This is a genomic window from Nonomuraea sp. NPDC059023, from assembly GCF_042740095.1.
In the GTDB taxonomy this organism is placed as follows: domain Bacteria; phylum Actinomycetota; class Actinomycetes; order Streptosporangiales; family Streptosporangiaceae; genus Nonomuraea.
In genome coordinates, this window is the sequence record NZ_JBHYIO010000016.1 from 1 (window position 1) to 56,672 (window position 56,672).

53 protein-coding genes (1 of these 53 running past the window's edge) are annotated in these 56,672 nt (G+C 68.8%); 32 read left to right on the forward strand and 21 right to left on the reverse strand.

What is annotated here, in order from left to right:
* Together ACFWYW_RS26075 and ACFWYW_RS26080 are read left to right on the forward strand one after the other, a co-directional pair.
* Positions 1-509 (forward strand): hypothetical protein (locus tag ACFWYW_RS26075; protein WP_379641094.1); only part of this gene is annotated, 509 nt, incomplete at its 5' end.
* 1,269 nt (positions 510-1,778) lie between these two features.
* A complete protein-coding gene (locus tag ACFWYW_RS26080) occupies positions 1,779-3,449 on the forward strand; it encodes a TROVE domain-containing protein (protein WP_379614707.1) in 1,671 nt (556 codons plus the stop codon).
* 174 nt (positions 3,450-3,623) lie between these two features.
* Here ACFWYW_RS26080 and ACFWYW_RS26085 read toward each other — a convergent pair whose 3' ends face one another.
* On the reverse strand, positions 3,624-4,559 hold the full coding sequence (locus tag ACFWYW_RS26085) for a zinc-binding dehydrogenase (protein WP_379614705.1): 936 nt from the start codon (positions 4,557-4,559) through the stop codon (positions 3,624-3,626).
* 92 nt (positions 4,560-4,651) lie between these two features.
* Here ACFWYW_RS26085 and ACFWYW_RS26090 point away from each other — a divergent pair, with 92 nt between their 5' ends.
* Complete coding sequence (locus tag ACFWYW_RS26090; RefSeq protein WP_379614703.1) at positions 4,652-5,416, forward strand: TetR/AcrR family transcriptional regulator C-terminal domain-containing protein; 765 nt, start codon at positions 4,652-4,654, stop codon at positions 5,414-5,416.
* Between the two features lie 827 nt (positions 5,417-6,243).
* Here the strand turns inward: ACFWYW_RS26090 and ACFWYW_RS26095 are convergent.
* From ACFWYW_RS26095 to ACFWYW_RS26115, 5 genes are all read right to left on the reverse strand, one after another.
* Positions 6,244-6,753: a hypothetical protein gene (locus ACFWYW_RS26095; RefSeq protein ID WP_379614701.1), complete on the reverse strand. Its 510-nt coding sequence runs from the start codon at positions 6,751-6,753 to the stop codon at positions 6,244-6,246.
* A 79-nt stretch (positions 6,754-6,832) separates the two neighbouring features.
* A complete protein-coding gene (locus ACFWYW_RS26100) occupies positions 6,833-7,024 on the reverse strand; it encodes a hypothetical protein (RefSeq protein ID WP_379614699.1) in 192 nt (63 codons plus the stop codon).
* Positions 7,025-8,903: 1,879 nt separating this feature from the next.
* The gene (locus ACFWYW_RS26105) at positions 8,904-10,499 is read right to left on the reverse strand and encodes a GMC oxidoreductase (RefSeq protein WP_379614697.1); all 1,596 of its coding nucleotides are present in this window, start codon (positions 10,497-10,499) and stop codon (positions 8,904-8,906) included.
* 199 nt (positions 10,500-10,698) lie between these two features.
* Positions 10,699-11,196 (reverse strand): carboxymuconolactone decarboxylase family protein, encoded by a 498-nt coding sequence (locus tag ACFWYW_RS26110; RefSeq protein WP_379614695.1) that lies wholly within the window; start codon positions 11,194-11,196, stop codon positions 10,699-10,701.
* Positions 11,197-11,244: 48 nt separating this feature from the next.
* Positions 11,245-12,306 (reverse strand): dihydrodipicolinate reductase, encoded by a 1,062-nt coding sequence (locus ACFWYW_RS26115; RefSeq protein WP_379614693.1) that lies wholly within the window; start codon positions 12,304-12,306, stop codon positions 11,245-11,247.
* Between the two features lie 67 nt (positions 12,307-12,373).
* Here ACFWYW_RS26115 and ACFWYW_RS26120 point away from each other — a divergent pair, with 67 nt between their 5' ends.
* Together ACFWYW_RS26120 and ACFWYW_RS26125 are read left to right on the forward strand one after the other, a co-directional pair.
* Positions 12,374-12,736 carry a MerR family transcriptional regulator gene (locus tag ACFWYW_RS26120; RefSeq protein ID WP_379614691.1) on the forward strand — a complete coding sequence of 121 codons (363 nt, stop codon included), beginning with the start codon at positions 12,374-12,376 and terminating at the stop codon, positions 12,734-12,736.
* A gap of 559 nt (positions 12,737-13,295) precedes the next feature.
* Positions 13,296-13,670: a CHRD domain-containing protein gene (locus ACFWYW_RS26125; RefSeq protein WP_379641086.1), complete on the forward strand. Its 375-nt coding sequence runs from the start codon at positions 13,296-13,298 to the stop codon at positions 13,668-13,670.
* Between the two features lie 198 nt (positions 13,671-13,868).
* Here ACFWYW_RS26125 and ACFWYW_RS26130 read toward each other — a convergent pair whose 3' ends face one another.
* Together ACFWYW_RS26130 and ACFWYW_RS26135 are read right to left on the reverse strand one after the other, a co-directional pair.
* The gene (locus tag ACFWYW_RS26130) at positions 13,869-14,237 is read right to left on the reverse strand and encodes a ClpX C4-type zinc finger protein (protein ID WP_379614687.1); all 369 of its coding nucleotides are present in this window, start codon (positions 14,235-14,237) and stop codon (positions 13,869-13,871) included.
* Between the two features lie 17 nt (positions 14,238-14,254).
* Complete coding sequence (locus ACFWYW_RS26135; protein ID WP_379614685.1) at positions 14,255-14,593, reverse strand: hypothetical protein; 339 nt, start codon at positions 14,591-14,593, stop codon at positions 14,255-14,257.
* A 311-nt stretch (positions 14,594-14,904) separates the two neighbouring features.
* On the opposite strand from ACFWYW_RS26135, the gene ACFWYW_RS26140 reads away from it, so the two are divergent.
* The 4 genes from ACFWYW_RS26140 to ACFWYW_RS26155 all read left to right on the forward strand — a co-directional run bounded on the left by ACFWYW_RS26140 (position 14,905) and on the right by ACFWYW_RS26155 (position 19,326).
* A complete protein-coding gene (locus tag ACFWYW_RS26140) occupies positions 14,905-16,725 on the forward strand; it encodes a glycosyltransferase family 2 protein (protein WP_379614683.1) in 1,821 nt (606 codons plus the stop codon).
* An 88-nt stretch (positions 16,726-16,813) separates the two neighbouring features.
* Complete coding sequence (locus tag ACFWYW_RS26145; RefSeq protein ID WP_379614681.1) at positions 16,814-17,824, forward strand: energy-coupling factor ABC transporter permease; 1,011 nt, start codon at positions 16,814-16,816, stop codon at positions 17,822-17,824.
* 3 nt (positions 17,825-17,827) lie between these two features.
* The gene (gene cbiQ / locus ACFWYW_RS26150) at positions 17,828-18,586 is read left to right on the forward strand and encodes a cobalt ECF transporter T component CbiQ (RefSeq protein ID WP_379614679.1); all 759 of its coding nucleotides are present in this window, start codon (positions 17,828-17,830) and stop codon (positions 18,584-18,586) included.
* Positions 18,583-19,326 (forward strand): energy-coupling factor ABC transporter ATP-binding protein, encoded by a 744-nt coding sequence (locus tag ACFWYW_RS26155; protein ID WP_379614677.1) that lies wholly within the window; start codon positions 18,583-18,585, stop codon positions 19,324-19,326. Before cbiQ ends, ACFWYW_RS26155 begins: the two co-directional genes overlap by 4 nt.
* Here the strand turns inward: ACFWYW_RS26155 and ACFWYW_RS26160 are convergent.
* Entirely contained in the window at positions 19,304-20,320 is a 1,017-nt protein-coding gene (locus tag ACFWYW_RS26160; RefSeq protein WP_379614675.1) for a potassium channel family protein, read from the reverse strand. The two genes, ACFWYW_RS26155 and ACFWYW_RS26160, sit on opposite strands and share 23 nt — an antisense overlap.
* 77 nt (positions 20,321-20,397) lie before the next feature.
* Between ACFWYW_RS26160 and ACFWYW_RS26165 the strand changes: the two genes are divergently transcribed.
* The 4 genes from ACFWYW_RS26165 to ACFWYW_RS26180 all read left to right on the forward strand — a co-directional run bounded on the left by ACFWYW_RS26165 (position 20,398) and on the right by ACFWYW_RS26180 (position 23,051).
* Positions 20,398-20,736 (forward strand): STAS domain-containing protein, encoded by a 339-nt coding sequence (locus ACFWYW_RS26165; protein WP_379614673.1) that lies wholly within the window; start codon positions 20,398-20,400, stop codon positions 20,734-20,736.
* 59 nt (positions 20,737-20,795) lie between these two features.
* Entirely contained in the window at positions 20,796-21,569 is a 774-nt protein-coding gene (locus ACFWYW_RS26170; RefSeq protein ID WP_379614671.1) for an SDR family NAD(P)-dependent oxidoreductase, read from the forward strand.
* Positions 21,570-21,575: 6 nt separating this feature from the next.
* Positions 21,576-22,343, forward strand: coding sequence for a crotonase/enoyl-CoA hydratase family protein (locus ACFWYW_RS26175; protein WP_379614669.1), 768 nt, complete (start codon positions 21,576-21,578; stop codon positions 22,341-22,343).
* A 99-nt stretch (positions 22,344-22,442) separates the two neighbouring features.
* Complete coding sequence (locus ACFWYW_RS26180) at positions 22,443-23,051, forward strand: rhomboid family intramembrane serine protease (RefSeq protein WP_379614667.1); 609 nt, start codon at positions 22,443-22,445, stop codon at positions 23,049-23,051.
* On the opposite strand, the gene ACFWYW_RS26185 is transcribed toward ACFWYW_RS26180, so the two are convergent.
* Entirely contained in the window at positions 23,048-23,608 is a 561-nt protein-coding gene (locus ACFWYW_RS26185; RefSeq protein ID WP_379614665.1) for a TIGR00645 family protein, read from the reverse strand. The two genes, ACFWYW_RS26180 and ACFWYW_RS26185, sit on opposite strands and share 4 nt — an antisense overlap.
* Before the next feature lie 140 nt (positions 23,609-23,748).
* On the opposite strand from ACFWYW_RS26185, the gene ACFWYW_RS26190 reads away from it, so the two are divergent.
* The gene (locus tag ACFWYW_RS26190; RefSeq protein WP_379614663.1) at positions 23,749-24,123 is read left to right on the forward strand and encodes a BlaI/MecI/CopY family transcriptional regulator; all 375 of its coding nucleotides are present in this window, start codon (positions 23,749-23,751) and stop codon (positions 24,121-24,123) included.
* Here ACFWYW_RS26190 and serC read toward each other — a convergent pair.
* Together serC and ACFWYW_RS26200 are read right to left on the reverse strand one after the other, a co-directional pair.
* Positions 24,102-25,217: a phosphoserine transaminase gene (gene serC / locus ACFWYW_RS26195; RefSeq protein ID WP_379614661.1), complete on the reverse strand. Its 1,116-nt coding sequence runs from the start codon at positions 25,215-25,217 to the stop codon at positions 24,102-24,104. The two genes, ACFWYW_RS26190 and serC, sit on opposite strands and share 22 nt — an antisense overlap.
* A gap of 104 nt (positions 25,218-25,321) precedes the next feature.
* The gene (locus ACFWYW_RS26200) at positions 25,322-26,428 is read right to left on the reverse strand and encodes a citrate synthase 2 (RefSeq protein WP_379614659.1); all 1,107 of its coding nucleotides are present in this window, start codon (positions 26,426-26,428) and stop codon (positions 25,322-25,324) included.
* Positions 26,429-26,582: 154 nt separating this feature from the next.
* Between ACFWYW_RS26200 and pdxH the strand changes: the two genes are divergently transcribed.
* From pdxH to ACFWYW_RS26235, 7 genes are all read left to right on the forward strand, one after another.
* The gene (gene pdxH / locus ACFWYW_RS26205) at positions 26,583-27,224 is read left to right on the forward strand and encodes a pyridoxamine 5'-phosphate oxidase (RefSeq protein WP_379614657.1); all 642 of its coding nucleotides are present in this window, start codon (positions 26,583-26,585) and stop codon (positions 27,222-27,224) included.
* A 10-nt stretch (positions 27,225-27,234) separates the two neighbouring features.
* The gene (locus tag ACFWYW_RS26210) at positions 27,235-28,476 is read left to right on the forward strand and encodes an MFS transporter (RefSeq protein ID WP_379614655.1); all 1,242 of its coding nucleotides are present in this window, start codon (positions 27,235-27,237) and stop codon (positions 28,474-28,476) included.
* A 144-nt stretch (positions 28,477-28,620) separates the two neighbouring features.
* Positions 28,621-29,325, forward strand: a complete 705-nt coding sequence (locus ACFWYW_RS26215) for a metal-dependent transcriptional regulator (protein ID WP_184958140.1) — start codon at positions 28,621-28,623, stop codon at positions 29,323-29,325.
* A 123-nt stretch (positions 29,326-29,448) separates the two neighbouring features.
* The gene (locus ACFWYW_RS26220) at positions 29,449-31,668 is read left to right on the forward strand and encodes a SpoIIE family protein phosphatase (RefSeq protein WP_379614654.1); all 2,220 of its coding nucleotides are present in this window, start codon (positions 29,449-29,451) and stop codon (positions 31,666-31,668) included.
* 17 nt (positions 31,669-31,685) lie between these two features.
* Positions 31,686-32,456, forward strand: a complete 771-nt coding sequence (locus tag ACFWYW_RS26225) for an alpha/beta fold hydrolase (protein ID WP_379614653.1) — start codon at positions 31,686-31,688, stop codon at positions 32,454-32,456.
* Positions 32,457-32,549: 93 nt separating this feature from the next.
* Positions 32,550-34,328 (forward strand): hypothetical protein, encoded by a 1,779-nt coding sequence (locus ACFWYW_RS26230; protein WP_379614651.1) that lies wholly within the window; start codon positions 32,550-32,552, stop codon positions 34,326-34,328.
* Entirely contained in the window at positions 34,315-35,742 is a 1,428-nt protein-coding gene (locus ACFWYW_RS26235; RefSeq protein WP_379614649.1) for a hypothetical protein, read from the forward strand. The genes ACFWYW_RS26230 and ACFWYW_RS26235 overlap by 14 nt, the downstream gene beginning before the upstream one ends.
* On the opposite strand, the gene ACFWYW_RS26240 is transcribed toward ACFWYW_RS26235, so the two are convergent.
* The gene (locus ACFWYW_RS26240) at positions 35,708-35,869 is read right to left on the reverse strand and encodes a hypothetical protein (RefSeq protein WP_379614647.1); all 162 of its coding nucleotides are present in this window, start codon (positions 35,867-35,869) and stop codon (positions 35,708-35,710) included. The two genes, ACFWYW_RS26235 and ACFWYW_RS26240, sit on opposite strands and share 35 nt — an antisense overlap.
* A gap of 26 nt (positions 35,870-35,895) precedes the next feature.
* Entirely contained in the window at positions 35,896-37,041 is a 1,146-nt protein-coding gene (locus ACFWYW_RS26245) for an acyl-CoA dehydrogenase family protein (protein ID WP_379614645.1), read from the reverse strand.
* A gap of 113 nt (positions 37,042-37,154) precedes the next feature.
* On the opposite strand from ACFWYW_RS26245, the gene ACFWYW_RS26250 reads away from it, so the two are divergent.
* Complete coding sequence (locus tag ACFWYW_RS26250; protein WP_379614643.1) at positions 37,155-39,761, forward strand: AAA family ATPase; 2,607 nt, start codon at positions 37,155-37,157, stop codon at positions 39,759-39,761.
* Here ACFWYW_RS26250 and ACFWYW_RS26255 read toward each other — a convergent pair.
* Positions 39,758-40,732 carry a nuclear transport factor 2 family protein gene (locus ACFWYW_RS26255; protein WP_379614641.1) on the reverse strand — a complete coding sequence of 325 codons (975 nt, stop codon included), beginning with the start codon at positions 40,730-40,732 and terminating at the stop codon, positions 39,758-39,760. The genes ACFWYW_RS26250 and ACFWYW_RS26255 overlap by 4 nt on opposite strands.
* Before the next feature lie 202 nt (positions 40,733-40,934).
* Between ACFWYW_RS26255 and ACFWYW_RS26260 the strand changes: the two genes are divergently transcribed.
* From ACFWYW_RS26260 to ACFWYW_RS26295, 8 genes are all read left to right on the forward strand, one after another.
* Positions 40,935-41,828, forward strand: coding sequence for a hypothetical protein (locus ACFWYW_RS26260; protein WP_379614639.1), 894 nt, complete (start codon positions 40,935-40,937; stop codon positions 41,826-41,828).
* Positions 41,829-41,841: 13 nt separating this feature from the next.
* Complete coding sequence (locus ACFWYW_RS26265; protein ID WP_379614637.1) at positions 41,842-42,375, forward strand: hypothetical protein; 534 nt, start codon at positions 41,842-41,844, stop codon at positions 42,373-42,375.
* Entirely contained in the window at positions 42,375-43,178 is an 804-nt protein-coding gene (locus ACFWYW_RS26270; RefSeq protein ID WP_379614635.1) for a class F sortase, read from the forward strand. The genes ACFWYW_RS26265 and ACFWYW_RS26270 overlap by 1 nt, the downstream gene beginning before the upstream one ends.
* 131 nt (positions 43,179-43,309) lie before the next feature.
* Positions 43,310-44,605 carry a hypothetical protein gene (locus tag ACFWYW_RS26275; protein WP_379614633.1) on the forward strand — a complete coding sequence of 432 codons (1,296 nt, stop codon included), beginning with the start codon at positions 43,310-43,312 and terminating at the stop codon, positions 44,603-44,605.
* 2 nt (positions 44,606-44,607) lie between these two features.
* Positions 44,608-45,333 carry a class F sortase gene (locus ACFWYW_RS26280; protein WP_379614631.1) on the forward strand — a complete coding sequence of 242 codons (726 nt, stop codon included), beginning with the start codon at positions 44,608-44,610 and terminating at the stop codon, positions 45,331-45,333.
* 10 nt (positions 45,334-45,343) lie between these two features.
* Positions 45,344-46,000, forward strand: coding sequence for a hypothetical protein (locus tag ACFWYW_RS26285; RefSeq protein ID WP_379614629.1), 657 nt, complete (start codon positions 45,344-45,346; stop codon positions 45,998-46,000).
* Between the two features lie 61 nt (positions 46,001-46,061).
* A complete protein-coding gene (locus ACFWYW_RS26290) occupies positions 46,062-47,207 on the forward strand; it encodes an acetyl-CoA C-acetyltransferase (protein ID WP_379614627.1) in 1,146 nt (381 codons plus the stop codon).
* A 124-nt stretch (positions 47,208-47,331) separates the two neighbouring features.
* Positions 47,332-48,510 (forward strand): tyrosinase family protein, encoded by a 1,179-nt coding sequence (locus ACFWYW_RS26295; RefSeq protein ID WP_379614625.1) that lies wholly within the window; start codon positions 47,332-47,334, stop codon positions 48,508-48,510.
* A 103-nt stretch (positions 48,511-48,613) separates the two neighbouring features.
* Here the strand turns inward: ACFWYW_RS26295 and ACFWYW_RS26300 are convergent, their stop codons facing one another.
* Positions 48,614-49,567: a helix-turn-helix transcriptional regulator gene (locus ACFWYW_RS26300; protein WP_379614623.1), complete on the reverse strand. Its 954-nt coding sequence runs from the start codon at positions 49,565-49,567 to the stop codon at positions 48,614-48,616.
* Between the two features lie 45 nt (positions 49,568-49,612).
* Between ACFWYW_RS26300 and ACFWYW_RS26305 the strand changes: the two genes are divergently transcribed.
* On the forward strand, positions 49,613-50,680 hold the full coding sequence (locus ACFWYW_RS26305; RefSeq protein WP_379614621.1) for an epoxide hydrolase family protein: 1,068 nt from the start codon (positions 49,613-49,615) through the stop codon (positions 50,678-50,680).
* Between the two features lie 78 nt (positions 50,681-50,758).
* Here the strand turns inward: ACFWYW_RS26305 and ACFWYW_RS26310 are convergent, their stop codons facing one another.
* The 5 genes from ACFWYW_RS26310 to ACFWYW_RS26330 all read right to left on the reverse strand — a co-directional run bounded on the left by ACFWYW_RS26310 (position 50,759) and on the right by ACFWYW_RS26330 (position 56,186).
* The gene (locus ACFWYW_RS26310; protein ID WP_379614619.1) at positions 50,759-51,646 is read right to left on the reverse strand and encodes a carbohydrate ABC transporter permease; all 888 of its coding nucleotides are present in this window, start codon (positions 51,644-51,646) and stop codon (positions 50,759-50,761) included.
* Positions 51,647-52,567, reverse strand: a complete 921-nt coding sequence (locus tag ACFWYW_RS26315; protein ID WP_379614617.1) for a carbohydrate ABC transporter permease — start codon at positions 52,565-52,567, stop codon at positions 51,647-51,649.
* A gap of 67 nt (positions 52,568-52,634) precedes the next feature.
* Positions 52,635-53,906, reverse strand: coding sequence for an extracellular solute-binding protein (locus ACFWYW_RS26320; RefSeq protein WP_379614615.1), 1,272 nt, complete (start codon positions 53,904-53,906; stop codon positions 52,635-52,637).
* Positions 53,907-54,111: 205 nt separating this feature from the next.
* Entirely contained in the window at positions 54,112-55,974 is a 1,863-nt protein-coding gene (locus ACFWYW_RS26325) for an acyl-CoA dehydrogenase family protein (RefSeq protein ID WP_379614613.1), read from the reverse strand.
* A gap of 53 nt (positions 55,975-56,027) precedes the next feature.
* Positions 56,028-56,186 carry a VOC family protein gene (locus ACFWYW_RS26330; protein WP_379614611.1) on the reverse strand — a complete coding sequence of 53 codons (159 nt, stop codon included), beginning with the start codon at positions 56,184-56,186 and terminating at the stop codon, positions 56,028-56,030.
* A 121-nt stretch (positions 56,187-56,307) separates the two neighbouring features.
* Between ACFWYW_RS26330 and ACFWYW_RS26335 the strand changes: the two genes are divergently transcribed.
* On the forward strand, positions 56,308-56,672 hold the 5' portion of the coding sequence (locus tag ACFWYW_RS26335; RefSeq protein WP_379614609.1) for an isochorismatase family protein. 187 nt of this gene lie beyond the right edge of the window; only the first 365 of its 552 coding nucleotides appear in the window; it begins with the start codon at positions 56,308-56,310; its stop codon lies beyond the right edge, outside the window.

Genomic DNA, 56,672 nt, shown 5'->3' on the forward strand with positions numbered 1-56,672 from the left:
CCCCTGGCTACACGCCTACAATCACCACCGCGGCCACACCGCACTCGGCGGCCAACCACCCGCCAACCGCGTACCTAACCTCTCAGGACAGAACAGCTAGGGCTCAGCACTATACCCAGATTCGGGAAGCACGTCGGACGGCCTACCTTGAGTTCTTAGAGCAGGCCCACATCACTGGCGAGCTCTACTACAGGCTCGGCAACATCTACATCCAAGTGACGCAGCAGCAGGAGCAGTTAGTAAGGATTCAGGACTTACGTACGGCTCTGCGGAACGCCTATGATCCGCTGGCTCGATGCGCCAGGGTAGTTCTCCTCGGAGGGCCGGAAGTCATTGCCGAAAGGGTAGAAGCTGTTAAGCGGGCGGCAACTGATGCCAACGGAGCACTGTGGTTCATTGCGCAAGAGGCCCCGGAAGCGCGCTCCCGTTTCGACAACGCCCACCAGGCGTTCCGCGACCAGCTGCAGAGCTTCATCGAAACGGCCCGAACTACCATAGGTTCCCCGTAACGGGGCTGTCCTAGAAAGCCAAGCGTGCCCGCGCTCTTGTGGCGGCACCTGGCCTCCAGGTCTGGGCAGGTCGAAAGCCGGGGATATGGATGCCCTGAATTTCTCCGAGCTCGTGCGGGTGCGTCTATTCGGAGTCACCGTCGCGAACGGTCCGAGCTGCGACTCGGTTACGCGATGGAAGAGCTGGGAAGCCGCGTCGACATCGACCCTGCCTCCGACGAAGTTCCTTTTGCACGGCGCGTGGGCGAACGGCTCGTACGTGTCGTGGAGAGGGTCGATAGTGACGACACCACAGAGCGTGTGGGAGCGGAGTTCGTATTCGACTTGGGGTCTGTACTCGCGGAGACGTTCGGCGGGGATCTACGGCTGACCGATTGCAGATTCGATGTGGTCTTCCGCTCCTCGGGCCGGGTGCTCTTGCCATCGAGATGGCATGGCTGAGGTCGAATCTCGGACGTTCGTGGACGACGGTGGACTCATCTCAGGAGCGGCGTTTCCATTTGCCAGACGGTTGCTAGATCAACTCACGCGGGCGGGGGAGCGCCTTCGGACGAGTAGGTGTGTGCCCTGGTAGAGAGTTTCGGTGGCGGGATGATGGCCGTGGCCGATCCGTCCGATATTCAGGTGTGCCGCGGCACGCTGATCGATACCGTAGGAGACAGTTCACGGGACCTGAAGGGCGCGGGTCGAAGAGCGTCGGTTGTCTTCAACGCATCTGCGCTTCTCCCGGGTCGTGTGAGCTGGTCAGGTCTGGTGCTGGCGCGGGTCGAAGTCTCGTCGGTTATCCACTGTTAATGGAGAGGTTGCGGGTTCGAGTCCCGTCGGAGGCCTGGGTCTCCGTAGCTCAATTGGCAGAGCTCTTAATGCCGGTGGGCGCACCTACATCCGTGTCAGTTCCAGACCTGATCGCTCGTCAGCTCTGCCGGCGGTACGGGTCGAATCTCTATCGGTTATCGCCTCCCATGCGGGTGACGCAGGTTCGAATCCTGCCGGGCCGGCCACGTCGGCCTGTCGTCTAGCGGCCAAGGACGCCTTAACACCGGTGAGTCCCCCACATCCGTTCCGCCGGCAGGGCTGACGAGTAGGGGAGCGGGTCGAAGGTCGTCGGTTATCGGGATCAGAAGGTCGCAGGTTCGAATCCTGCTCACCCGAAGTTTCGGGTGGTGGCGCAGTTTGGTAGCGCGTCTGATTTACTCGGCGGTCATCACCACATCCGCTCCCCTTCGTCATATCCGCCCATTGGGCGGGTCGAATCGAAGGAGCGCATCCATGGCCGTACGTGATCCCCTCGCGAATGTCTCCGCGATCGTCACCCCGCAGACGCAGCCGATCCCCGGCCGCGACGACCAGGTGAAGAACGCCGCCGGCGGCTACGTCTTCGACAAGGACCTGTGGGCCAAGGTGGAGGACTTCCTCATCCTCGGCACCACGGGCGGCACCTACTACGTGAGCGAGAAGAAGCTCACCGGCGACAATGCCGGCGTGCTGTTCTCCGCCATCGCCGAGGACGGCCCGCGGGTTGTCCGGCTGCTCACCGAGATCTCGACGGCTCGCCCGCCGCGGGCTCCGAAGCCGCGTCCTGCTCTGTTCGCGCTGGCCGCGTGCTACGCCATGGGTGATCCGGACACCCGGCAGGCGGCGAAGGTCGCGCTGGCGAAGGTCGCCCGCACCACCGACCACCTGGCCCAGTTCTTCGGCTACTACAAGAACCTGGGTGGAAAGCGGACCGGCCGAGGCACGGCGCCCACGGTCGGCCGTTCGCTGCGTACGGCGCTCGGTTCCTGGTTCCTGGCCGGCGACGCCGACAGCGTGGCGTTCAAGGCGTGCAAGGCTCGCCAGCGGAAGACGCCTCAGGGTGAGACGTTCGACCTGCGGGATGTGTTGCGCATCGCTCACCCGGCAGCCGATAACGGCCAGCGCAAGGTTCTGTTCGGCTGGATCGCCGGCAATGTCGCCGACGATGAGGCCCGCGCCGAGCTGCCCGCGGTGGACCGGTTCCTGACCGCGAAGGCCGCCACCACGCCGGCCGAAGCGGTCCGGGTCGTCACGGAGGCGAACGTGCCGTGGGAGTTCCTGCCGGACGCGATGCTGCGCGAGAGCACGGTGTGGGAGGCGTTGATCGAGACGGTCGGCCTGACCGCCCTGATCCGCAACCTGGCCCGCATGACACGCATCGGCGCCCTCAAGCCGATGTCGGAGGCGACTTCGCGGGCGGTGCTGCGGCTTACGGACCGGGAGGCGATCTTGCGCGCCCGGATCCACCCGATGGACGCGTGGCTCGCCATGCGCGTTTACGGCTCCGGCCGGGCGCAGCCCAACCCGCGCGCCGACGTCCAGACCTGGAAGCCCGTACCTGCGATTCTGGACGCGCTGGAGGAGACGTACGAGCTGGCCTTCGGCACCGTCGAGCCGTCCGGCAAGCGGCTGCTGATCGCAGTGGACTCATCCGGATCCATGAGCAGCCAATGGAGTAGCGGCGTCGTCGTGGGCGGCTCCACCATCGGCTCCCCGTACGAGGTCGGCTGTGCCATGGCCGTCATGCTGTCCCGCATCGAGAAGGGCAACGTGCACGTCATCGATGTGGACACGAGCGTCCACGCCTCGAAGGTGACGCCGCGTACCAACCTGCGCGAGATCGCACGGTGGCGGCCCTCGGGCGGCGGAACCGACCTGTCGCTGCCGTTCACCTGGGCGAAGCGGGAGAGGCTCAACGTGGACGGCATCGTCGTGTTCACCGACAACGAGACCTGGGCCGGCCGCTCACACCCGGCACAGGCTCTGGCCGCCTACCGCCGTTCCGTCAGCCCGGCCGCCCGTGTGGTTGTGGCCGCGATGACCGCGGCGGGCTACTCGGTCGGCGACCCCAAGGACGACGGCGTCCTGAACGTCGCAGGGATGGACGCTTCACTGCCGCTCATCGTCAACGGATTCGTGCGCTGACCTGGGCAATGCAAAATCGGACTTCAGCGTACGCATGCCCTTGGCCTGGAGAGATCCCGGTCAAGGGCTTTGCCGGTTGGGGGTGAAGTCATACCTCGCGCCAGCAGGTCGAGACGGACGTGGCCGCCAACAAGGCGATGGCGGAGGCTCAGGGCGCTCGCTGGCAGAAGGTCCTTAACGGGGCGGCTCCAGGGTCACCTTGATCGCTCCTGCGGATCTGTCGCGGGCGACTCGGAACGCTTCGGCGGCGGCGTTCAGCGGGAATCGGTGGGTGATGACGGTTTCTGCGATCTCGGGCCGGGTGGCGAGCATGTCCGCGGCCTGGCCGAACTCGCGCACGCCGCCGGGTCGGCCGTAGGCCATGGCGTTGATGTAGGTCAGTTCCTTGATGAGGCTGTGTGCCGCCGGGATGCCGATGGTGTCGTTGTAGACGCCCAGCACGATGATCCGTGCGCCGGCCGCGGCCAGTTCGGCGCATCGGGCCAGGCCTGATGAGCTGCCGGCGGCGTCGATGACGACGTCGTACGTGCCCTGCGGGCGTCCTGCGCCGAGGTGCTTCGCGGCTGACGTCTGGTGCTCGTAGCGGGCTTCCAGATCGACGTCGAAGCCCAGGTGGCGCGCAACGGCGGCCGCGAGGAGCGCGATGGATCCTCCGCCGACGATGACGACCCTCTCATCGGGGCGCAATCCGGCTTTCCGCACGCCGTGCCATGCGACGGCGGCGGGTTCCACCAGGCAGGCATCCTGTACGGGCAGGGCGGCGGGCAGCGGTAGCAGTGTGTATTCCGGGACCACCACGGACTCCGCCATTCCGCCATCCCGGAAGATGCCCAGCGTGCCGTGCATCGGGTCGGCGCAGCGCTGGGTGTTGCCCGCCGCGCATTCCGGGCAACGACCGCAGTAGATGGATGGCTCTACCACGAAGGCGGCACCGTCGACCGTACCGGCGAATTCATGGCCGTATGTGAAGCCTTGGTGGCCGTTCGCGACGAACGCGACATCCGTGCCGCAGATTCCGGCCGATGCGACGTCCAGCCGGACGCCCGGTCCCTCCGGGTCGGCCACGTCCTGCACCCGGATCCCATCGGCGGTGTTCCTGACAGCCAGCACTCTGTTTCCTCCCGCTTCTTAAGCAAACGTCGTTTGCTTAAGCTAGGCGATCTCGTTTTGCTTCTGCAAGGCATGGGAGGCTGAACTTCGACATGACACGAGAGAAGCCCAGCTCACCGGACCGCGCCCGCGTCTCATCGCCGGACCCGCCGGGCTCCGCATCCTGGTGGCTCGCGCGCGGCGAGCCGTCCACGCGCAGGCGGCGGAACCGGATGCTTTCGCTGGAGTCGATCGCCGACACCGCGCTACGGCTGCTGGACGAGCACGGCATCGAGGCGATGACCATGCGGCGGCTCGCCGAGGACCTGGGGTGCAACCAGTCCTCTCTGTATCGGCACGTCCGCAGCCGGGACGAACTGACGATCATCGTGGCCGACCGAGCCATCCGGCTGGGGCTGCGACCACCGCCCCCGGGTCTGGACTGGCGGTCGGAGGCGGAGTGGCTGGCGCGTGCTTTCCGCGCTTTTCTTCTCGGGCATCCCTCCGTTGCCTTGCTTCTGCGTGGCACCGAGCGGCTTGGTCCGAATTCGCTCCAAGGGGTGGAGGTCGCGGTCGATCGGTTCATCGGCGCGGGTCTGAGTCCGAGGCACGCGATGGCGGCCGCGGGGGCGTTGGCCACGTTGATCATCGGTTCTGTGCAGTTCAATCTCTATCTTGACGCCACCGATCCTGGGGAACAGCAGGCCCGTCAGACGCTTTATGAACGTCTCGACCCGCAGACCCATCCCAGGATGGTGCGGCATGCCACCGATATCGCCGGGGTGGGGAGTGATGAGGAATTCGAGTTCGGGCTGAAGATGTTTCTGGACGGCATCGCGGTCGCGGTCCGTGGTACGACGGGTCAGCTCGATATGTGACGTCGCCATGGTCAGAAGGATGACCAGTTGGGCGCTACCGATTACCGTCCGGGAGTTCCGGCACCTGGCTGCCGGCAGTGCGGCCCGTCAGGTCAGGATGCGCCGTTGGTTGTAGAGCCGTTCGAGGCTGGCCGACGGAATAACGTATTCACCGCCCTCGGACGTATCGACCTGGTAGCGGATTGGCCGGCACCAGCCTGGTCGTTCTGCGGCAGGCCATGTGCATCAATCCCGACAGTCTTGTATCGGCAGAATGAGTCGCCCGCGTTGTGGCAGATACGGGATGGACCTGGTTCGAGAACTCTGCGGTTGCTCGCGACGACTACGGAGGCGACCTGGCCGCTTGCTTCGAGCACATTCGGACTGGTGTGCGGACTATCGTGACCAATCGGCTCCCCGAAGAGATCCTTTTCGGGTAGCGAACTAAAGCGAGTGGTAGCTCGGCACAGCACGGAAGTCGGACCAATCGCACTATCCGACCGGCCCGCGCGGAGCATCCGTGCAGCTCAGCCTTATAGGCAGAGCATGTTACATTCGCTCTTTTGCTGCGTTGCTCATTGAGCACGGTTATGACCGGCTGCCAGCGGCCCGACCAAAGCCCAGGCTAGGACACGGACCGGTCCGTGAAGCAGCAAGGGTGGAGTTACTCTGCACTGCCTTGTGCTCTCCACTCCGAATCTCATGCGGGTAGTCTGCTTATTCGGAGTGGAGAGCACGGTCGGAGGGCAAGGCAAGCTACGCGTTCCTACCGGCAACGGCCGCTAGAAACCCGCGCTACAGCCATGCCGATTGAAACTGAGCGTCCGGATGGCATACTTGCGCCGACATCAGACCCTCGCCTTTTTCGGTCGTCCCACGCGTCGGCGGTCCCATCTATCTAGGAAATCCTGAACGCTTCGTAGCGTGAATACTGGCCCCATCGCCAAGCGGGCTATGGGAGCTGGGAAGTCTGCCCGCGTCTCCGCTAGCTCTCGTACCCTCTGCCGGGACACCTGCAGGAGGCTGGCAATCTCGGCGTACCCTACCAGCTGCAGGAAATCTCTTGGTATCGACGAATCGTCGCCTTCCCGCCATGCGGTGATGCCAACGTAAGTCAGCACATCTCCCAGAATCTCTCTTGCGTTCTTGGTGAAGAGCTTCTCGCCTTGATTGATGGCATCCTGCTCATCAGATGATTCGAGATCGAATTCTACGATTAGTTGCCCTGTCGCGACGTCATCCGACATGGTCGGATAGCCCGGTAGGGCATGAACCACTTCTTCTCGCTGTTCGTCAGTCAGTCCCGCGGCGCTCACAGCTACGATTATGATGCGCCAGAGGGTGAGCGATGAGTTCATGAGATGGTTCTCCTGAATCTTTGTGACATTAAGGATGGAATGGGGTCGCGCGTCGTCTCGCGACCCCGGGGAAGCAGGACTAGCTATCCATCGCGGAGAGGTCCATACCGCCTCTGCGCAGGGTGTTGATCAAGTTCGACCACTCCCTCGGCGTCTCGGGCGTCCTCGGGAAGGTCATCGTCTGACCGTCCTTCCGGAAGTACCAGCCGCCTTTCAGGCTTTGCCACGCATCGAACTCCTGCTCCTTTGCCACCCGGAGGAGGCGATCCATCCGATCCATCACGTATGTCGCTTCCTGTGCAGACTACCCGTTAGTCCTTGACACTGACAAGGGAGAAGCGTAATCCTTTACACAGACAAGGTCAACTTAGGGGCGTGCCTGCCCCTCGACAGCTTCCGTGGCCAGCTTCGGCCAGGCGAAGGCCATGGGGGATTTCGGAGACTGGGCCACCTTGCTAATCCGGACCCGCTCACCCACCGAGCGGCAGGGTGGACCGGTGTCGACCGGCGCGGGACATATGCGGGATGATCTTAAAGGCGGAGCGGGCTACAGTAGCCGTCCGTTCAGCTCACACCCTGCAAACCGGCCCTGTGACTGTCGCTCTCCTAAAGCGGGTGCTCCTTGACTCCCGCGGGCTGGGTTAGGTTGCCGGGCGATCAGCTGCCGCGTGGCTTCCGTTGCTCGCGCCTTGGCTGCCCTGCGGTACGGGACCGCTTGCCATGGAGACATGCAGGGCTCTCGCCCTCTGCCGTACGGCACGCACGTACGGCAACGCCCCAGCCAGTGGCTCATCACCACGAACCGGCGCGGCCACGCCTTAGCCACCCGCCGCTGACTCGTAACAGCGCCTTGAGCGATGCTTGTCGATCGTTCTGATCGGCACGTTGCAGTCTTCGAGTGCAACGGGTATCGAGGTGTCTATCCGCTGGTGCTTCCTCGCCTCAGTATTGGCGCGCGGGCTTACAGCGCCTACTGAAACGTCAACCGTACCAATCACGTCGGCTTTGCCGTCGACGGAGAAAAGGTTTTGTCCTTAACGCTATGTACGCCGAAGAGGCGATGGGCCTGCCGGGCTGGGAACGGCAGCCGCAGGTGCGAGAGGTCCTTCCCTATTTCGATTGGCGGAAGGGGGAGAGTTGCTGGGCTGCCGCTCTTCCGGCTGCAGAGCTGGCTACCGACGTGAGGCTGAGCGAGGAATGGATTGCCGGAGCCTCATCCTTCATCACGGGGGCGGCCGAAGATCTGCATTGCTATCCGCTCTGCGCGCCCGTGCCGCTGTACCGCGGGACCTGTTCCGGAGGGGGCCTCGGGTGAAGTGTGGAACGGCGTGCATTCCGACCGCTGCCCGGGGGTGACGTAGGGGGTCGGCTTCGCTCCAGGAACCGATTTGGGTGGGGTACGTGACGTGGAATCGGTCGTCGTCGCCGGCCGTACGGCTGAGTGGGGACGAGGGTGTGCTTTGGGTTGGGTCTGGTTGGGGGTGGGGTGTGCGCGTACGGTGGCGGCACGCCTGGGGAGTCCTTTTGGTCCGCTGTCGGCGGTTTGGGCTTCTCGTGGTGATGGGGACCCCGGTGGCTTCGGCCCGCGGGCGTGGAAGGGCCCACCCGCGCTTCGGTGATTGGGCGGGTGAGACCGGCTGTGGTCGGCGTTGCGGATGGTGCGCAGGGGAAATGCCAAGGAAGATGTACGGTGGGCAGACCTTGCACCGGCTCTGACGTGCGAAAATGGTCAAATGGGGGATAGGGAAGAAATCTATCTTCGGGTAGACCCAAACGATTCACTGCGTGACGCGTACGACGACCTTTTCGTCAGGACCCAGCCGGGGGCACTGGAGCATCGGGAGTACCTCGCGGGCCGCTATTGGATCATCTTTCGGGATACCGGGCAGACCCGAGACGGGACCGATGGCAACATCGTTCGCATCTTCGAACTCACGACGAAGGTCGTGCGCACCGCGCACTAGCCGAAAAGTGGCCGCGCCGCGTCTTTCTGGGCAGATGGCACATGTGGCGCATCTTGCCATTCACCTGCGGACTCGTGAGGCGGGTGGGAAAGATGATGGCATCCGCTGACCCGGTCAAGGGCGAAGCGGACACCCCCGGCTCAGGAGATCTTGCAGATTCATACCCTGGGCCGGGGGTGGCGGTGATCAGAGGTCAGTGGCGATGATGGTGTCGATGTTGCGTTCGGCCAGGGCGGTGATGGTGACGAACGGGTTCACGCTGGTGTTGCCTGGGATCAGCGCGCCGTCGATGACGTAGAGGCCGGGGTAGGCGGTCAGGCGGCCGTAGTTGTCGGTGGCTTTGTTGAGTACGGCGCCGCCGAGCGGGTGGTACGTGAGATGATCGCCCCAGATCTTGTAGACGCCGAACAGGTCGGTCCGGTAGATCGTGCCCTCTTTCGCGTTGATCTTGTCGAAGATCGTTTTGGCCATGTCGATGGACGGCTGTTTCCAGGATGTCTGCCAGTTAAGATCCACCGAGCTCGTCGCGGAATTCCAGGTGAAGGCGGCCCTGTTCGGATTCTTGGTGATCGAGAGATAGAACGAGGCGAACGTTTCGATTCCCGTCGGCAGCGGGGCGACCTCGGCGAAGGCGCCACCGGCCGACCAGTTGTCTATGCCGGAACAGGGGATCGTCGACTGGAGTTTGCCGGTCGGGTCCCAGAGGTGGTTGGCGCGGCCGCACATGACGTTGCCGTTGTCGCCCCAGCCCTTGCCGATCTCGTTGTTCAGGTTGGGTAACGCGCCGGTGGCCTTCAGCTTCACCAGGAGCTTGCTGGTCCCGACGCTGCCCGCCGCGAAGAAGACGCGGTCGGCGGTGACGGTCTTGGTGGCGGTGGTGGCGCCGCTGGTGTTGAGCTGGTCGATGACGACGGTGTAGCCGCCGCCGGACGCGGGGGTGACAGAGGTGACCTTGTGGAGAGCGGAGATGGTGACCCTGCCGGTCGCCTTGGCGCGGGCCAGGTAGGTCTGTTGCAGGGATTTCTTGCCGTGGTTGTTGCCGTAAAGGATCTCTCCGGCCAGGGCTGACTTGGTGGCCGTTCCGGCGGCCTCCCGCTTCATGTAGTCCCAGTCGTAGACGTCGGGAACGAAGACGAACGGGAATCCTGAGCGCTGTGCGTGCTTACGGCCGACGCGCGAGTACTGGTAGCAGGCGGTGCTGTCGAACCAAGCGGGGTCGATGAGGCCGACGCCCAGACCGGCGTTGGCGCGGGGGTAGTAGGTGGCGTACATCTCGTCGGCGTTCACCGAGGGAAGCACCGTGGCGAAGTTCTCGCGCTTGGGCGTCACTGCCATGCCGCCGTTCACCAGGGAGCCGCCGCCGACGCCGCGGCCCTGGTAGACGGTGATGCCGCTGAACTCCTCCGCGTCGAGGATGCCCGTGTAGCGAGGGATGTCGCGGTCGATGGGGAAGCCGAGGAAGTAGTTGAGGGGGGCCTTGGTACGTGTGCGCAGCCAGTAGGAGCGCTGGTCGGGGGAGAGCGTGTTGCAGAAGATCTTGCCATCGGGGCCTGGCGTGTCCCACGCCATCCCCATTTCCACCATGTGTACGGCCACGCCCGCCTCTGCCAGGCGAAGGGCGGCGACGGCTCCGCCGTACCCGGTGCCGATCACCAGGGCGGGCACGCGCTCGCCCGAGGTGATGACGGCGGCGCGGGCCGCGGGGGCACGACCGGCCAGGACCGCGGCGCCCAGGAGAGAACCGGTTCCAGCGATGAAGCCACGACGGGAGACACCCGACATGTACCACTCCTCACTCTCGACGGATTCGCGCCTTGACATCACTTGGTGCGGGCGGGTTCGCCATGGGCCGGCTTTGTCGCGGTGGGCGAGGGCTCGCACGGGATTCACTCGGTGGTGGGCTCGGGTTCGTGCTTGGGCGGTTTGTGTGTCTTCGGCTGCGTGGTGGGCGTCGGGCCGGGTGAGGTCGCGGCTTCGGCGCTCATTTCCCGGCGGGCGAGGCTCCGCTGGGCAGCTTGCACACGGTGTCGAGGCCGAGCACCCGGTTGAGGCGGCCGAACGCCAGCCAGGAGCCGATGCTCATGCTCAGTTCGACGATTTCGAGCTGGGTGTAGTGGGCCGTCATCCGGTCCCAGAACTCGTCGTCGAGGGCGTGGTGGTCGAGGGCGTAGCGCTCGGCGTACTCGGCGGCCAGGCGGGTGCGCTCGTCGAAGGCGTCGGTGGTGGGCCAGTCGGTCACGGCGTCGGCGAAGGTGTCCTCGACCTTCTGCCCGTCGCGCTCGGTCCGCCAGTCGAGGCAGAAGACACAGCCGTTGATCTGCGCGATCCGCAGCCGGGCCGCCTCGAACTCGCGCAGCCCGAGCGTGGTGTGGGCGTACACCGACAGCGAGAAGTGCGAGGCGGCGGGGCCGATTCCGGGCACCATCTCGCCCCAGACGTACTCGATGGCGTCCTTGCCTTCGGGAATGTCGATCCTCATGTCAGCCTCTCCGGGCCCGCGAGCGTGGCGGCGACGCGGTGCCGGTCGTCATGTCAGCTTTCCGGGCCTCAGGGGTACGTCGAGGGCGTCGTAGAGGCCGGGTTCCGCGGCCAGGAGCCAGTCGATGGCGCCGATCAGCCTGCCGACGGCGGTGGCGTTGCCGCCCGCGGAGCGGTTGCCGTCCTCGTCGGTGGCCTCGACCGTGACCTCGATCCGCGGGCGGCCCTCGATGACCACCCGGTGCGCGCCGACGCCGTCCGGCGGTGTGGGCCAGTCGGGCGCGCAGGAGGCGTGGATGCGGGTGACGTGCTCGATGACGATGCGGGGCGCGCCGCCGATGACGCCCTGGACCTCGAAGCGGACCGCGCCCTGGGTGCCGGCGTCGAACTTGCCCATCGTCACCGTGCTCACCGTCGCGTCGAGCGCCCGCCGCTCGACGGTCTCGCGGATCTCGTCGAGGTCTACGCCGAGGGCGCGGGCCATGAGCCGTATCTGCCCGCCCCAGACCATGGACGGAATCGTGGGCGCGAGCATGGGCGGCTCGTAGTCCATCGGCTGGCCCATGCCGACCAGGTAGCGGACGGAGTCCTCCTGGTCGTAGGTGGAGTAGTCGAAGATCTCCTGGCAGCGGATGACGTCCACGACGGAGCCGAGGCCGCTGATCAGCAGCGGCAGCACGTCGTTGCCCCAGCCGGGGTCGACGCCGGAGACGAACAGCGAGCCGCCGCCCTCGGCGATGGCCGACAGCACGGGCTCACGGAGTTCGGGCGGGGCGTTGCGCTGGTCGTAGAGGGCGTAGAGAGAGGGGGTGACGACGACGGCGCCGGCCCGGATGGCCTTGACGATGTCGGCGAGCGCCTCGTCTGGGCGGATTTCGCCGGAGGCGGCGTACACGACGGCGTCCGGACGGGCCGACAACGCGGCTTCGGCGTCGGCGCTCGCGGTGACGCCGAGGTCGCGGCCGAGGCCGGCGAGTTCTCCGGCGTCGTGGCCGACCTTGTCGGGATTGTGGACGATCACTGCGGCGAGTTCGAGATCCGGGTTGGCCTCGACGGCGCGGATGGCCGCGCGGCCGACATTGCCGGTACCCCAGACCATCGTGGAGACCATGGGCGGAGCGTAGCAAGCGCTTGGTTCGGTGTACAGGGCCTACCATCGGGGTCGGAGGGGGATTGGGATGAAGATCGGCGAGCTGGCCAGACGGGCCGGTGTGAGCGAGCGGTCGCTGCGTTACTACGAGCAGCAGGGCCTGCTGGTGGCCGGCCGTACGCCCGGCGGGCACCGCGACTACCCCGAGAGCGCGGTCGACCGGGTCATCCGGATTCAGGAGCTGTTCGCCGCGGGGCTGCACAGCAGGAAGATCGCGCGCGTGCTGCCCTGCATGCGCGACTCCGACGGTGGTCCCGCCGCCATCGCCACTCCCGCGCTGGTGGACGAACTCACGCTGGAACGCGACCGGATCGACCGGATGATCGCCGACCTGGTCCGCTCCCGCGAGGTCCTCAACGACGTGATCGCCACGGCCGCGGGCAGCGACTGACGGACTCGCCGCGGCAAGATCCGGTGGGGTAGGCCCGGTGAGGTGCCCGGCAGCGGGGCCGGTCAGGTGAGCGGTGGGGTGTCCGGTCAGGTGGTCCGGGTGGGGTGTCGGGCCGGGTGGTCCGGTGAGGCGTGCGGCGGGGTGTCGGTGTGCGTGGTCCGGTGTGGTGGGTGTCCGGCAAGGTGGTCTGGGTGGGGTGTTTGGGGAGGCGGGTGCTGTGGGGGTTCGGTGAGGTGGCGGCTGGGTGGGGGTGTGGCTGGGTGGGGGTGTGGCCCGGTGGGGAAAGGTGGCTTACCGGGTGGGCGCTTTGCCCTTACTGGGCGAACCCCGCGGCCGGACGATCCGTGCCGGGAGTGTCCCGTAGTCGGATGGGAGGAACGTTCCCATGCGCAAGCACCTGGCAGTCGTCGGCCTCACGGCGGCTGCCGCCCTTCTGGGCAGCTCCATCCCGGTGGCCGCCACTACCTCAACGGCAGCCACCACCTCAACGGCCGCCACCTCAACGGCATCCGCCACAACGGCAGTCACCACCTCAACGGCGGCTGATCATCGGCCGAGGGTGGTCAGGCTCAGTGGGAAGCAGGAAGTCCCGGGTCCCGGTGACCGGAACGGCTCCGGCACCTTCTTCTGGCGGGTCAAGGGGTGGCACCTGTGCTACGCCCTGTCCGTGAGGAAGATCCGCCCGGCCACCGCCGCCCACATCCACCGCGGCGCCAGAGGGGTGGCGGGTGACATCACCGTCACGCTCAGGACGCCGTCCGACGGGTTCTCGAAGGGCTGCGTCAGGGCGGTCAAGCGGCAGAACGCCGCCAACGCCGCCACCACGCTCACCTGGCGGGAGCTGCGCGCCATCAAGAGGTGGCCGCACAACTACTACGTCAACGTCCACAACAAGAGGTTCCCGATGGGCGCGGTACGCGGCCAGCTCCGCTGATCCCCCTGCTCCAGCTCCCCGGGGCGGCCGGGGAGCTGGAGCCCGTTCACTCGGCGGCGAGTCGTTCTGCCTCTTCGTGCAGCACCACGATCAGCGTCAACTCCAGGTGCAGGTCGCTGAGCTCCGGTGCCGCGAGGCCGTCAAGCACGCGCATGCGGGCCTCCCTTTGCTGGGAGACGCCTCAGCAGTCACAGAGGTTTACGCGGAAGGCTCTTTGAATCTTTCCCAGGCGGACTGCTTGGTCATGCTGAGGGAGGCGCCGATCCGTTCCCAGCTGACGTTACGGCTGCGCAGATGCGCGACCCAGTCACGCATGTTGTCGTTGATCTGGGCCTGGACGGCTGCGATCTTCGGCAGGTGGTCGAGGATCTGGTCGTCGCTCATGGTCTCCCACATCGGTAGCCGCGGCTCGGTGCTGTCGGCCAGCTTCTCCTCTTCGAGGATCTGGTCGCACAGGGCCACGCACGAGTCGCAGATGTGGACCCCGGGGCCGGCGATGAGCTTGGCCACCTCGGTGCTCTTCTTGTGGCAGAAGGAGCAGTGCAGCTTGTCTTTCCAGTCAGGCATGGCCTGACGCTAACTCGTCAGGCCACTCCTGACAAGCCATCGTCGAGGAGGGTTTTCCGCTCCTCGTGGATGCGGCAACACAGGGTGACGTAGGCGTCGAGCACCTTGTCGTAGGCGGCGCGCGCCTGGTCGACCTGGGCGCTGAGCGCGACGATCCGTTCGGGGTCGCCCTGGCGCTCGGCGTCCGCGAGCATCATGCGCGCCTCCAGCACGATGTCCTCAGCCCTGGTCCTGGTACGGCGGAGCAGTTCCGAACACTCGTAAAGCTCCTTCAGCCGCGCTGAAGTGAGGATGTCCTCGGCCGCGTAAAGCACCTTGGCCTGGGCCACGAGCTGCTTGTAGAGACTGGTTCCCATAACCTGCCACCTCCCGGTCAAGGTTGCCTGAGTGTAGACGCGCGAACCTTGAGCGCGGATCACGGCCGCGGCCAGGGGGTAGGGCACTGTTCCCTTCGGGGTTGTTCTTATCCCCCGGGTGGAAGAAGAGCGTTCCTGAACGGAATTCGATGCTCCGCATAGCCGCTCATTAGGTGCTTTAGCCTGAAATTTCGCCAGGTGCGGCGGAGGAAAACGGCGCACCAAGAGGCCCGATCGCCCACGCGAGAGCCGTTCCTCGTCACATACTGAAACGAAGTGCAAGCAGATTGTGACGGCTGAGGGGCGCGGCTGTGGCTGATACGACGACGGGGTGCGACGAGGATGCGGCGGACGTCAGCGTCATCATCCCGGCCCACAACTGCCGGACCTATCTGGACCGATGTCTGACCTCCGCGCTCATCCAGCGCGTGAAGAAGGAGATCGTCGTCATCGACGACGGCTCCGACGACGGCAGCGCCGAGCTTCTCGACCTCTACGCGACCTACCACCGCAGCATCGTGAAGGTGGTCCACCAGCCCTGCTCGGGCGGCGCCGGCAGGCCGCGCAACGTCGGCCTGGAACACGCCACCGGCCGCTACGTCTTCTTCTGCGACGCCGATGACTACCTCGGCGCCGAGGCGCTGGAGCGCATGGTCGCGATGGCCGACCGCAACGGCTCCGACATCGTCCTGGGCCGCATCGTCGGCCATGGCAGGCGGGCGCCGGTGTCGATGTTCCAGCGCAGCGCCGACCGGGTGGAGCTCGGCGAGAGCGCCGTCTACAACAGCCTGAGCTGCTTCAAGCTGTTCCGCAGGGAGATGCTGGAGCGCCACACGATCCGCTTCGCCGAGGATCAGCTCATCGGCGAGGACATCCAGTTCTCCGTGCACGCCTACTGCCACGCCGAGACGATCTCCGTGGTCGCCGACTACGACTGCTACCACCTCACCGCCCGCCCCGACGGCAGCAGCATCATGCAGCAGCCGGGCAGCCGCGACCCGATCTCCTGGCTCACGATGATCCGGGCCCCGATCGAGCTCATGACCCGGCACATCGAGCCGGGCCCGCTGCGCGACCACCTGCTCAGGCGGCACTTCAGGCTCGACGCCTTCGCCCAGCTCGGCGCGCCGTTCCTGGAGGCCGACGACGTCCGGCGCAAGGACATCGCGGCCGAGGTGGCCGCGCTCTGCGACGAGTACCTGACCCCGGGCGTGGCCGAGCGGCTCAACAGCACCGACCGCCAGCGCCTGGCCGCCCTCGGCGACATCGAGCGCCTGCTGCGCCTGGCCGACATCGAGAGCGCGACCGTGCTGCGGCGGCTGACCGGGCTGCGGTGGGAGGCCGAGCGGCTGCTGGTCACCGGTACGGCCCGGCTCGAAGGCATGCGCGACAACGACGGCGTCTCGGTCGTCCTGCGCGCCAGGCACGACCCGGCCGGCGAGCAGGTGGTGCCGGCCGAGTGCGAGGGCGGCGAGTTCACCGTGCGCATCGACCCGGCCCAGCTCGCCTCGGGCGTGTGGGACGCCTACGTCGCGGTCGAACTGGAGGGCGTGACCCGGCTGGGCAGGCTGGGCGCCAACCGGGAGGGCGGTATGGGCAGGCCGTCGCCCCGGCTGATCGGCAACGTGGTGGCGCTGCCGTACTTCACGAGGGACAACGGGAACCTCAGCCTCGACGTCGGCGGGCATGTGCTGGCGGTGCCGGGCAGCGTCCGCATCACCAGGACGCGCTGGGGGCTGGGGCACCGGCTGCTGCTCGACGGCGAGATCACGGTCGGCGGGTCGGCGGTGGAGGCGGGAGCCGTACGCGGGCTGGTGTGGAAGGAGCGGCGCACGGGCAGCGAGCGGACCGAGCGCGTGACCGCGCTGCCCGGCGGGGCCTTCGCGGCGCGGCCCGCGGTGGGCCGGTTCGCGCCCGGCACCTGGGACGCCTACCTGGAACTGGAGCTCGGCGGGCCGCCCGCGCGCTTCCGCATCGAGACCGGCGCGGTGGGGGTGCCGGCGGCGCGGCGCTGGTGGCGGGGCGCGGTGCTGCGGAGCGTGCGGCCGTACGCGACCTCGGGGCGTGGACGGCTGAGCACGGTCGTGCGAAAGCTGACGCCGCGGGCGATTATCCGGAGAATTCTTCGCTAAATGCCATCTATGTGCAGGTGCAAGGCGATGCCTTATCGTAAGGACGTTATCCCCCCAAAAAATCCCCCCTTACTGAGAGGCAGGAGTCGTGCACGTTCCCGATGGCTTCTTCAACGCGGCGGTGTCCATCTCCGCCGGGGTCGTCGCGGCAGCGGGGGTCGCGGTCTGCCTGCGCGGCGCCCGGCGTGAGCTCGACGACCGGACGGCGCCGATGGCGGGCCTCGTGGCGGCGTTCATCTTCGCCGTCCAGATGCTCAACTTCCCGGTGGCCGCCGGCACCAGCGGCCACCTGCTCGGCGGCGCGCTGGCCGCAATACTCGTCGGGCCGTACACAGGTGTCCTGTGCGTGGCCGTGGTGCTGCTGGTCCAGGGCCTGTTCTTCGCCGACGGCGGGCTGACCGCGCTGGGCGTCAACATCACCATCATGGGCATCGTGACCGTCCTGGTCGGCTGGGGCGTGTTCCGGCTGATCACCCGCTTCGCCGCGGGCAAGGGCGCGATCACGGTCGCCGCGTTCCTGGCCGCGCTCGTCTCCGTGCCCGCCTCGGCGCTGGCGTTCACGGCCCTGTTCGCGATCGGCGGCACCGCTCCGATCGAGGTCGGCGCGGTGGCCGCCGCGATGGGCGGCGTGCACGTCCTGATCGGCATCGGTGAGGGGCTGATCACCGCGGTGACCGTCGGCGCCGTCCTGGCGGTCCGCCCCGATCTCGTGTACGGCGCGGCCGGCCTGGCCAAGCCGCTCGTGCTCCGTGGCGCCGACGGTTCCGTCACCGAGGCTCCCGGAAAGCAGGAGACCATCCAGAAGGCCGGGGTGCGGCCGTTCGTGCTGGGCGGGCTCGGCGTGACGCTGATCCTGGCGGGCGTGGTCTCCTTCTTCGCCTCCGCCTCGCCCGACGGCCTGGAGCGGGTGGCCGAGGACAAGGGGTTCATCGACCAGACCACCGACCATCTGTTCGGCACGTGGGCGCTGGCCGACTACGGCGACGTCGGCGGCATCCCGGTGGGCGTCGCCGGCATCATCGGCGTCGGCCTGACGCTGCTGGTGGCGGCCGGCATCGCGTACGCGGTGCGCAGCCGTAAGGTCAAGGCCGGGGCGTAAGCCATGGGCGCGGGTCACCACCACCAGCTCTACCGGCCGGGCGGCTCGCTCGTGCACCGGCTGCCGCCGCAGTGCAAGCTGCTCGCGGTCCTGTCCTTCGCCATCGTGGTGGTGGCCACGCCTCGCGAGGCGTTCTGGGCGTTCGGGTGCTACGCGGTGCTGCTCGTGGCGGTGGCGGCGGTGGCGAGGGTGCCGCTGACGTTCGTCGCGCGGCGCATGGTGATCGAGCTGCCGTTCGTCCTGTTCGCCTTCCTCATCCCGGTCATCGGGATGGGGGAGCGGACCACCGTGCTCGGGCTCTCGCTGAGCGTGCCCGGTCTCTGGGCGGCCTGGAACATCCTGGCCAAGGCCTCCCTCGGGGTGCTCGCCTCGATCCTGCTGGCCGCCACGACCGAGCCGCGGGCGGTCCTCATGGGCGCGCAGCGGCTGCGGGTGCCGTCGCTGCTCGTGCAGATCGCCATGTTCATGCTGCGCTACATGGACGTGATCGTGGACGAGATGCGCAGGATGAAGGTCGCCAGGGAGTCGCGCGGGTTCGAGGCGCGCAACATGCGGCACATCCCGGTCATCGCGCGCTCGGCCGGGGCCCTGTTCATCCGCTCCTACGAGCGGGGTGAGAGAGTGCACCTGGCGATGCTGAGCCGGGGGTACGACGGCCGGATGCCGGTCGTGCAGGAGATCTCGGCCGGTGTGCGGCAATGGGCGATCGCGCTGGCGCTGCCCGGCGGGGCGCTGGCCGTACTGGGGATGATGGCGTTGTGAACTACTCGCTGGAGGTCAAGGACCTCGCCTACGCCTACCCCGACGGGACGCAGGCGTTGTTCGGGGTGGACCTGGCCGTCGGGCGCGGCGAGCGGGTCGCGCTGCTGGGGCCCAACGGCGCCGGCAAGACGACGCTCGTCATGCATCTCAACGGCATCCTCACCGCGGGGCACGGTACTGTCACCGTCGCGGGCACCCCGGTGCGCAAGGACACGGTCAAGGAGATCCGCCAGCGCGTCGGCCTGGTGTTCCAGGACCCCGACGACCAGTTGTTCATGCCGACGGTCCGCGACGACGTCGCCTTCGGCCCCGCCAACGCGGGACTGCGCGGCGAGGAGCTCGAACGCCGGGTCAAGGACGCGCTCGACCGGGTCGGCATGCTGGAGTTCGCCGACCGGCCGCCGCACCACCTGTCCTTCGGCCAGCGGCGGCGGGTGGCGGTCGCGACCGTGCTGGTCATGGAGCCGGAGATCCTCGTGCTGGACGAGCCGTCGTCCAACCTGGACCCGGCCGCGCGCAGGGAACTGGCCGAGATCCTGCGCTCGCTGGAGGTGACCGTGCTCATGGTGACGCACGACCTGCCGTACGCGCTGGAGCTGTGCGAGCGCTCGCTCATCCTGTCGGGCGGCGTGATCGCCGCCGACGGGCCCACGCGCGCGCTGCTCGCCGACCCCGACCTGCTCGCCGCGCACCGCCTTGAGCTGCCGTACGGCTTCGCTATACCCGCGGAACGTGGATGATGATCAGCCGGTCGCCGGCCTGCAGGGTCTGGGCCTGAGGGTCGGCGTAGGTCAGCAGGTCGCCGCCACGGGCCACGGCGACGACCATGCCGTCGCACTCGGCCGGCTCCTTGCCCACCTCGTCGGCGGTGACGGCGCGTTCGTACAGGTCCAGGCCCTTGCCGAAGACCAGGAAGTCCTCGATGAGCGCGCTGATCGCCGGGCTCTGCGTCGCCACGCCCAGCATCCGGCCGGCGGCCTCGGAGGAGGTGATGACCACGTCGGCGCCGCTCTGCCTGACCAGCGGGTCGTTCTCGGCCTCCCGTACCGCCGCGACGATGGTCGCCGACGGGTTGAGGCTGCGCGCCGTGAGCGTGACCAGGGCCGCGGTGTCGTCGCGCTGGACGGCGATGATGACCTGGGCGGCCGTCCTGATGCCGGCGCGGTTGAGCACCTCGCTGCGGGTGGCGTCGCCCTGCACTCCCACGAACCCGTCCGCGGTCGCCTCCTCGACCAGCGCGCGGACCGGGTCGATCACCACGATCGACTCCTTCGTGCGCTCGTTCTCCAGCAGCGTGCGGATCGCCGAGCGGCCCTTGGTGCCGTAGCCGATGATCAGCGTGTGATCGTGCAACCTGGACCTCCAGCGTCTGATCCGGAAAACGTCGCGGGTGCGTTTGGTGAGCACCTCAAGCGTGGTGCCGACCAGGATGATCAGGAAGGCCACGCGCAGCGGGGTCACCGCCACGATGTTGACGATCCGGGCGGTGTCGGTGACCGGGGTGATGTCGCCGTATCCGGTGGTGGAGAGCGAGACGGTCACGTAGTAGAGGGCATCGAGCAGCGAGACGGCGCCGTCGGCGTTGTCGTGGTAGCCGTCCAGATCGACCGCCACCAGCAGGAACATGGCGGCGAGCACGCCCAGGGCCATCGCCATGCGCCGCAGGACCGCGCGCAGAGGGCTCATCGGCGCGGAGGGCAGCTGAACGCCCGGCTCCGCCTCATCCTCCCGCATAGGGGCTGATCGTAGTTTGTGCATGCCCGCTTATCGGGGATGTCCAAGTACAGTGGCTCATCGAGGAGGGGCCGAACATGAAGCTGCGGCTTGCGCGACACTCGATGGGCGATGCCGTGGTGGTGGCCGTCGAGGGTGAACTCGATCTGTTCACCGCGCCCTTCCTGCGCGACGAGGTGCGCGATGCCATCAAGCAGGACAGTGCGCGGCTGGTGCTCGACCTGCAACAGTTGTCGTTCATGGACTCCAGCGGGCTGTCGGTGCTGATCGAGGCGTGGCGGCTGGCGACCGGCGAGGGCGGCGGCGTGTCCCTGGCCGCCCCGCAGGCGCCCGTGGCCCGCATCCTGCGTACCACCGGCCTTGACCGGCGGATCAAGGTCTACACCGACGTCGACAGCGCCGTCGGCGGCATGTGACCGCGAATTAACCCACCCCGAGTAGAACTTCATTCGGTTGTCGGGTTAGGGTCCGGGATATGGACGTCAACGGATCTGCAGCAATCATCTCCGGCGGTGCCAGCGGCCTCGGTGAGGCCACCGCCCGCGAGCTGGCCGCCCACGGCGCGACCGTGGTCATCGCCGACCTCAACGAGGAGCGCGGCAAGGCCATCGCCGACGAGCTCGGCGGAGTCTTCGTCAAGACCGACGTGTCGGACGAGGAGCAGGTGCAGGCGGCGGTGGACGCCGCCGTGGCGACCGGCAAGCCGGTCCGTGTGATCGTGAACAGCGCCGGCATCGGCTGGGCCGAGCGGACCGTCAACCGCGACGGCGCGCCGCACAGCCTCGGCAGCTACCGCAAGGTCATCGAGGTGAACCTGATCGGCACGTTCAACCTCATGCGCATCGGCGCGGCCGCCATCGCCAAGACCGAGCCCGCCTCCGAGGACGGTCACCGCGGTGTCGTCATCAACACCGCCTCCGTGGCGGCGCTGGAGGGCCAGACGGGTCAGCTCGCCTACTCCGCCTCCAAGGGCGGCATCGTGGGCATGACGGTCCCGGCCGCGCGCGACCTGGCGGCGATCGGCGTACGCGTGAACACGGTCTGCCCCGGCATCATCGACACCCCGATCTACGGCTTCTCGCCGAACTCGGAGGAGTTCAAGGCCAAGCTGGTGGCTCCGGTGGTCTTCCCGAAGCGCATGGGCCGTCCCGACGAGTTCGCCCACCTGGTCCGCTCGCTGATCGAGAACGACTACATGAACGCCGAAGTCGTCCGCTTCGACGGCGGCATCCGCTTCCAGCCCAAGTGAGGTCGCGTGTCTGACTCTGAGGTTCTCGTCGAGGAATCCGGCAACGTCGCCGTCATCACGATCAACCGGCCGCGGGCCCGCAACGCCGTCAACGGCGCGGTGGCCCGCGGCATCGCCGCGGCGCTGGACGAGCTCGACGCCCGCGCCGACATCTCGGCCTACGTCCTGACCGGGGCGGGCGGCACCTTCTGCGCGGGAATGGACCTCAAGGGCTTCCTGTCCGGCGACTTCCCGGTGGTCGAGGGCCGCGGCTTCGGCGGTCTGGCCGAGGCGCCGCCGAAGAAGCCGCTGGTCGCCGCCGTCGAGGGGTACGCGCTGGCCGGCGGGTTCGAGCTTGCGCTGTCCTGCGACGTGATCGTCGCCTCCGAGGAGGCCAAGTTCGGGCTGCCCGAGCCCAAGCGCGGCCTGGTGGCCGGCGCCGGCGGCGTCATGCGGCTGCCCCGCCGCATCCCCTACCACGTGGCCATGGAGATCGCCCTGACCGGCGACCACTACCCGGCCGCCCGCCTGTACGAGCTGGGCCTGGTCAACCGGATCACCCCGGCGGGCGGCGCCCTTGACACGGCGCTGGAGCTGGCCGGGAAGATCGCCGCGAACGCCCCGCTGGCGCTGGCGGCCACCAAGAAGGTGATCATCGAGTCGCAGGACTGGTCGCTGGAGGAGATGTTCACCAGGCAGGGCGCGATCGTCGGGCCGGTGTTCGGCTCGAAGGACGCGATGGAGGGCGCCGCGGCCTTCGCCGAGAAGCGCGCCCCCCACTGGAAGGGCGAGTAGCACAGAGGGCCCTCTCCGTTGAGAAGGGGGCCCTCTACGCATGCGTGGCGATTCCTGCGTACGGTAAAAGAGAAGTCAGTCGACCCCGCAGGAGCGCGCATGAACGGCCAGCCCGAAGGACGGTCCCGCTTCCGTGGCACGCTCGCCGAAGCCGCGGGTGCCGTGATCTTGCTTGTCGTGGCGGTCGCCGCCATGTGGGCCATCGAGGTCGCGGACTACGTCCTGCCGGCCAACCTCGACGACTACGGCATCGCCGGCTGGCAGCCCTCCGGTCTGGTCGGGATCCTGTTCGCGCCGTTCCTGCACGTGGGCTTCGGCCATCTGATGGCCAACTCGCTGCCGTTGCTCATCCTGGGCTTCCTGGCGGCGGTGCGCGGGCTGGGCCGGTTCGTGGCGGCCACCCTGCTGATCATCCTGATCGGCGGGCTCGGCACCTGGCTGACCACCCCGATCGGGACCGTCGCGGTGGGCGCCAGCGGCCTCATCTTCGGCTATTTCGGCTATGTGGTGGCCCGCGGGATCTTCGACCGCAGCATCCTCGACATCGTCATCGCGGTGGGCGTGGCGATCGCCTACTACTCGATGCTGCTCGGCGTGCTGCCGAACCAGCCCGGCATCTCCTGGCAGGGCCACCTGTTCGGCCTCATCGCCGGTGTGGTGTCGGCGTGGGTGCTGCGCCGGCGCCGCAACTCCCTCACCGCCTACTAGTGCACCAGGTCCTTGGTCCGCTCGGCGGGCGAGTGGGACAGCAGCCGGTCGATCCACGCCAGCCCGATCGCGGAGGCCACGAAGGCCAGGTGGATGAACGTCTGCCACATGATCTTGTTGTCGGGGATCCAGCGCGCCTGGATGAACGTCTGCAGCAGGTGCACCGACGAGATGCCGATGATCGCGGTGCCCAGCTTGACCTTGAGCACGTTGGCGTTGACGTGGGAGAGCCACTCGGGCTCGTCGGGGTGCCCGTTGAGGTTGATCCGTGAGACGAACGTCTCATAGCCGCCGACGATGACCATGATGAGCAGGTTGGAGATCATCACGACGTCGATCAGCGCGAGCACGGAGAGCATGACGATGACCTCCATGCTCGGCGGCTCGCCCTCGGTCAGCTTGGAGAAGCTCGCCGCGACCGGCGAATGGCCGGGATCGCCGGTGGCGACCGTCTGGATCAGGTGCCACAACTCGACCAGGAACTGCCACACGTAGACGCCCTGCGCCACGATCAGCCCCAGGTAGAGCGGCAACTGGAGCCAGCGGCTGGCGAACATCAGGTACCCCAGGCCCAACGGCCGTGTGGGATGGGACGTCACTCCGGTCAACCCCCGTCACGTGCGTGCGTTCTCGCACAACTTTACGGAATCTCGACATCACTGGTCGCCGCGGGGGTTTTCCGGCAAGAATGTTTCCTGTGGCAACCCTGGGATCCCTGGAACGCGCGATCATGGACGTGTTGTGGGACGCCCGTAAACCGCTGCTCGTCAGGGAAGTCCTGGCCAGGCTGAACAAGGACAGGGCGCTGGCCTACACCACCGTTCAGACCGTGGCCGAGCGGTTGCTGAAGAAAGGGTTGCTGGTGCGCACGCCGTACCGTAACGCCTTCAGGTACGCGGCCGTGCACAGCAGGGACGAGCACGTCACCAGGCTGATGCTCGAAGCCCTCTCGGCCAGCACCGACAGGCTGCCGGTGCTGGCGCGCTTCGCGCAGAGCGTCGAGGACGCCGACGCCCTCGCCCTGCTGGAGGAACTGGCCAGGCGGACGGGTCAGAGGCGCTCGACCACGTAGTCGACGCAGGTCGTCAGCGCCTCGATGTCGGCCGGGTCGATGGCGGGGAACATCGCCACGCGCAGCTGGTTGCGGCCGAGCTTGCGGTAGGGCTCGGTGTCGACGATGCCGTTGGCGCGCAGCGTCTTGGCGACCGCGGCGGCGTCGACGTCGTCGCTGAAGTCGATGGTGCCGACGACCTGCGAGCGGAACTCGGGCGCGGCGAACGGCGTCGCGAAGGAGGACTTCTCCGCCCACGTGTACAGGCGCTGGGACGAGTCGGCGGTGCGGGCGGTGGTCCAGGCCAGGCCGCCGTTGGCGTTCATCCACTCGATCTGGTCGGCCAGCAGGAACAGCGTGGCCACCGACGGGGTGTTGTAGGTCTGGTCCTTCGCCGAGTTGTCGATGGCGACCGGCAGGCTGAAGAACTCGGGCACGTAGCGGCCGGAGGCGGCGATCTCCTCGACGCGGGCCAGCGCGCGCGGCGACATGATCGCGATCCACAGGCCGCCGTCGGAGGCGAAGCTCTTCTGCGGGGCGAAGTAGTAGACGTCGGTCTCGGCGATGTCGACGGGCAGCCCGCCGGCGCCGGAGGTGGCGTCGACCAGCACCAGCGAGTCGTCGGAGCCGACCCGCCCGATCGGCATCGCGACGCCGGTCGAGGTCTCGTTGTGCGTCAGGGCGTAGACGTCGACGCCCTCTTCGAGCACGGCCTCCGGGTGGGTGCCGACCTCGGACTTGATGATCGTCGGGTCGCCGAGCCAGGGCGCCTTGCTGACGACGGCGCCGAACTTGGAGGAGAACTCGCCGAACGACAGGTGCTGCGATCTCTCGCGCACCAGGCCGAAGGCGGCGATGTCCCAGAACGCGGTGGTGCCGCCGTTGCCCAGCACGACCTGATAGCCCTCGGGCAGCGAGAACAGGTCCGCGAGGCCGGAGCGCACGCGGCCGACCAGGCTCTTGACCGGCTTCTGGCGGTGGGAGGTCCCCATGACGCTCGCTCCGGCGGAGGCGAGCGCGGCCAGCTGCTCGGGACGAACCTTCGAGGGCCCGCAGCCGAAACGGCCGTCGGCGGGCTTGATGTCAGCGGGAATCACGATGTCAGCCACCTGCATAAGCGTACTGAGCCGTGACGGATGGCTTGGCCCGGGTCCGGGATTTGAGACGTTCCGAAGGCCTGACGTACGGCTGCCACGGCGGCAGCCGTACGAAGCAGGCTTCAGATGAGGCCGGCGACCTCGGAGGCTCCGGGCACGTCGCTCAGGGGGCGGGTGGCCGGGCCGGTGTAGTTCGCGCTGGGGCGGACGAGCCTGCCCGTGCGCTTCTGCTCCAGGATGTGCGCGGCCCAACCGGCCGTGCGGGCGCAGGTGAACATGGAGGTGAACATGTGCGAGGGCACCTCGGCGAAGTCGAGGACGACAGCGGCCCAGTACTCCACGTTGGTGGCCAGAACCCGGTCGGGCTTGCGGGCGTGCAGCTCTTCGAGCGCCGCCGTCTCCAGCGCCTGCGCGACCTCGTAGCGGGGCGCGTCGAGCTCCTTGGCGGTACGGCGCAGCACCCGCGCACGCGGGTCCTCGGCACGGTAGACGCGGTGACCGAAGCCCATGAGGCGGTTGCCCTTGTCCAGCTCGCTCTGGACGTACTTCTTGGCGTCGCCGAGCTGCTCGACGCCTTCGATCATGTGCAGCACGCGGGCGGGGGCGCCACCGTGCAGGGGACCGGACATGGCGCCCACGGCGCCGGAGAGAGCGGCGGCCACGTCGGCGCCCGTGGAGGCGATGACGCGGGCGGTGAACGTGGAGGCGTTCATGCCGTGCTCGGCGGCGGAGGTCCAGTAGGCGTCGATGGCCTTGACGTGCTTGGGATCAGGTTCGCCGCGCCAGCGGACCATGAACCGTTCGACGATGGTCTTCGCCTCGTCGACGCGGCTCTGCGGCACCATCGGCAGGCCGAGGCCGCGCGCCGACTGCGCCACGAAGGAGAGGGCCATGACGGAGGCGCGGGCGAGGTCGTCGCGTGCCTGGTCGTCATCGATGTCGAGCAGCGCCTTGAAGCCATAGGCGGGAGCCAGCATGGCCAGGGCGCTCTGTACGTCTACGCGGATGTCACCGGAGTGAACGGGGATCGGGTACGGCTCCGCCGGGGGTAGACCCGGCTGGAACTTGTTGTCGACCAGCAGGCCCCAAACGTGCCCGAACGGGACACGGCCGACCAGCTCCTCGATGTCGACGCCCCGGTATCGAAGGGCGCCCCCCTCTTTGTCCGGTTCCGCGATCTCGGTCTCGAAAGCTACTACGCCTTCGAGGCCGGGTTTGAAGTCGGACATTCTCGGCCGCCTCCCTTTCTTGATGTCGAGATACCGGCGCGTCAATTTAACCCCCTGCCGTCCAGTGCTTCGTCTTCGGGCACGCCGAAACGCAATCACCGCTGGTGGGGGCGGTTGTGTGGGATCGCCACCAAGCGCGCAAGAATACCGTCTCGTGGATGCCACCTCGCTGTCAGGGCTGCGCCGCTCGTACGAAGGCGAGCCCCTGCTGGAAGCCAACGTCGCCGCCGACCCCATCGCCCAGTTCACCGTCTGGTTCCAGGAGGCGCTCGACGCCGGCCTGCCCGAGCCCAACGCCATGGTCGTCGCCACCGCCTCTGCGGGCGGGCGGCCAAGCGCCCGAACGGTCCTGCTCAAGGGCTACGACGAGGACGGTTTCGTCTTCTTCACCAACTACGAGTCCCGCAAGGGCCGCGACCTGGCCGAGAACCCGCGCGCGTCGCTGCTGTTCCCCTGGCACCCGATCCGCCGCCAGGTGCGCGTCGAGGGCTCCGTCGTACGGCTGTCGCACGAGCGCTCGGCCGAATACTTCAAGTCCCGCCCGTACGGCTCCCGCATAGGCGCCTGGGCCTCCAGGCAGTCGGCCGTGGTCCGATCCAGGGAGGATCTGGACCGGCGCTACGACGAACTGGCCGCCCGCTGGCCGGAGGATCCGCCGGTGCCCGACTTCTGGGGCGGCTATCTGGTGGTGCCCAGCGAGATGGAGTTCTGGCAGGGCCAGCTGGACCGTCTGCACGACCGGCTCCGCTACCGGCGCGCGCACCCCGGCTGGGAGCTGGAGAGACTTGCCCCTTAATGTGCCTTAGGTGGCATTCGGGGATTTGATCAAAAGGTACCTTGTCGACACCCGGCCACTGCAGGTCCCCGCCTACCGGCGGCTTTGGATCGGCCAGACCGTCTCCCACGTCGGTCTGGGCGTGACCGTGGTGGCCGCGAGCCAGCAGGTGTGGGTGCTCACCCACTCCTCCCTCTGGGTCGGCTTCCTCAGCCTCGCCAACCTCGTTCCCCTCGTCGTCTTCGGTCTGTGGGGCGGCGCCGTCGCCGACGCCATGGACCGGCGCAAGCTGCTGCTGATCGGCTCGCTCATCGCCTGGGCGAGCACCCTGCTCATCCTCCTGCAGGCCCTGCTGGACCTGCGCAACGTCTACCTGCTCCTGGGCCTGATGGCGGTCAACGCGACGGGCTTCGCCATCACCTCGCCCACCAGGGGCGCCATCATCCCGAGGATCCTGCCACCGGAGCGCGTACCGGCGGCCAACGCCCTGCAGTCGCTCGTCTTCAGCGTGGGCGCGGTCGCCGGGCCGATGCTGGCCGGCGTGGTGATGGCCGCCTCCGGGTTCGCGGCCGCGTACGCGATCGACGCGGTGTTGTTCAGCGCCGGGCTCTACGCCGCGATCAAGCTGCCGCCGCTGCCGCCCGTCGGCGAGGTCACCCGGCCCGGCGCGCGGGCCGTCCTGGACGGGCTGCGCTACATCCTGGTCACGCCGGTGCTGCTCATGTCGTTCGTCGTGGACATCATCGCGATGGTGTTCGCGCTGCCCAGGGCGCTGTTCCCCGAGCTGGCCGCCACCCGGTTCGGCGGCTCGGAGCTGGCGCTCGGCTGGCTCAACGCGGCCATGGCGCTCGGGTCGTTCGCCGGCGCGCTGTTCTCCGGCTGGGTCGGCCGGGTCAGCAGGCAGGGGCTCGCGCTCGTCGTCGTCATCGCCCTCTGGGGCCTGTCGGTCGCGGCCGCCGGGCTGGCGCAGTCGCTCTGGCTGGTGGTGGTGTTCCTGGCGCTGGGCGGGGCGGCCGACGTGGTGTCGTCGGTGTGGCGGCAGTCGATCCTGCAGCTCTACGCGCCCGACGAGATGCGCGGCAGGCTGCAGGGCGTCTTCATGGTGGTGGTCGCCGGCGGGCCGCGGCTGGGTGACGTGCGCGCCGGGGCGACCGCGACGGTGTTCGGGCTGGCCGGGGCCTGGATCGGCGGCGGTCTCGCGTGCGCGGTGGCGGTGTTGCTGGTGGGGCTGGCGGTGCCCGGATTCAGGAACTACCGCTCGCAACGGCGGTGATCGGGAAGGAACCGGGCCGCACTATTGTTCCCGTCCTTTGCCATCGTCGGTCGATCTCCCAATAGGGTTCCCTTTGACCTCTGTGCCCGCCGCGGACGGGCTCAGTCCCCGCCGGACCGGCGTAGCATCAAGATGGGAGGAGCCTTGACCGCACACGGCCTGATCGACACCACGGAGATGTATCTCCGCACGATCTACGAACTCGAAGAGGAGGGCATCGTCCCTCTTCGCGCCCGCATCGCCGAGCGGCTCCAGCAGAGCGGCCCGACAGTGAGCCAGACCGTCGCCCGGATGGAACGTGACGGCCTGGTGAAAGTCGAAGGCGATCGCCACCTCGCCATGACCGACCTCGGCCGGACCCTGGCCACGCGCGTCATGCGCAAGCACCGTCTCGCCGAATGTCTGCTGACCCAGGTCATCGGGCTGCCGTGGGAGGAGGTGCACATCGAGGCCTGCCGCTGGGAACACGTCATGTCGGAGTCGGTGGAGAGCCGCCTGGTCACGCTGCTCGACAACCCCACGGTCTGCCCGCACGGCAACCCCATCCCCGGGCTGGCCGAGCTTGGCGCGCACGAAGCGGATGAAGCAGCAGATAAGCCCCTGGAGGCCATGGCCGATCTTGCCGGACCCCGCGATATGGCGGTTGTCGTGCGGCGAATTAGCGAACAAGTGCAAAGCGATCCCGCTGTGATGCTTAAACTCAAGCAAGTTGGGATACAACCCGGACGCGAGGTGACGCTCGCGGCGAGCGACGACGGTGTGCGGGTGACAGGTGACGGAGACGCGAACGGAACTCCCGCGGAACTTCCGCGTGAGGTTGCCGCGCACGTTTTCGTCTCCAGGCGCTGACGCGCGAGCTTCTGCTTGGTTGAATCCCTCAAGGGAGAACCCTCCACTCCCCCCGGCCATGACTGTTGCAGGAGCGCCCGTGGTTCGCTTTTCGCATAAGCCTCCCCGAGGAGTGGTCTCCGGATGAAGCGATGGGGGGATCTGTCACCAGACGCGGCTGATCATTTGGCAGCCGGGTCGGTGCTGGATCACGCGGAGATGGCCGTCGTCGTGACGGACAGGTTCAGCAACCTGCTCTACTGGAACCCCTTCGCGGAGAAGCTGTTCGGCCGCCCCGGCAAGTCGTCGAGCAGGGAGACGTCCGTCCTGTCCCTCGGGATCATGGAGAAGGACCACCCGCTCGCGATCGAGCTGGCCAAGCACGTGCTCAAGGGTGGCGTGTGGGAGGGCACCTTCGACGTACGGCGCGGCGACGGCACCATCGTCTACGTCCGGGCGCAGGCGGTGCCGCTGCGCCACCCGTCCGGCTCGGTGACCGGCATCGTCATCACCGCCCGCGAGGCCCTGCGCAGCAACGAGCGCGAGAAGGACCGCTTCGGCCTGCTGGAGCGCATCGGCGAACGGCTGGCCGGCTCCCTCTACGTCGAGGAGACGCTGAAGCGGGTCGCCGAGATGCTGGTCCCGCAGTTCGCCGACCACTGCTTCATCGAGCTGATGGAGGGCGAGCGCCTGGTGCGCCGCGTCTCCCAGCACGTGCAGGGCTGGACCCCGCCGCCGGGCACGTGGAAGCCGGTGGGCGCGGAGATCCGCTACCCCTCCGGCCACTACGCCGACACCGCGATGCGCCGCCAGGAGACGATCCTGGTCGAGGACTTCGCCACCAGCAGCTTCCCCGCTCCCCACGAGGGCAGCGCCCAGCTGTGCGGCGAGGTCGGCATGACCTCCGCCATCGTCGCCCCGCTGTGCGTGCGCGGGGAGACGCTCGGCCTGATGTACCTGGGGCTGTCCAACCTCACCGACCGCCGCAGCCCCCACTACGACGCCTTCGACCGCGACTTCGTCGGGGCCATCGCCACCCGCGTCGCGCTCGCGATCGACAACGCGCTGCTGTTCGAGGAGGAGCGGCACACCGCCGAGTCCTTCCAGAAGCACCTGCTGCCGCGCGCGCTGCCGCAGCTCGACGGCCTGGAGATCGCCGTCCGCTACTACCCGGCGGCCCCGCTGGCCTCCCACGGCCAGGGCATCCAGACCCAGGTGGGCGGCGACTGGTACGACGTGATCCCGCTGTCGGCGGGCCGGGTCGGCATCGTCATCGGCGACGTCGAGGGCCGGGGCGCCAAGGCCGCGGCCATCATGGGCCAGCTGCGCGCCGCGCTGCGCGCCTTCGCCCAGGACGACAAGTCGCCCGCCGACATCCTGGCCAGGCTCGACGAGTGGACCCGCATCATCGCCACCCCCGAGCAGGACGACAACGGCACCGAGGTGAGCATCCCGCCGATCGTCACCTGCCAGTACCTCGTCTACGACGCGTGGTCGCGTCAGCTGTCCTTCGCCAACGCCGGCCACGCGCCGCCGCTGCTGCTGGTCGACGGCCAGTGCCTGGAGATGGACATCGAGGAGGTCGGCCAGCCGCTCGGAGTGCGGGCCAAGAACCTGCACGCCGACCTGGTCTACAAGGAGGAGACCCGCACGCTGCCGCCCGGCGCCGCGCTGCTGCTCTACACCGACGGGCTCGTCGATCGCCGCCCCACTCGCGACGGCCGCGTCCCGACCGACGAGGAGACGCTGGGAATCCTCTGCGAGAAGCTGGCCAAGGCCACCGGCGACGACGTCGAGCGGGTCGCCGACGCCGCCACGGTCGCGGTGCCCGGCGAGATCGACGACGACATGGCGATCCTGGTGCTGCGCTCCAGCGACATCGACCTGGACGTCGAGGAACGCACGTTCCCCGCGCAGCCGATCATGGTCGGCGAAGCGCGGCGGATGGCCGCCGAGGCCTTCACCGGCTGGAACGTGCCCGAAGAGCGCGCCGAGCTGGCCTGCCTGCTGGTCTCGGAAGTCGTCACGAACGTGGTGCTGCACGCGGCCACCGCGAGCGTGCCGCGCCGGGAGTTGGTGGTCGAGGGGCCGCCGCTGCCGTTCGAGGAGTCCTGGGACGTACCGTTCGAGGACGAGGTCATGGGCGACAAGGAGTTCACGCTCCGGCTGCGCAGGGGCGAGGAGTCGGTCTGGGTCGAGGTGTTCGACCAGGACCTGCGCCTGCCGCGCATCCGCAGCGCGGGCGAGAACGACGAGGGCGGGCGCGGCCTCTACCTGGTCGACCAGCTCGCCAAGCGGTGGGGCTCACGCCCGACCAGGGAAGGCAAAGCGGTCTGGTTCGAGATTCCCACGCGCAGCCGCTGAGTGGTTGACTCGTCGGCATGGAGCTGGCCTTCGAACGCCGTGGCGCGGGCGCGCCGCTGATCCTCATCCACGGCATCGGGCACCACTGGCAGGCCTGGTTGCCGGTGCTCGACCGGCTCGCCGCCGCTCACGACGTGATCGCGATCGACCTGCCCGGCTTCGGGGTCTCGCCGGGGTTGCCGGACGGCACGCCGTACACCGCCGAGTCGCTCGCGGACGCCGTGGAGTCCTTCTGCGCGCTGATGGGGGTGCGCGAGCCGCACGTCGCGGGCAACTCGCTCGGGGGCTACATCGCGCTGGAGCTGGCTTCGCGCGGAGTCGTCCGTACGGCTGCCGCCCTCTCGCCGGCCGGCTTCTGGTCGCGCCCGGAGCTGGTGTGGTGCCAGACGGCGCTGCGCGCGCTGCGTTCGACGGCCCGGTCGCTGCCGTACGAGCAGGCGGCCAGGGCGGCGGAGAACCCGCTCGGCCGGGCGATGTCGGCGGGCCTGCTGGTCGCCCACCCGTCGCGGCTGACGCCGACCGCGCTGATGGCGGCCACGCAGGCGCTGGCCGGGGCGGCCGGGTTCGACGAGACGCTGGAGTCGTTCACCAACCTCATGCCGCCCGCTCCGCCCAAGACGCCGATCACGATCGCGTGGGGCGAGCACGACCGGCTGCTCCCGCGCCGGCAGGCGGTGCGCGCGGCCAAGTGGTCGGGGCAGCGGGTGAAGCTGCTCAAGGGCTGCGGGCACCTGCCGATGAGCGACGACCCCGGCCTGGTGGCCCGCGTCATCCTCGAGTCCTGCTGAAACAAGCGCGCTTTCCTGACTCGGCTCGTAAACTGAGGGTGATCACTCGGGGACGCACGCCTGACGAGCCGGCAGGACGTGATGGCGCACTTCGTGGACGATTCCTGGCGACACCTGGTCATGGACGACTGCCTGCTGCGCGAAGGCGAGCAGGAGCTGCCGATCGTGGTGCTGCTCGGCCCGCCGGGCACGGGCAAGGGCGCGCTGGCCTCGGACCTCCGTGACAGCGTGGCGGTGGAGCCCGCGTCACCGGGTGTCCGGGTGAGTCTGCGCGATCAGGACGACGAGCATCTGCCGGTGTCGCGGATCGTCGCGCGTGTGGCCCACGGGCTGATGCGGAGTTCCCGCGTGAAGTTGCCCAGGGTCGTGTTCACCCTGCACGTGCTGGCGTTGCGGCCGGGTGAGCGCCCGGACCACGAGGTGGAGGCGGAGCTCGACCGGCTGGTCGACGGCACGGCGCCCAATCCGCCGGAGTTCCTGGGCCCGCTGCGCGAGCTGCTCGGGCTGGTTCCGCGGGTCGGGCCGTTTCTGGCGGTCGGCGTGTCGTTGCTCGGGCTGACGCTGGGGCGCGAGCGGATCGCGGTCAGGCAGCTCAACCGCAAGGGCAGGACGTGGCTGACCGCGCAGCTTCCCGAGGGCAACCTGGTGACCCTGGCCAGACAGCACCAGCGCGGGGGCGCCGACCTGGCGGGTGCGCCCGCGCTGGTCCTGTGCCAGGCGCTCCTCGCCGACCTGCGCGAGGAGTACGCCAGGCCGGGACGGCATCCGCGCAACTGCCTGCTGGTGCTGGAGGGCGCCGAGACCGTGGGCGGCCGGGCGTTCCTCAAGGCGCTCAGGCCGGCCAAGGGCGACGACCCGCTGGTGGTCGTGGCGACCGCGCGATCCTGGGTGCCGGTCGGCGGCGCGTGGGCGCGGCCCGGCCTGGGCACGGCCGGCAGGCCGCAACCGCCCACGCTGCCCGAGGCCGGCCACTCCGGCTGGCTCGCCCACCGGGCCGAAGGCGAGGACCGGTGGTGGTATCCGGTGCTGATGCCGCCGCTGCCCGCGCTGGAGAGCGGGCGGCGCTACGCCGGCGCGATCGACCGGCTCACCGGCGGGCACCGGCAGACCGCCCTGGAACTGCTCGACTGGGCCGGATCGGCGCCCGACGACGACGCGTTCCGCTCGATCCTTCACCAGAAGGAGGCGCTGCGCTGGCCCGGGTGGCTGCACCTGCCGGACCGCGACCACCTGTCCGGCTGGGCGGCGGCGCGGCACGTGGAGGACGCGGAGAACGCGCTCAGCGCCCGGCCGAACCTGCGCGACCGGCTGGCCGACGCCCTCTGGCTGACGCACGACCGCGAGCTGGGCACGGTCATCCACCCCTGGCTGAGGCGGCTGCTGCTGCACCGGCTCAGCCAGGAGCAGTGGGACCAGGCGCACGAACTGCTGGAGTCCTTCCGCCGCGACCGGGAGGCGGAAGGCTTCTACCACGCCCTGGCCCGCGTACGGCCCGGCGACGCCGGAGGGCACCTGGCCCGCGTGACCGCCTGGCTGGACGGGCGGTTCGACGAGCTCGACGGGCGGGGCAAGCTGCCGGAGTGGATCGCCGAGTTCAACCTGGTGACCACGGCTCCGAGCCGGCTGCCGCTTGAGCAGGACCTGGAGGACCTGTACGACTCGCTGGTGACCGGCTCGGCGAAGGGGCCCGGCGACTGGAGGGCGCGGATCAGGACCCTGGTCGTGGACCGCTGGTTCTGGAACGACCCCCTCCTCGACCCCTCGGGACGGCGGCGCGCGGACATCGCGTACGGCCTGATGGAGCTGCGCGATCGCTCGAAGGCGAGCAAGTCCGTGCTGAAGCGGGAGGCGGACCGGTATGTCACGTCCTGATCGGGTCCTGAAGTCCTTCACCCGGGCGCGGCGCCGGCGGCGGATCGTCCTGGTGGCCTCGATCGCGGCGCTGGCGCTGGTGGCGGGCGTGGTGGTGAGCATCGTGCTGCGGACCGCGCCGCTGACCGACGATCCCGGCGCGTTCGGCGAGGACCTGACCGAGGTGATGGAGCGCATCCGGCTGGAGAACGCCGAGGTCGAGAAGAGGCATCCGGCCGCGCACGTCACGATCGTCGCGCTGCTGCCGATGTCGGGGGAGGTGCCGGAGATCTCGATGTCGCGCCAGACCATCCGGCACGGGTTGCAGGGCATCCATCTGGCCCAGCTCTGGCGTAACCGGCTGGAGCAGTCGCCCCCGTACATCAAGGTGCTGGTGGGGAGCAACGGACCGGACGACTGGGCGGCGACCTTCGCCGACCTCGAACGGCGGGCGGTGGGCGAGCGCATCGTGGCCGTGACCGGGCTGGGCGCGAGTACGGAGAGCACGCGCAAGTCGGTCGCCGACCTGAGCGAGCGGTATTACGGGATGTCCGCGGCGGTGATCACCTCCGACGAGTTCGGGCCGTTCAAGGGGCTGGCCAGGGTCGCGCCGCTCAACCGCGACCAGGCCCAGGCGGTGCTGCGGCTGGCCAGGCACACCAACCCGGTTCTGAAGGCGATCGTGGTCAAGGACAGGAACCGGGGCGACAGCTACACCAAGACGCTCGGCGACCACTTCACCCGGGAGCTGGAGGACAAGGAGCTGGAGGAGACGCTCACGTTCGACGCGGGGGCCGGCTCGCCGGGCACGGTGCTGGGGCTCAACGCTGAGCGGATCTGCACCTCGGCGGCCAACACGGTCCTGTACGCGGGCCGCGCGGACCACCTGCCGGCGCTGATGGCCGGGCTGAGCCGGCACGCGAAGTGCGCCGACCGCGGCATCACGGTGATCAGCGGCGACGACGTGGCCGAGCTGACCGGGCCGGTCAAGCAGCCGATGTGGGGCGATCAGGCGATCCGGCTCTTCTACACCGCGCTGGCGCACTCCCAGGGGGTCACGCAGCCGGCCGGGCCGGTCATCGACGACATGAAGAAGCGCTTCGGTGATGGGAGCCCGACCGCCTACCGCGCTCTCTATCCCAAGGAGTCGCTGGACGACGGCATGGCCATCGTGCACCACGACGCCATGTACCTGGCGATCAGGGCGGTGGAGAAGTTCGCCGGGGAACTGCCGACCGCGCGGGACATCGCCAGCGTGCTGACCAGCGGCACGCTGACGCTTGCGGGCGCCAGCGGGCCGTTCACGATCGGCGACGGCGGCGACCCGGTGGGCAAGAACATCCCGATACTGCAGCTCGGGCCGGACGGCAGCGCGACGTTCTCCCGCTGGGCCGACCCGGCTAGCGCATCGTCTGTCCCCAGACCAGGAGCATGACGATGATGAAGACCAGCATGACGCCGACGTAGCCGACGGGGCCCAGCCGTAAGGAGCGCCGGACACGGTTGAGACCCCAGGCGAACAGCAACGCCAGGAAAACCAGGAGGATCAGGCCGCCGTCCATAGGGCCAGTATGGCCAATTTTTCTGCTTAAAAGCCGAAAGAGCGGCCGATGATCTCCTTCATGATTTCGGTGGTCCCGCCGTAGATCGTCTGCACGCGGCTGTCCAGCCACGCCTTGGCCACCGGGTACTCCATCATGTAGCCGTAGCCGCCGTGCAACTGCAGGCAGCGGTCGATGACCTTGTTCTGCAGCTCGGTCGTCCACCACTTGGCCTTGGCCGCGTCGACGACCGAGAGCTCCTTCTTGTTGAGCGCCAGCACGCACTTGTCCACGTAGTGGCGGGCGATCTCGACCTCGGTGGCCAGCTCGGCCAGCACGAACCGGGTGTTCTGGAACTTGCCGATGTTGCGGCCGAACGCCTGGCGGTTCTTGCAGTACTCGATCGTCATCTCCAGTACGGCTTCCGCCGCCCCCACCGCCACCACCGCGATCGACAGGCGTTCCTGCGGCAGGTTGTTCATCAGCTGGAAGAAGCCCTCGCCCTCGTTCGGGCCGAGCCGGTTGGACACCGGCACCCGGACGTTGTCGAAGAACAACTCGGCGGTGTCCTGCGCCTTGAGCCCGACCTTCTCCAGGTTGCGGCCCCGGCTGAAGCCGTCCATGCCGCGTTCGACGACGAGCAGCGTGGTGCCGCGGGCGCCCTCGTCCGGATCGGTCTTGGCGACGATGACGACCAGGTCGGAGTTGATGCCGTTGGTGATGAACGTCTTCTGGCCGTTGACGACGTAGTGGTCGCCGTCGCGGATCGCGGTCGTGCGGATGCCCTGAAGGTCGCTGCCGGCTCCCGGCTCGGTCATGGCGATCGCGGTGATCAGCTCGCCGCTGACGAAGCCGGGCAGCCAGCGCTGCTTCTGCTCCTCGTCGGTCAGCTCCACCAGGTAGGGCGCCACGACGTCGTTGTGCAGGCCCCAGCCGAGGCCGGACGCGCCGGTCCTGATGATCTCCTCGGTGATGATCGCGTTGTAGCGGAAGTCGGTGATGCCGGCGCCGCCGTACTCCTCGGGGACGGCGAAGCCGAACATGCCGATCTCCCCGGCCTTCTTCCAGACCTCCCGGGGGACGATGCCGTCCTTCTCCCACTGGTCGTGGTGGGGGAGGACCTCGCGGGTCATGAACTCGCGGACGGTCTCCTGGAAGAGCAGGTGCTCGTCGTCGAAGAGGTCTCGCTGCATGTGTTCGCCTCCAACTCGGATGGATGGGCAACAGAATACGATTCTGTTACTCGGAGGTATACCCGCTTTCCCACCGTACGGGGCGGCAATGGGGCCCCGGTAGATTCATCCCCATGTTGCATGGCCGGGGGGATGAACAGACGGCCGTCGAGCGGCTGCTGGACTCGGCCCGCGACGGCGACAGCGGGGTCCTGGTGATCCGCGGCGAGCCAGGCGCCGGCAAGTCCGCGCTGCTCCGGCATGCCGCCGAGCGGGCCGGAGACCTGCGGACCCTGCGCGGGGCCGGTGTGGAGTCCGAGGCCGAGCTGCCGTTCGCCGCACTTCACCTGCTGTTGCGCGGCGAACTCGGCCGCCTGGACGCGCTGCCGCAGGCTCAGGCCGAGGCGCTGCGGGGCGCGCTGGGGCTGGGCGCGCTCGCTCCCGAGAACCGCTTCCTCGTCGGGCTGGCCGTGCTCAGCCTGCTCGCCGAGATCGCCGGGGACGGCTCGCTGCTCTGCGTCGTCGACGACGCGCAGTGGGTCGACCAGGCCTCACTCGACGCGCTCGTCTTCGCCGCCCGGCGGCTCGACGCCGAGGGCATCGCGCTGATCTTCGCCACCCGGGACGCCGCCGAGCCCGCCGGGCTGCCCGAACTCGTGCTGCGCGGCGTCGACCGCGCCGCCGCCACGGCGCTCCTGCCCGCCGACCTTGCGCCCGCCGTGCGCGAGCGCATTCTCGACGAGGCCGACGGCAACCCGCTGGCCCTGCTCGAACTGCCCGCCGTCCTCACCCCCGAGCAGCGGGCCGGCCGACTGGCCCCCTACACCAAGATCCCGGTCACCAGCCGGGTCCGGCAGGCGTTCCTGGGGCAGATCAACGCGCTGCCGGAGGCCGCCCAGCTCGTGCTGGCCGTGCTCGCCGCCGACGACACCGGCTCGCTGGGCGTGGTGTTGCGCGCCTGTGAGGAGTTCGGGGCGGGGATCGAAGACCTGGAGAGCGCGCGGCGGGCCCGGCTCGTCGAGGTCGCCGGGCAGGAGGTGAGCTTCCGCCACCCGCTGATCCGGCCCACGGCCTATCAGAACGTGCCGCTGACGACGGCGCCGGCCGTACACCGGGCGCTGGCGGGTGCGCTCAACGGGCGCGAGCACGCCGACCGCCGGGCGTGGCACCTCGCGGCCGCGACGGCCGCGCCCGACGAGGACGTGGCCGCCGAGCTGGTGCGGGTCGCCGAGCGCGCGCAGACGCGCGCGGGCTATGCCGCCATGGCCGCCGCCTACGAGCGCGCCGCCGAGCTCACTCCCGACCCCGACCTCCGTTCGGTACGGCTGGCCGCCGCGGCAGTGGCCGCCAGCGACGGCGGCCGGTTCGAGCACGCCGACCGGCTGGCCGACCGGGCCAGCGGCATCGGCGACCCGCTCGCGCTCGCCCACCTGCTCCAGGTACGCGCGCACGTGCACGTGCAGCAGGGTGCCTATGCCGAGGCGGCCCGGGTGATCGTCGCGGGTGCCGGGCGGATCGCGCAGCTCGATCCCGAACGGGCCGCCTACCTGTATCTGGAGGCGATCCGCTGCGCGTGGTTCGGTACCGCGGCCGAGCCGGCGCTGCGGGCGGCGGAGCTGATGCCGCCGGTGGACGTGCCGCTGGTGGGCGGGGCGCTCGGAGTGGCGGCGATGATGGGCGGGGAGGTGCCGAAGGCGGTGGCGCTCATGGAACGCCTGCTGGTCGATCCCGATATTTCTGGACTGGGGATTCCGGGGCGGCTCTTCCTCGCGCAGGTGGCGCTGGCGGCCGGACGGCCCTCGCTGGCCGATGAGGTCGCCGCGCGGGCCGTCGCCGACTGCCGGGCGCGGGGGATGGACGGCTGGCTGATCGTCGGGCTGAACGCGCGGATGCAGGCCCTGGCCTGCCTCGGGCGCTACCAGGACATGATCGAGGCGCGGGAGGACGGCACGCCGCTGGTCGGCGACCCCGCGCTGCTGGACGGGCCGCTCGCGTTCGCCCACGCGGAGCTCGGGGACGAGGAACGCGGGCGGAGCGGGGGCGGTGCCTTGGGGGCGTGGGCTCTGGGGCGGCTGGAGCTGGCGCTCGGCCGGCCGGAGGCGGCGCTGAAGGCGATGGAGCCGGTGGCCGGTGCGGCTTATGCGCCGTTCTCCCTCTTCATGCTGCCGGACCGGGTCGAGGCCGCGCTGCGGGTCCGTGACACGGCGACGGCCGAGATGCTGGCGGGGCGGTACACGGAGTGGGCGCAGGCCGTGGGGCTGCCGTCCGCGCTGGCCGTCGCCGCCCGGTGCGCCGCGCTGGTCGCCGATGACGAGGAGCGGTTCGCGCTGGCCGTACAGCTGCATGAGGGGGGTGAGCAGCCGCAGGAGGAGGCGCGCACGCGGCTGCTCTACGGCGAGTGGCTGCGGCGGGCGCGCCGGCGGGCCGAGGCGCGCACGCAGCTGCGGGGGGCTTTGGCGGCCTTCGACGGGCTGGGGATGAGCCTGTGGGCCGAGCGGGCGCGGGCCGAACTGCGGCTCACGGGCGACGTCCCCGCGGCGCCGCGCCGCGCCGACGATCCGCTGAGCGTCCTGACCGCCCAAGAGCGCCAGGTGGTACGGCTGGCCGCCACCGGCGCCTCGAACCGGGACATCGCCGCCCAGCTGTACCTGAGCCCCAGAACGGTCGGATATCACCTGTACAAGGCGTATCCGAAGCTGGGGATCGCCGCCAGGTCGGAGCTGGCGGCGCTGGTCGGCTAGGGCCTGAGCAGGCCGTAGAGGGCGTTGATCTTGGCCTGGTCGGCGATGATCGGGAGCTGGTCGAAGCTGAGCTGCCAGTTCGTCGTGACGCCCCACCGGTCGTCGAGCCGCTCGATGATGCCGAAGCTCATCTTCTGGCCGTGCTTGGGGGTGACCGTGCCGTACCACTCTACGTATGTGGAATTGCCCGCTCTTACTGCCTGGCCGGGCTTCAGTTGGAGTTCGCCGATCTGGGCGAAGAACGCGTTCAGGTAGGCCTGCTTGCCCTGGGTCGTCCTGAGCGCGCGGTCTTCCAGGCCCGTGCCCTTGAGCGGCGCGCCGGTGAGCGGGGCGAGGAGGGCGGCGGCGTCCTTGCGGTTCCACGCCTGGCCGCGGGCCACGAGCGCGTCCGGACTGATGGCGGGCCTGCGGCCCGTCTCGGCGGGGCCGGTGTCGGTCACGCCGGCGAACAGGTTGCGGACGGTGGGGTCGAGCTTGGTGAACCACGTGTACCGGTCGTAGTAGCGGCGGCCCTGGACCACCTTGCCGTCGTCGGCCATCAGGACGCGGTAGACGGCCGGGTAGGAGATCGCGTGGCCCTTGATCGTGACCTCGTTGGCCGCCTCGAACATCACCGCGGCGCCGTCCACGCCGATCCGCGTGCCGTGGAAACGGAAGTCGGGGGCGAGGGTGAGCGACCTGGTGATCGCCCTTTCGATCTCCGCCAGCCCCTTGGCCGGGGGCAGTTCGGCGGCGGCCGGCTCCCAGAGGGTGGCGTCCTTATCCCAGATGTCCAGATAAAGCGGGACTCGCGAGAGGGCGTCGGGTGCCTCCTTGCCGAACGCGACCTGCCGCTTGATGAAGCTACAGGCGTTGGGGGAGACCCAGCCGATCGCGGTGCCGCACTCGTCGGGGGTGACCTGGGCTTGGGCCGGGGCGCTCAGCAGTCCCACCGCCAGCATCGCCCCGGCCAGCATCGCCGTCTTCCTCATCGCCGTCTCCTTCTGTTCCGCCCGGCCCATCCGGCCCTGGCGACGTCGAAATTACGGAGATCGGTGAACGCCTGAATCTGTCATCGTGACGGTAGTGACACGGCTTCATCACAAGTCACGGCCACTGCGACATATGGCCGCTTTCTCGGTCGTTCCAGCCCTAAGATCTACCCTTGGTCTACCTGGGTGATCGGAGTGACCCGTGAGTCGATGGCGCGTACCGGCGGTCGCCTCCTTCGCAGGCTTAGCAGCCATCGGGCTGTTCATCCTGCCCGCTGAGGCCGAGACCGCCAGCATCCCCGTGAACTACCTCTGCACGGGTGGAATCGCCGACCAGCGCGGGCCCGTCAACCTCAAGGTCGATGTCACGGCCCCCACGACGCTGCGGGTGGGCGGCCAGCTCCGGGTCAACTGGTCGCTCGCGTACGACGGGCAGACCGGCAGGTTCTCCTCGCCGGGCTACTTCGGGGCGGGCTCGACCCTTCACGTGAACTCGACGGCCACCCTCGGCGGCTCCTGGGCCGGCGCGCTCGAAGCCGCCGGATCCGAGGAGCAGAAGGAGCTCAAGCCGTGGGACCCGCTGGCGCTGCCCAAGGCCGCCTCCAGCGAGGCGCACCTGACCCAGCCGGGCACGCTCACGATCACCCCGTCGACGATGACCGTCGACTTCCTGCCAGCCGCCGCTGAAGCCGTGACGGTGAACGACGACGACACGCAGGTCAAGTACGCGCCCGCCGGCGCGTGGGCGCACAAGAACTCGACCCCGGTCCGCTACAAGGACCACGACCGGGACGTCCACCGCACCACCGACGCCGACGCGTCCGCGAGCTTCACCTTCACCGGGACCGGCGTCGAGTACTACGGCCGCCGCCACTGGAACAGCGCCAAGGTCAAGGTCTACCTCGACCCCTCCGGACCGGAGCCGGAGAAGCAGGTGGCGACCGTGGACCCGACCCTTGACGACGACGGCACGCCGACCAACCGCATCGAGGGCAACACCCTCCTGTGGGAGAGCGAGAAGGTCCCCGTACGGCCAGCACACCGTCCGCATCGCGCACGCCGGGAACACGGCCGCGGCGCCCGAGCTCGAAGGTGAGCCGGAGGATGGCGTGGACGCGAAGGCCGAAGCCCAGGCCGCGGTCAAGCCGATCTTCGTGGACGCCTTCAAGGCCCTCCTGGACCCGGAGGAGATTCCGGCGGGCTTCCACCGCGCCACCTGCCGGGTGACCAATCGGCCGGCGCCGTCGCTGAAGGTCGTGGTCCAGGGCGGCACCACCACCTCACCGACGCCGACGCCTACGCCGACGCCGACCGGCACCAACAGGCCCACCAACACCCCGACGACCACGCCGCCGAACAACAACGGCGACAACAACCAGGACCCGTGGCATGTCGGTGTGGTGCCTGGCGCCGTCAAGACCCCGACGACCCGTGCCTCCGCCTCGCCGACCACGACCCGCTTCATCAAGGCCCAGGTGGTCAAGACGCCCAAGGGCGGGGTGGACACGGGTGAGGCGCCCGTGGAGGCGACGGGCGGGCCGTACGGGCTGATCGCGGGTGGTTCGGCCCTGCTGCTGGTCAGCGCGACGGGCGGCTTGCTGGTACGGCGGCGCCGCGCCGCGCACGCCGGAGGAGCGAAGTGATGAGTGAGCGGAAGAAAGCCATGAACCGGGCCCTGCCCGGACTGCTGGTCGCCGGCTCGCTGGCCGGCGTGGTCGCGGTGACCGTGGGCGTGCTGCAGCTGGCCCCGAGGGTGGAAGGCGGCCCCGGCGGCGTCCTGGCCGGAGCCGCCGGCCCCCGCGAGGCCGGGACCGGCGAGCAGCCGACCCCGATCGAGATCCAGAACGCCGGCGCCTTCATGCTGTCCCCGACCGTGGGCCCGGGCGGTAAGGACACCCCGCTGACCCCGGCCAGGCTGGAGGCCCCGCCGCCGCTGGCCGCCGTTCCGACCGTGGCGCCCATCCCGCCGGCGAAAAAGGCGGCGAAGAAGGCCCGGCCGACGCGGATCAAGATCCCCAAGATCAAGGTGAACGCCCCGATCGGCGCCGTGGCCCTCGACTCCAAGGGCGCCCTGGGCGTCCCGTCCCTGGCGAAGCCGAACCTGACCGGCTGGTACCGCGACAGCCCCGTCCCCGGCGGCATCGGCCCGTCGATCATCAACGGCCACGTGAACACCCGCAAGGGCCCCGCGGTCTTCAACCGCCTCGCGGAGCTGACCAAGGGCGACCCCATCTACGTGTACCGCTCCGACGGCAAGGTGACCCGCTTCACGGTGAGCGGCATCGAGCAGGTCAGCAAGTCCACGTTCCCGACGAACCGCGTGTACGGCAACACCTCCGACGCCCAGCTCCGCCTGGTGACGTGCGGCGGCGTCTACAACAAGTCGGCCCACAGCTACGCCGACAACGTCATCGTGTATGCGACCCTGTCCAAGAAGAAGGGTTGACCGGTTCTTGGTTCCGGTTTTCAGGTTTACAGGAGATTTACAGGGTCAGTTCGTACGATCTCAACCTAACCGTGACCAATCGCTGGAATCCTGGTACGCCTGTTGAACCTGCGCTGAAACGGAGATAGACAGTGCTGACGTCCAAGGCGCGGCGCCGCCTCGCCCAGAAGACTTCCGCCTTGGGGCTGGCAAGCACCCTCCTCTTCGTCGCCGGTTCCACCTTCTTCCACTCGGCCGCAGCGGCGCAGTCGAACATGACCTCGACCTGTACGGCCGCGACGACGCCCGACGCCACGCTCAAGGTCCCGATCAGCACGAGCACCGGCGGTGAAAAGGGTCCCAAGACGGCCACCTTCACCTGCACTGCCGGCACGATCACGAACCAGTCGATCGAGGTCAAGCTCAGCACGACGGCGAGCACGGTCGCGCCCGGTGGCAGTTTCGACGTCACCTTGGAGATTCCTCAGCTCACCCTGGCGACCACGCCCACGACGGCTTCCGCCTTGAACGTCGGCTGGACGCCCACTGTCTCCCCGAGCACCGCCGAGACCGGAACCAAGCCAGGCGGGGCCATCACAGCGCAGTCCACGACGGTCCCGGCCAAGAGTGTGGCCTTCAAGATCACGGCTGCGGCGACGGGCACGATGGTGGAGATCAAGCCGGGGTCGCTGAGCTTCACCATCGGCACCGGCAACGGAACCGGCACCGACATCATCCAGTACGACTGCGAGGCATCCGGCGACATCAACTACCCGGGTGCGATCGACATCAAAGTGGTTCTCACCCCGCCCACCACCGCCGCCGCCAACGCCGACGCCTCCATCACGTGGACTAGCACCGTCCAGACCACTGGTGACCCTTTGAAGGTGCCCACCGGCGGCTTCACCACGGGGACCAAGGCGTTCGGGACCATCGTGGCGACCGGCGCAGGTGTGCCAGCCAGCGCCACCGGCGAGGGCACGATCTCCAGCACCACCGCCGGAAGCGACTTCACCATCCAGACGATCACCGTCAAGATCAAGCCGACGACGACCGGTGAAGTCACGCTCACGCCCGGCAACCTGGTCTTCGATACCACCGCGACCGGAACGAAGCTCAAGTGTTTGCCTCCCGCCAGCGGCCTGAAGACCTACAAGTTCACCGTCTCGGCGGGTAACGGCACCACGCCGACCCCTACGCCGACGCCGACGCCGACCCCCACGACCACCACCCCCAAGCCCACCAAGACCACGACGAAGTTCGTCACCGAGACGCCCAAGGACAACAACGGGAAGGTCACCAAGACTCCCAAGGCCGGGGCGGACACCGGTGGTGGTGGGGACATGGGGCCTGATGGGCGGATGTTCATTCTCACCGGCTCTCTGCTCATCCTGGCCGCCGGCGCCGGTGGGCTGATGGTCCGGCGGCGCGGGCTCAACCGGGGCTGAGGGTGACCGGGCAGGGGTCTCAGGGTGGCGGCGGGCTGCGGATCACGCTGATTCTCGCGGCCATCGCCGGAGTGGTGACGGTCGTGGCGGGGCTGCTGATCGTCGCGGGGTCGCCGCAGGAGTATGGGCTGGCTCGGGACAGTCTTGATCTTGGGGCGCAGCCGGACGGCAAGGACACCGGAGCGCCGCAGCAGGCGTTGTTCAAGGCGGAGGCCACGGTGCCGCCGCCCCTTCCGCCGATCAATCCGGCGCCCGCCATGCTGCCGTCCACGCCCAAGAGGATCGTGATCAAGCGGCTCGGGATCAACGCGCCCATCTCCTCGATCGGGCTGGACAAGCGGGGCGCCATCCAGGTCCCGTCGATCGACAATCCGAACCTGGTCGGCTGGTACCGGCACGGGCCGACCGCGGGTGAGGCGGGGCCGTCGGTGATGCTGGGGCACAAGGACACGCGGCGGGGCACCGCGGTGTTCAGCCGCCTGTACGAGATCCGCAACGGCGACACCATCGAGGTCAAGCGGCAGGACGGCGTGACGGCGGTGTTCACCGTGGGCGGCGTGGAGCAGGCGGCGAAGACGACCTTCCCCACCCAGCGCGTCTACGGCGACCAGGGCGACAACGCCCAGCTCCACCTGATCACCTGTGGCGGCTACTACAACCGCAACATCGGTCACTACACCGACAACATCATCGTCTACGCGACAATGACGAGCTCCTACAGAAGCTGAGGACACGCGCATGGGCTGGATGGCGAAGCGGCGACTGCGTACTGGCCCCACGGCGGCGGTGTCCGCCAAGCCGGATCCGGCCGAACTGCTGCGGATCGTGCAACTGGCCGACCCGGACGCCCGCGCGGACGGCGGCGACATCCTGGCCGCCGACACCAGGATCCACGCGGCCGTCGAGGCGGAGCCCGAACTCGTGGGCGGCGAGCTCGAAACGGTCTGGGCCCTTCGGGTGGCGGCCGAGGGGCCGCTGCCTTTCGACTACTTCGACCGTTATCTGGCCGAGGGCATCGCGTTCCGGCTGGGCGGGCTGGCGGTGTGCCGCGGTGAGGTGAGCGATCCGTCCGATGAGGACGTGCAGCGCGGCGCCGCGGTGATCCTCCCGGTACGGCCGGCCGACGACGAACTGGCCGACCTGCTCGAAGCCGAGCCCGGTGAGGACGACGCCTTCGAGGGCACCGGGTTCCGCGCGGTGGTGGTGCCCCTGAAGACGCGGCCGCCGGCCGTACGGGATCTGCTGCCTTTCGCGACGGAGCTGACGGCGGTGGAACTGCGCGGCGACGACCTGGAGAAGGTCGGCGCGCTGGCGCTGTCGCTGGCGGACGGGCTGCAGGGCATCGCGGTGGACCGGTGGTGCTTCCGTATCGACGCTCCCGGGGACCTCCTGTAGAGCATCGTTCTGTTGTAGTCTGCCCAGTAACCGAATATTGCTCGGTTTCATGGAGGGCACTGTGGCAGAGGCGTACATCGTCGGGGCGGTCCGGACCCCGGTCGGCAAGAAGAAGGGCGGCCTTTCCACCGTCCACCCCACTGACCTGGCCGCGCAGACGCTGAAGGCGCTCATCGACCGCACCGGCGTCGACCCCGTCGCGGTCGAGGACGTCATCATGGGCTGTGTCATGCAGTTCGGCCCGCAGAGCATGGACATCGCGCGCAACGCCTGGCTCAGCGCGGGCCTGCCGGAGACCACGGCCGGTGTCACGATCGACCGGCAGTGCGGCTCCTCGCAGCAGTCGATCCACTTCGCCGCGCAGGGCGTCCTGTCCGGCACACAGGACCTCGTGGTCGCCGCCGGAGTGGAGTCGATGAGCGTCGTGCCGATGGGCTCGTCGATCACGGCGGCGTTGGAGAAGGGCATGCCGTTCCCCTTCGGCGAGATGTGGGTCGAGCGGTACGGCAAGCAGGAGATCTCCCAGTTCCGCGGCGCTGAGCTGATGTGCCAGAAGTGGGGTTTCACCCGCGAGCAGTTGGAGCGGTTCGCCTACGAGTCGCACCAGCGCGCGGCCAAGGCCATCGCGAACGGCCACTTCAAGGACCAGATCGTCCCGGTCAACGGCGTACACGACGACGAGGGCCCCCGCCCGGACTCGACGCTGGAGAAGATGGCGGGCCTGAAGACGCTGAAGGAGGACGGCGTGATCACCGCCGCCACCTCCTCGCAGATCTCCGACGGCTCCGGCGCGCTTCTCATCGCCTCTGAGCAGGCGGTCAAGGACCACGGGCTGACCCCGCGCGCCCGTATCCACCAGCTCGCGCTGACCGGCGACGACCCGGTGTACATGCTGACCGCGCCGATCCCGGCCACCCAGAAGGCGTTGAAGAAGGCGGGCATGTCGATCGACCAGATCGACGTCACCGAGATCAACGAGGCGTTCGCGCCGGTCCCGCTGGCCTGGATCAAGGAGCTGGGCGCCGACCCGGCCACGGTCAACCCGAACGGCGGCGCCATCGCCCTGGGCCACCCGCTGGGCGGCACCGGCGCGATCCTGATGACCAAGCTGCTGCACGAGCTGGAGCGCACCGGCGGCCGGTACGGCCTGCAGACGATGTGCGAAGGCGGCGGCCAGGCCAACGTCACGATCATCGAACGCATGTAGGACACGGCGGGACGCCGCCCCGGGGCACAGACCCCGGGGCGGCGAACTCCTGGAATGATCTTGCGCATACTCAGCCCAGTTCTAGAGGGATCTCCGGGTAGCAAGATCGCGAAGGAGGTGCCTCATGTTCGGTGCCAGCAGGCGGCAGGTATTGATGGCGATGGGGGCGGTGCCGTTCCTGGCCGGTCCGCCGCCCATCGACGGGTGTGTCGAGCTCACCCACAAGGGCCGCAAGATCAAGATTTGCCCGCCGGGGCACGAGATGCACGGCCTGCTCAACAGGTCGGTGTTCGTCGACGGCGTCGCGCTGGAGATCATGGAGCAGAACGGCAGGTTCATCAGCGAGCTGAACCTGTACTCCGGCCACCGCACGCTCAAGGGCGTGGCGATCGAGGCGGTCGAGCTGCTGCGCGGAGCCAGGCTGGTCGAGCGGCCACCGGCGCCGAAGGTGAAGCTGGAGCAGCCCGACTCCGGCGGCCGGCGCAGGGCGGGCCGCCTGCGCAAGAACGCCGCCGCGCTGAGCTCCGCGGAGAAGTCCGCGCTGGTGGACGCCTTCCTGCGGCTCAAGCGCAGCGGCGCGTACGACTACTTCGTCGACCTGCACCGCAGGGCCTTCTCCCAGCACGGGTGGAACGCCCACATGCACGCCGGCTTCCTGCCCTGGCACCGGGCGATGCTGGTGCACTTCGAGACGCAGCTCGGGGTGGCGCTGCCGTACTGGGACTGGACGGTCCAGCAGAGCGGTGGCGCGACGCCGTTCACCCCGGACTTCCTCGGCGGCAACGGGCGCCAGGGGGACCAGCAGGTGATGGAGGGGCCGTTCGCCTTCCGCCACGGGCAGTGGCCGCTCAACGTCCGCGAGGACAACAGGGAGTTCCTGCGCAGGGAGTTCGGCGTTGGGGCGGATCGGCCGTCCGGGGCGGGGCTGGTGAGTCAGGCGATGGCCACCTCGCTCTACGACCAGGCGCCGTACGACTCCTCGGCGAGCGCCGGCTTCCGCAACCTCGTCGAGGGCTGGCCGGGCGGCCCGGTCATGCACAACCGGGCCCACGTGTGGATGGGCGGCAGCATGCTGCCCGCCTCGGCGCCGAACGACCCGGCGTTCTTCCTCAACCACTGCTTCGTGGACAAGCTCTGGGCCGACTGGCAGGCCAGGCACGGCTCGGTCGCCCACTTCCTGCCCGGCGAGCTGATCGACGTGCCGGTGGAACCGTTCGGGAGCGAGGTCGGCTGGACGGTCACGCCGCGCCAGCTCCTCGACCACGGTCAGTGGTACACCTACGGCGACGCCCCGGCCCTGTGACAAGCAGGGCCGGGGCGCCGGCGGTGTTCGCGCCCATGGCGTGGAGGCGCTTCAACTACCCATCCAGGTAGTGGCTCTTGGTGCTCCGACAGTAGGGGAGCGATCATTGAGGGCGCAACGGGTTATCGGCCGACGCCTTGAGTCTCTCTCCCAGCGTGCGGATGTGCTCGACGAGCTCGGGCGGCTCGTGCGTCTCGAAGCGGAAGCCGAGCAGCCCCACCCACAGCGCCAGCTCGTCCAGGGAGTCGGAGCCGGTGCTGACCACGCACGTGTGCTCGTCGATCGGCTCGATCGTGCCGGACGTCGCGGTCATGCGCTCGCTCACGGCGGCGGCGGGCCCGTGGACGGTGAAGCGGCCCTGGTAGCGGTAGGGCGCGCTGGCGATCCGCCGCGAGGTGTAGCCGGCCAGGTCGTCGGCGGGCAGCGGGCGGGGTGAGAAGCGCGGGCCGTTCGGGGTGCGCAGGGTGAGCCGGTCGACGCGGTAGGTGCGCCAGTCGCGCCGCTCGACGTCCCATCCGACCAGGTACCAGCGCCGTCCAGAATGCACCAGCCGGTACGGCTCCGCCGTACGCCGGCTCGGTGTGCCGTCGTGCGCGCGGTAGTCGAACCGCAGGCACTCCCGCGCCCACGCGGCGGCCGCGATCGCGGACAACACGCCGGGATCCACCGCGGGACCGCCCAGCGGCATCGGCACGGTCACCGCCTTGAGCGCGTCGACCCGATGCCGCAGGCGGGAGGGCAACACCTGCTCCAGCTTGGCCAGCGCCCGCACGCAGACCTCCTCCAGCCCGGCCACGGTGCCCCCGGCGCCGGTGCGCAGCCCGATGGCCACCGCGACCGCCTCGTCGTCGTCCAGCAGCAGGGGCGGCAGCCGCGACCCCGCGCCCAGCCGGTACCCGGGCGCGCCCGCGGTGGCGTCGACCGGGTAACCGAGCTCGCGCAGCCGGTCCACGTCGCGCCGGACGGTACGCATGGACACGCCGAGCCGTTCGGCCAGCTCGGCCCCCGACCAGTCGCGGTGGGTCTGCAGGAGACCCAGCAGAGAAAGCAGCCTCACAACCTAGGACGTTACCTGACCTAGGCGCTTTCTAGAGTTGCCCCCATGAAGCCCTTCCACATCGACATTCCGGACGCCGACCTCACCGACCTGCGCGAACGCCTGGCCCGCACCCGCTGGCCCGACGAACTACCCGGCGTCGGCTGGTCCTACGGCGTCCCGCTCTCCTACGCTCGCGACCTCGCCGGCTACTGGGCCGACGGCTTCGACTGGCGGGCCCAGGAAGCCGCGCTGAACGCCCTCCCCCAGTTCACCACCGAGATCGACGGGCAGAACATCCACTTCGTCCACGTACGCTGCGCCAAGCCGGACGCCCTGCCGCTGATCATCACCCACGGCTGGCCAGGCTCGTTCGTGGAGTTCATGAAGGTCATCGAACCGCTGGCCCAGGACTTCCACGTCGTCGCGCCGTCGATCCCGGGCTTCGGATTCTCCGGCCCGACCCGCGAGAAGGGCTGGGACCTCAAGCGGGTGGCCAGGGCGTGGGCGGTGCTCATGGAGCGCCTCGGCTACGAGCGCTACGGCGCCCACGGCACCGACACCGGCTCGGTCATCGCGCCGGAACTGGGCCGCGTGGCGCCGGACAGGGTGGTCGGCGTGCACGTCAACGGCGGCCTCGGCTTCCCGTCGGGAGACCCGGCCGAGCTGGAGGGCTTGACGGAGGCCGAAAGCGCACGCATGGCGATATATCCGGACACGGAGGCTCTCGGCTACGCCATGATCCAGTCGACCCGGCCCCAGACCCTCGCCTACGGCCTGCACGACTCCCCGGCGGGCCAGCTCACCTGGATCGCCGAGAAGTTCCACGAGTGGGCCGGCGTGGAAGTGGACCGCGACCAGCTTCTCACCAACATCAGCGTCTACTGGTTCACGGGTACGGCAGGCTCGGCGGCCCGCATCTACAAGGAGGGCGCCGCGGCCTGGGGCGGGCAGAGCCCGTACTCGGGAGTGCCCCACGGCGTCGCCGTCTTCCCCGGCGACACCGGCGTGCGGCGCGTCGCCGAACGCGAGCACAAGGTCGTGCACTGGGCGGAGTACGACCGGGGCGGCCACTTCCCCGCCATGGAGGTGCCGGAGGTGCTCGTCGCCGACCTGCGCACGTTCTTTCTCTGAGGAAAGGAAACACTTCGGCCGCCACGGATCGCGCGGCGGCCGAAGGGCGGGCGGGAGGAGGTCGCCGCAGGGAGTGGCCTACTTGATCGAGCCGGCGGTGAGACCGCCGACCACCTTCCGCTCGATGAGCGCGAACAGGATGATCACCGGGATCGTGGCGATCACCGATCCGGCGAACAGTCCCTGCCAGTCCACGGAATACTGGCCCATGTAGGAGTGCAGCGCCACGGGCAGCGGCTGGTTCTCCGGGCTCGTGGTCAGGGTCAGCGCGACGACGAACTCGTTCCACGCGGCGATGAACGTGAAGATCAGCGCCGTGATCACGCCGGGCATGGCCAGGGGGAGCGTGATGCGGAACAGCGCGCCCATCCGCCCGTTGCCGTCGATGAAGGCCGCCTCCTCCAGCTCACGGGGGATGCTGGAGAAGTACGCGTTGAGGATCCACACCGCGAACGCCAGGTTGAAACCGCCGTTGACCAGGATCAGCGACCACACCGAGTCCACCAGCCCGAACTGGAAGAACTCCCGGTAGATGCCCACGACCATCGAGGTCGGCTGGAACATCTGCGTGACCAGCACCAGGATCAGGAAGAACGTGCGCCCCCTGAAGTTGTGCCGCGCGGTGTAGTACGCCGCCGGCAGCGCCACGATCAGCACCAGCAACGTCGAGCCGATCGCGACCTGCAACGAGACCAGCAGGTTGTCGGCCAGCCCGCCCCGCCAGAACCCGCCGATCGCCGACAGGTCCCAGGTGTCGGGGAACCACTGCGCCGTGCGCAGCTCGTTCTGCGGCCGCAGCGCGATCAGCACCATGACCAGGTACGGGAAGAGGAAGACGAACCCGATCAGGTACGCGAGCCCGGCGATGAGCGTCGTCTTGACCCGCGGCATCGTGTGCGAGCGGCGCGGGCGCTGGTGATGGTGCCGCCGCCTGTTCAGCGGGGCGGGAGCGGTCTGCGTGCTCACCTACGCCACCTCCTTGTTCCAGCGGGAGACCCGCAAGAAGATGATGGTCAGCACGATGACCATGCCGAAGTTCACCACCGACATCGCCGCGGACGCCCCGATGTCGGAGCCCTTCAGGATGTACATGAAGATCGTGGACGTCGCGGTGTCGTAACCCGGCTGGCCCTTCGTCATCGCCCAGATGATCGGGAAGCTGTTGAAGACGTTCATGACGTTGATCAGCGCCGCGACGGTCAGCGCGGGGCGCAGCAGCGGCAGAGTGATCGACCAGTAAGTGCGGAACTTCGAGGCGCCGTCCATCCTGGCCGCCTCGTAGATGTCGGCCGGGATAGTGGCCAGGCCGGCCAGCAGCGCGTACGTCGTGAACGGCACCGACACGAACACCGCCACGAAGATCAGCCACGGCATCGCGGTGGAGGCCTGGCCGAGCTGGTCGGCCGAGCTGCCGCCCATCGCGCCGAGCAACCCCAGCGAGCTCGGCTCGATGCCGAAGGTGTCTTTCAGAAAGACGCCCAGGTCACGCCGGATCAGGTTGATGACACCGACCTCGGGGTCGAGCATCCACTTGAACACGATCGCGGTCATCAGCACCGACGCCGCCCACGGCGCGATCAGTGCCCAGCGGGCCAGCTTGCGCCCCGGGAACTTCTGGTTGAACAACTGCGCCAGCAGCAGGGAGATCAGCACGGTGAGCGCGACGACCGCGACCACCCAGATCACGCTGCGGACCATGATGTCCGCGAAGTCCTTCGAGTTGAAGACCTTCGTGTAGTTGTCGGGGAAGTTGCCCTCCCGGACCACGCCGAACCGGCTGATCTGCAGGAACGACGACCGGATCATCTCGATCACCGGCCAGATGACCACCGCGGCGATCAGCAAGACCGCGGGCCCGACCCAGGCGAGCGGCTCCAGCTTCTTCATGCGAACCCTTTCTGGAGGTACGGCAGGCGCCCGGCACCGAGCCGCCTGCCGTACACACCTCGACCGATCAGCCGGTCTCGGCGACCTTCTGGAGCTCACCGAGCGTCTTGGCCGGGTCCTTCACGGCGCCGCCCATGGTCTGCTTGATCTGGGTGTTCAGCTCAGACCACTTGGGGTCCTGGAACGGGTAGAAGCTGGCGTTGGGCAGGCCGTCGAGGAACGGCTTGAGCTTCTCGTCGCCCGAGAGCTTCTGGATGCCGCCGTTGGTGACGGGCAGCAGCTTGTAGAGGTCCACGATCTTCTCGGCGGCCGGGCCGGTGTAGAAGAAGTCGAAGAACTTCTTGATCTCCTCGGGGTGCTTGTTCTGGTTGAACGCCATGATCCAGTCCATGACGCCCAGGGTCGTGTCGAGCGGGCCGGACTTGCCGGGGATCGCCACGACGCCGTACTTGTCCTTCACGGCGCCCTTGTCGAAGATCGGGATGGACATGGGGCCGCCGTTGGCCATGCCGACCTTGCCGGCGGCGAAGTCCTCCCAGACCGTCTTGCGGTCCTTGGTGCCGGGGTTCGGGCTGGTCAGGCCGGCGTCGACGAGGCCCTTGACGTAGGTGAACGTCTCGACGTTGGCGGGGGAGTTGATCGCCCACTTGCCGGCGGCGTCCTTGTAGCCGCCGCCGTTGCCCAGCATCCACAGGAACGCCTCGGCCTGCGCCTCCTCCTGGCCCAGCGGGAGGCCGAAGGGCTGGCTGACGCCGGACTTCTTCAGCTTCTCGGCCGCGGCCTTGAGCTCGTCCCAGGTCTTCGGCGGCTCGGCGATGCCGGCCTTGGTGAACAGTTCCTTGTTGTAGAACAGGGCGCGGGCGGAGGAGACGAACGGCAGGCCGTACGCGGCGCCGTCGACCTTGCCGAACTCGGCGAACTTGGCCAGCAGGTCCTGCTGGACGTTCGGGGAGACGATCTCCTCGACCTTGTGCAGCAGGCCGTCCTTGACGAAGCCGGAGTAGTCGCCGGTCTGCAGGATGTCGGGCGCCTGGCCGTTCTGGACCATGGTCGCGACCTGCTTGTCGATGTCATTCCAGTTGATGACGGTGACTTCGACCTTGATGTTCGGGTTGGCCTTGTTGAACTCGGCGACGACCTCCTTCCAGAAGTTGTCGCCGGAGTTCGCCGCGCCGGGGCCGTCGCCGTAGTCGGCCGCGACCATCTTCAGCGTGACCGCGCCACCGGCGGAGGCCGTGTTGCCACCCTCGGCCGGCGTGCCCGAGCCGCCGCCACAGCTGGACAGGACCAGCATGGTGGCCAGGCCGAGAGCGGCGCCGCCCACAAGCTTGATGTTCACCGTAGATACCGCCTTCTCGTCGGACGGGTCACGCTGGTCCGTACCAGCCCCGGACCCAGCCCACAGGGTTTGGGGGTGCGTGAGCCACAGCTCACCGCGTTTGCGTCAGAGTAAGCCTCTGTTCAGCAGCCGGTCTATACCGGTGGGTATCGGTTTGAAAACATCCAAACGCACAAACCGGCATAACCGGTCTAGACCGGGTGTGTCAGGGGATCTTTCTCCGCACGTTCTCCCCGCCCTCGGGCGCGCCGATCCACGGGCCCTCGACCGAGGGGTCGAGGATGCCCTCTTCGAGGAAGGTGTAGCGGCCTTCCAGGACGTAGCGCGCCAGCCGTACCTCCTGGGCGTCGTTGTTGTCCCAGAGTGTCGAGAAGAGCGTCTGGATGCGGCGGCTGGCCTGCAGGCAGAACGTGTCGGCCAGTTCCTGCGGGCGCCGGCCCAGGTCGGCGGCGTCCTCCCTGGCCTTCACGCAGGCGGCCGTCATCGCGAACAGCTCGGCGCCGATGTCCACGATCCGGCCGAGGAAGGCCTGCTTGTGCTCCAGCCGTCCCTGCCAGCGCGACATGCCGTAGAAGAGCGAGCGCGCCAGCTTCCTGCTGGTCCGCTCCACGTAGCGCAGGTGACGGGCGAGCGGGCCGAAGTCGGGGTACGACGCGGGCAGCGAACCGGAGCCCGCCACCAGCGTGGGCAGCCACCTGGCGTAGAAGGCGGTCGCCCGCCGGAGCGCCTGGGCCCGTTCGTGGCGTGAGGCGTCCGGGTTGATCAGCTCACCGGCGGCGCTCAGATGGGCGTCGACCGCCTCGCGGGTGATCAGCAACTTCATGATCTCCGAGGAGCCCTCGAAGATCCGGTTGATCCGGGAGTCGCGCAGCATCTGCTCGGCGGGTACGCCCCGCTCGCCCCTGGCCACCAGCGACTCGGCGGTCTCGTAGCCGCGTCCGCCCCTGATCTGGACCAGTTCGTCGAGGGCGGTGTAGGACAACTCGGTGGCGTACAGCTTGGCCAGCGCCGCCTCGATGCGGATGTCGGTGGCGGCCGAGTCGGCCATGCGCGCGGTCAGGTCGCAGACGGCCTCCAGCGCGTAGGCGGTGGCCGCGATGAACGCGATCTTCGTGGCCACGGCCTCGTGCTCGCCGACGCTGCGTCCCCACTGCACGCGCGCCGAGCTCCACTCGCGGGCGATCTTCACCGCCCACTTGGCGTTGCCCGCGCAGGTGGCGGGCAGGGAGAGCCGCCCGGTGTTGAGCGTGGTCAGCGCGATCTTCAGCCCTTCGCCCTCGCGCCCGATCAGGTTGGCCGCCGGCACCCGCACGCCGGCGAACGTCGTGACCCCGTTCTCGATCCCGCGCAGCCCCATGAAGGTGTTGCGCCGCTGCACCGTGATCCCCGGCGAGTCGCCCTCGACCACGAAGGCGCTGATCTTCTTCCCGGTACGCGCCATCACGACGAGCAGATCGGCGACCACTCCGTTCGTGGTCCAGAGCTTCGTCCCGTCGAGGACGTAGTCGTCCCCGTCCTTGACGGCGGTGGTGGCCAGCCGCGCGGGGTCCGACCCCACATCCGGCTCAGTCAGCAGGAACGCCGATATTTCACCCTTTGCGCAGCGTGGGAGGAATTTCCGCTTCTGCTCCTCGGTGCCGAACAGCTTCAGCGGCTGCGGCACCCCGATCGACTGATGCGCCGACAGCAGCGTGGCCAGCGCCGGGCAGTACGACCCGACCAGCATGAGCGCCCGGCAGTAGTAGAGGTACGGCAGGCCCAGCCCGCCGTACTCCTCGGCGATCGTGATCCCGAAGGCCCCGAGCTCCCTGAACCCGTTGACCACCTCGTCGGGAACGACCCCCGTCCGTTCGATGACCGCCGGATCGACCCGCGTATCCAGGAATCTCCGGACGGCCCGGACGAAGTCCTCCCCCCGCTTGGCCGCGTCGTCGGGGACCGCCTGAACCGGATAGACCAGATCCAGCCGGAAATCCCCGAGGAACAGCTGCTTCGCGAAGCTTGGCCGGTTCCACTCCGTCTCACGGGCCTGCTCGCCGAGCTCTCGTGCCTTGGCATAGTCGCTCATCTGCGCCCTCCCGCCGACGTTACGCCCCTGTCGCGGAAGTCGGAAGGCGCGGCCTAGTACGTGGAGACCTCGATGAGGTTGCCGTCCGGGTCACGGAAGTAGACCGACGTCATCTCGCCCAGCGCGCCCGTACGCGGCGCCGGCCCCACCTCGATCGCGACCCCCGAGGCGCCCAGATGCGCGATGACCTCCTCGATCGGCACCGCGCTCACCAGGCACAGGTCCGCCGACCCGGGTGTGGGCCTGGCGGCCTTGGGATCGATCTCGTTCCCCGCGGCATTTGTCGGGAGTACCGGCTACTGTGTGGGCTTCACCACGGACCCAGGGGGCTTCATGACCACTCTCGCCGACCGGCCCAACACCGCGCTGCTGGTCATCGACGTGCAGAACGGCGTCGTCGCCGGCGCTCACGAGCGCGACACGGTCGTCGCCAACATCGGCGACCTCGTGGACAAGGCCAGGCGCGAGCAGGTGCCCGTCGTGTGGGTGCAGCACTCCGACGAGGAACTGGCCCTGCGCAGCGACGGCTGGCAGATCGTGCCAGAACTGGTTCCCGACCAGGCGGAGCCGCTCGTGCACAAGGTCTACCTCGACTCCTTCGAGGACACCGACCTGGAGAGCGTGCTGTCCGGCCTCGGCGTCGGCCACCTCGTCGTGGTGGGCGCGCAGACCGACGCCTGCATCCGCTCCACGCTCCA

Bases quoted from the DNA above. Each gene is read 5' to 3' on its own strand.
- ACFWYW_RS26220 (WP_379614654.1), top strand. From the start codon at position 29,449: ATGAAGCGATGGGGGGATCTGTCACCAGACGCGGCTGATCATTTGGCA.
- ACFWYW_RS26115 (WP_379614693.1), bottom strand. From the start codon at position 12,306: ATGGTCTCCACGATGGTCTGGGGTACCGGCAATGTCGGCCGCGCGGCC.
- ACFWYW_RS26135 (WP_379614685.1), bottom strand. From the start codon at position 14,593: ATGGGAACCAGTCTCTACAAGCAGCTCGTGGCCCAGGCCAAGGTGCTT.
- ACFWYW_RS26245 (WP_379614645.1), bottom strand. From the start codon at position 37,041: ATGCAGCGAGACCTCTTCGACGACGAGCACCTGCTCTTCCAGGAGACC.
- ACFWYW_RS26100 (WP_379614699.1), bottom strand. From the start codon at position 7,024: ATGGATCGCCTCCTCCGGGTGGCAAAGGAGCAGGAGTTCGATGCGTGG.
- ACFWYW_RS26235 (WP_379614649.1), top strand. From the start codon at position 34,315: ATGTCACGTCCTGATCGGGTCCTGAAGTCCTTCACCCGGGCGCGGCGC.
- ACFWYW_RS26285 (WP_379614629.1), top strand. From the start codon at position 45,344: ATGGGCTGGATGGCGAAGCGGCGACTGCGTACTGGCCCCACGGCGGCG.
- ACFWYW_RS26270 (WP_379614635.1), top strand. From the start codon at position 42,375: ATGAGTGAGCGGAAGAAAGCCATGAACCGGGCCCTGCCCGGACTGCTG.
- serC (WP_379614661.1), bottom strand. From the start codon at position 25,217: ATGCAGGTGGCTGACATCGTGATTCCCGCTGACATCAAGCCCGCCGAC.
- ACFWYW_RS26185 (WP_379614665.1), bottom strand. From the start codon at position 23,608: ATGTTCGCCAGCCGCTGGCTCCAGTTGCCGCTCTACCTGGGGCTGATC.
- ACFWYW_RS26255 (WP_379614641.1), bottom strand. From the start codon at position 40,732: ATGAGGAAGACGGCGATGCTGGCCGGGGCGATGCTGGCGGTGGGACTG.
- ACFWYW_RS26095 (WP_379614701.1), bottom strand. From the start codon at position 6,753: ATGAACTCATCGCTCACCCTCTGGCGCATCATAATCGTAGCTGTGAGC.
- ACFWYW_RS26160 (WP_379614675.1), bottom strand. From the start codon at position 20,320: ATGCGGGAGGATGAGGCGGAGCCGGGCGTTCAGCTGCCCTCCGCGCCG.
- ACFWYW_RS26120 (WP_379614691.1), top strand. From the start codon at position 12,374: ATGAAGATCGGCGAGCTGGCCAGACGGGCCGGTGTGAGCGAGCGGTCG.
- ACFWYW_RS26110 (WP_379614695.1), bottom strand. From the start codon at position 11,196: ATGAGGATCGACATTCCCGAAGGCAAGGACGCCATCGAGTACGTCTGG.
- ACFWYW_RS26090 (WP_379614703.1), top strand. From the start codon at position 4,652: ATGACACGAGAGAAGCCCAGCTCACCGGACCGCGCCCGCGTCTCATCG.
- ACFWYW_RS26200 (WP_379614659.1), bottom strand. From the start codon at position 26,428: ATGTCCGACTTCAAACCCGGCCTCGAAGGCGTAGTAGCTTTCGAGACC.
- ACFWYW_RS26315 (WP_379614617.1), bottom strand. From the start codon at position 52,567: ATGAAGAAGCTGGAGCCGCTCGCCTGGGTCGGGCCCGCGGTCTTGCTG.
- cbiQ (WP_379614679.1), top strand. From the start codon at position 17,828: ATGGGCGCGGGTCACCACCACCAGCTCTACCGGCCGGGCGGCTCGCTC.
- ACFWYW_RS26080 (WP_379614707.1), top strand. From the start codon at position 1,779: ATGGCCGTACGTGATCCCCTCGCGAATGTCTCCGCGATCGTCACCCCG.
- ACFWYW_RS26165 (WP_379614673.1), top strand. From the start codon at position 20,398: ATGAAGCTGCGGCTTGCGCGACACTCGATGGGCGATGCCGTGGTGGTG.
- ACFWYW_RS26240 (WP_379614647.1), bottom strand. From the start codon at position 35,869: ATGGACGGCGGCCTGATCCTCCTGGTTTTCCTGGCGTTGCTGTTCGCC.
- ACFWYW_RS26225 (WP_379614653.1), top strand. From the start codon at position 31,686: ATGGAGCTGGCCTTCGAACGCCGTGGCGCGGGCGCGCCGCTGATCCTC.
- ACFWYW_RS26250 (WP_379614643.1), top strand. From the start codon at position 37,155: ATGTTGCATGGCCGGGGGGATGAACAGACGGCCGTCGAGCGGCTGCTG.
- ACFWYW_RS26130 (WP_379614687.1), bottom strand. From the start codon at position 14,237: ATGCCTGACTGGAAAGACAAGCTGCACTGCTCCTTCTGCCACAAGAAG.
- ACFWYW_RS26325 (WP_379614613.1), bottom strand. From the start codon at position 55,974: ATGAGCGACTATGCCAAGGCACGAGAGCTCGGCGAGCAGGCCCGTGAG.
- ACFWYW_RS26305 (WP_379614621.1), top strand. From the start codon at position 49,613: ATGAAGCCCTTCCACATCGACATTCCGGACGCCGACCTCACCGACCTG.
- ACFWYW_RS26295 (WP_379614625.1), top strand. From the start codon at position 47,332: ATGTTCGGTGCCAGCAGGCGGCAGGTATTGATGGCGATGGGGGCGGTG.
- ACFWYW_RS26180 (WP_379614667.1), top strand. From the start codon at position 22,443: ATGAACGGCCAGCCCGAAGGACGGTCCCGCTTCCGTGGCACGCTCGCC.
- ACFWYW_RS26105 (WP_379614697.1), bottom strand. From the start codon at position 10,499: ATGTCGGGTGTCTCCCGTCGTGGCTTCATCGCTGGAACCGGTTCTCTC.
- ACFWYW_RS26170 (WP_379614671.1), top strand. From the start codon at position 20,796: ATGGACGTCAACGGATCTGCAGCAATCATCTCCGGCGGTGCCAGCGGC.